The 53,475-nt window shown below is 60.4% G+C and carries 62 protein-coding genes (1 of these 62 running past the window's edge); 31 read left to right on the top strand and 31 right to left on the bottom strand.

Annotation, left to right across the window (positions count from 1 at the left end; all coding sequences use genetic code 11):
* Positions 1 to 327: the 3' portion of an acyl-CoA thioesterase gene (locus AC1DM5_RS20870; protein WP_477821900.1), read on the top strand. Its footprint begins 75 nt before the window's first position; the window shows 327 of its 402 coding nt (coding positions 76–402); the start codon falls outside the window, past its left edge; the stop codon is at positions 325 to 327.
* Here AC1DM5_RS20870 and AC1DM5_RS20865 read toward each other — a convergent pair.
* From AC1DM5_RS20865 to AC1DM5_RS20855, 3 genes are read right to left on the bottom strand one after another with little or no spacing between them, the layout of a single operon-like run.
* The gene (locus AC1DM5_RS20865; RefSeq protein WP_477821899.1) at positions 324 to 887 is read right to left on the bottom strand and encodes a biotin transporter BioY; all 564 of its coding nucleotides are present in this window, start codon (positions 885 to 887) and stop codon (positions 324 to 326) included. The two genes, AC1DM5_RS20870 and AC1DM5_RS20865, sit on opposite strands and share 4 nt — an antisense overlap.
* A gap of 23 nt (positions 888 to 910) precedes the next feature.
* Positions 911 to 1,519, bottom strand: a complete 609-nt coding sequence (locus AC1DM5_RS20860; RefSeq protein WP_477821898.1) for a CbiQ family ECF transporter T component — start codon at positions 1,517 to 1,519, stop codon at positions 911 to 913.
* Positions 1,519 to 2,193, bottom strand: coding sequence for an energy-coupling factor ABC transporter ATP-binding protein (locus AC1DM5_RS20855; RefSeq protein WP_477821897.1), 675 nt, complete (start codon positions 2,191 to 2,193; stop codon positions 1,519 to 1,521). Before AC1DM5_RS20855 ends, AC1DM5_RS20860 begins: the two co-directional genes overlap by 1 nt.
* 125 nt (positions 2,194 to 2,318) lie before the next feature.
* On the opposite strand from AC1DM5_RS20855, the gene AC1DM5_RS20850 reads away from it, so the two are divergent.
* The gene (locus AC1DM5_RS20850) at positions 2,319 to 3,509 is read left to right on the top strand and encodes a winged helix-turn-helix domain-containing protein (protein WP_477821896.1); all 1,191 of its coding nucleotides are present in this window, start codon (positions 2,319 to 2,321) and stop codon (positions 3,507 to 3,509) included.
* Positions 3,510 to 3,542: 33 nt separating this feature from the next.
* Here the strand turns inward: AC1DM5_RS20850 and ribB are convergent, their stop codons facing one another.
* From ribB to AC1DM5_RS20835, 3 genes are all read right to left on the bottom strand, one after another.
* On the bottom strand, positions 3,543 to 4,646 hold the full coding sequence (gene ribB, locus AC1DM5_RS20845; protein WP_439014251.1) for a 3,4-dihydroxy-2-butanone-4-phosphate synthase: 1,104 nt from the start codon (positions 4,644 to 4,646) through the stop codon (positions 3,543 to 3,545).
* A 10-nt stretch (positions 4,647 to 4,656) separates the two neighbouring features.
* The gene (gene aroC, locus AC1DM5_RS20840) at positions 4,657 to 5,754 is read right to left on the bottom strand and encodes a chorismate synthase (protein WP_477821895.1); all 1,098 of its coding nucleotides are present in this window, start codon (positions 5,752 to 5,754) and stop codon (positions 4,657 to 4,659) included.
* 175 nt (positions 5,755 to 5,929) lie between these two features.
* Positions 5,930 to 9,103 (bottom strand): bifunctional diguanylate cyclase/phosphodiesterase, encoded by a 3,174-nt coding sequence (locus tag AC1DM5_RS20835; protein WP_477821894.1) that lies wholly within the window; start codon positions 9,101 to 9,103, stop codon positions 5,930 to 5,932.
* A gap of 246 nt (positions 9,104 to 9,349) precedes the next feature.
* Here AC1DM5_RS20835 and AC1DM5_RS20830 point away from each other — a divergent pair, with 246 nt between their 5' ends.
* Entirely contained in the window at positions 9,350 to 9,610 is a 261-nt protein-coding gene (locus tag AC1DM5_RS20830) for a DUF1344 domain-containing protein (protein ID WP_037071313.1), read from the top strand.
* A 16-nt stretch (positions 9,611 to 9,626) separates the two neighbouring features.
* On the opposite strand, the gene AC1DM5_RS20825 is transcribed toward AC1DM5_RS20830, so the two are convergent.
* The 4 genes from AC1DM5_RS20825 to AC1DM5_RS20810 form a co-directional block, all read right to left on the bottom strand.
* Positions 9,627 to 10,217 (bottom strand): histidine phosphatase family protein, encoded by a 591-nt coding sequence (locus AC1DM5_RS20825; protein ID WP_007817956.1) that lies wholly within the window; start codon positions 10,215 to 10,217, stop codon positions 9,627 to 9,629.
* A 31-nt stretch (positions 10,218 to 10,248) separates the two neighbouring features.
* Entirely contained in the window at positions 10,249 to 11,067 is an 819-nt protein-coding gene (gene fabI / locus AC1DM5_RS20820) for an enoyl-ACP reductase FabI (protein WP_007817957.1), read from the bottom strand.
* A gap of 122 nt (positions 11,068 to 11,189) precedes the next feature.
* Entirely contained in the window at positions 11,190 to 12,359 is a 1,170-nt protein-coding gene (locus AC1DM5_RS20815) for a DnaJ C-terminal domain-containing protein (RefSeq protein ID WP_477821892.1), read from the bottom strand.
* A 288-nt stretch (positions 12,360 to 12,647) separates the two neighbouring features.
* On the bottom strand, positions 12,648 to 13,106 hold the full coding sequence (locus AC1DM5_RS20810) for an RT0821/Lpp0805 family surface protein (protein WP_007817961.1): 459 nt from the start codon (positions 13,104 to 13,106) through the stop codon (positions 12,648 to 12,650).
* 64 nt (positions 13,107 to 13,170) lie between these two features.
* Between AC1DM5_RS20810 and pdxH the strand changes: the two genes are divergently transcribed.
* Positions 13,171 to 13,791 (top strand): pyridoxamine 5'-phosphate oxidase, encoded by a 621-nt coding sequence (gene pdxH / locus AC1DM5_RS20805; protein WP_477975513.1) that lies wholly within the window; start codon positions 13,171 to 13,173, stop codon positions 13,789 to 13,791.
* 5 nt (positions 13,792 to 13,796) lie between these two features.
* On the opposite strand, the gene AC1DM5_RS20800 is transcribed toward pdxH, so the two are convergent.
* Positions 13,797 to 14,831 carry a polysaccharide deacetylase family protein gene (locus AC1DM5_RS20800; RefSeq protein ID WP_477975511.1) on the bottom strand — a complete coding sequence of 345 codons (1,035 nt, stop codon included), beginning with the start codon at positions 14,829 to 14,831 and terminating at the stop codon, positions 13,797 to 13,799.
* A gap of 232 nt (positions 14,832 to 15,063) precedes the next feature.
* On the opposite strand from AC1DM5_RS20800, the gene AC1DM5_RS20795 reads away from it, so the two are divergent.
* Together AC1DM5_RS20795 and AC1DM5_RS20790 are read left to right on the top strand one after the other, a co-directional pair.
* A complete protein-coding gene (locus AC1DM5_RS20795) occupies positions 15,064 to 16,365 on the top strand; it encodes a serine hydrolase (protein ID WP_477821889.1) in 1,302 nt (433 codons plus the stop codon).
* 62 nt (positions 16,366 to 16,427) lie between these two features.
* Positions 16,428 to 16,736, top strand: coding sequence for a pyrophosphatase (locus AC1DM5_RS20790; RefSeq protein WP_477821888.1), 309 nt, complete (start codon positions 16,428 to 16,430; stop codon positions 16,734 to 16,736).
* A gap of 31 nt (positions 16,737 to 16,767) precedes the next feature.
* Here the strand turns inward: AC1DM5_RS20790 and AC1DM5_RS20785 are convergent, their stop codons facing one another.
* From AC1DM5_RS20785 to AC1DM5_RS20765, 5 genes are all read right to left on the bottom strand, one after another.
* The gene (locus AC1DM5_RS20785) at positions 16,768 to 17,058 is read right to left on the bottom strand and encodes a hypothetical protein (RefSeq protein ID WP_477821887.1); all 291 of its coding nucleotides are present in this window, start codon (positions 17,056 to 17,058) and stop codon (positions 16,768 to 16,770) included.
* 16 nt (positions 17,059 to 17,074) lie between these two features.
* Entirely contained in the window at positions 17,075 to 17,344 is a 270-nt protein-coding gene (locus tag AC1DM5_RS20780) for a hypothetical protein (RefSeq protein ID WP_477821886.1), read from the bottom strand.
* Between the two features lie 42 nt (positions 17,345 to 17,386).
* Positions 17,387 to 17,875 carry a GNAT family N-acetyltransferase gene (locus AC1DM5_RS20775; RefSeq protein ID WP_477821885.1) on the bottom strand — a complete coding sequence of 163 codons (489 nt, stop codon included), beginning with the start codon at positions 17,873 to 17,875 and terminating at the stop codon, positions 17,387 to 17,389.
* 12 nt (positions 17,876 to 17,887) lie between these two features.
* Positions 17,888 to 19,303 carry a metalloprotease TldD gene (gene tldD / locus AC1DM5_RS20770; RefSeq protein WP_477821884.1) on the bottom strand — a complete coding sequence of 472 codons (1,416 nt, stop codon included), beginning with the start codon at positions 19,301 to 19,303 and terminating at the stop codon, positions 17,888 to 17,890.
* 81 nt (positions 19,304 to 19,384) lie between these two features.
* Complete coding sequence (locus AC1DM5_RS20765) at positions 19,385 to 20,047, bottom strand: invasion associated locus B family protein (protein WP_477821883.1); 663 nt, start codon at positions 20,045 to 20,047, stop codon at positions 19,385 to 19,387.
* Between the two features lie 314 nt (positions 20,048 to 20,361).
* On the opposite strand from AC1DM5_RS20765, the gene coxB reads away from it, so the two are divergent.
* The 6 genes from coxB (at position 20,362) to AC1DM5_RS20735 (ending at position 25,681) form a co-directional block, all read left to right on the top strand.
* Positions 20,362 to 21,255 carry a cytochrome c oxidase subunit II gene (gene coxB / locus AC1DM5_RS20760; protein WP_477821882.1) on the top strand — a complete coding sequence of 298 codons (894 nt, stop codon included), beginning with the start codon at positions 20,362 to 20,364 and terminating at the stop codon, positions 21,253 to 21,255.
* A 17-nt stretch (positions 21,256 to 21,272) separates the two neighbouring features.
* On the top strand, positions 21,273 to 22,976 hold the full coding sequence (gene ctaD / locus AC1DM5_RS20755) for a cytochrome c oxidase subunit I (RefSeq protein ID WP_007817983.1): 1,704 nt from the start codon (positions 21,273 to 21,275) through the stop codon (positions 22,974 to 22,976).
* Between the two features lie 65 nt (positions 22,977 to 23,041).
* Positions 23,042 to 23,998 (top strand): heme o synthase, encoded by a 957-nt coding sequence (locus tag AC1DM5_RS20750; RefSeq protein ID WP_477821881.1) that lies wholly within the window; start codon positions 23,042 to 23,044, stop codon positions 23,996 to 23,998.
* Positions 23,998 to 24,135, top strand: coding sequence for a hypothetical protein (locus AC1DM5_RS20745; RefSeq protein WP_007817987.1), 138 nt, complete (start codon positions 23,998 to 24,000; stop codon positions 24,133 to 24,135). The genes AC1DM5_RS20750 and AC1DM5_RS20745 overlap by 1 nt, the downstream gene beginning before the upstream one ends.
* 4 nt (positions 24,136 to 24,139) lie before the next feature.
* Positions 24,140 to 24,745 (top strand): cytochrome c oxidase assembly protein, encoded by a 606-nt coding sequence (locus tag AC1DM5_RS20740; protein WP_477821880.1) that lies wholly within the window; start codon positions 24,140 to 24,142, stop codon positions 24,743 to 24,745.
* A 57-nt stretch (positions 24,746 to 24,802) separates the two neighbouring features.
* Positions 24,803 to 25,681, top strand: coding sequence for a cytochrome c oxidase subunit 3 (locus AC1DM5_RS20735; protein WP_477821879.1), 879 nt, complete (start codon positions 24,803 to 24,805; stop codon positions 25,679 to 25,681).
* 180 nt (positions 25,682 to 25,861) lie between these two features.
* On the opposite strand, the gene AC1DM5_RS20730 is transcribed toward AC1DM5_RS20735, so the two are convergent.
* Entirely contained in the window at positions 25,862 to 26,503 is a 642-nt protein-coding gene (locus AC1DM5_RS20730) for a chloramphenicol phosphotransferase CPT family protein (RefSeq protein ID WP_477821878.1), read from the bottom strand.
* 126 nt (positions 26,504 to 26,629) lie between these two features.
* On the opposite strand from AC1DM5_RS20730, the gene AC1DM5_RS20725 reads away from it, so the two are divergent.
* From AC1DM5_RS20725 to rnhA, 5 genes are all read left to right on the top strand, one after another.
* Positions 26,630 to 27,010: a DUF983 domain-containing protein gene (locus AC1DM5_RS20725; protein ID WP_477821877.1), complete on the top strand. Its 381-nt coding sequence runs from the start codon at positions 26,630 to 26,632 to the stop codon at positions 27,008 to 27,010.
* A complete protein-coding gene (locus AC1DM5_RS20720; RefSeq protein ID WP_477821876.1) occupies positions 27,003 to 27,755 on the top strand; it encodes an SURF1 family protein in 753 nt (250 codons plus the stop codon). The genes AC1DM5_RS20725 and AC1DM5_RS20720 overlap by 8 nt, the downstream gene beginning before the upstream one ends.
* A gap of 61 nt (positions 27,756 to 27,816) precedes the next feature.
* A complete protein-coding gene (ispH, locus tag AC1DM5_RS20715) occupies positions 27,817 to 28,821 on the top strand; it encodes a 4-hydroxy-3-methylbut-2-enyl diphosphate reductase (RefSeq protein WP_477821875.1) in 1,005 nt (334 codons plus the stop codon).
* A gap of 66 nt (positions 28,822 to 28,887) precedes the next feature.
* On the top strand, positions 28,888 to 29,853 hold the full coding sequence (locus AC1DM5_RS20710) for a homoserine kinase (protein ID WP_113323083.1): 966 nt from the start codon (positions 28,888 to 28,890) through the stop codon (positions 29,851 to 29,853).
* Positions 29,850 to 30,302 (top strand): ribonuclease HI, encoded by a 453-nt coding sequence (gene rnhA / locus AC1DM5_RS20705; RefSeq protein WP_037105623.1) that lies wholly within the window; start codon positions 29,850 to 29,852, stop codon positions 30,300 to 30,302. The genes AC1DM5_RS20710 and rnhA overlap by 4 nt, the downstream gene beginning before the upstream one ends.
* Here the strand turns inward: rnhA and AC1DM5_RS20700 are convergent, their stop codons facing one another.
* From AC1DM5_RS20700 to AC1DM5_RS20690, 3 genes are all read right to left on the bottom strand, one after another.
* Positions 30,303 to 31,379 carry a zinc-binding metallopeptidase family protein gene (locus AC1DM5_RS20700; protein ID WP_477821874.1) on the bottom strand — a complete coding sequence of 359 codons (1,077 nt, stop codon included), beginning with the start codon at positions 31,377 to 31,379 and terminating at the stop codon, positions 30,303 to 30,305. It abuts the gene before it with no gap.
* Between the two features lie 86 nt (positions 31,380 to 31,465).
* A complete protein-coding gene (locus tag AC1DM5_RS20695; protein WP_037105617.1) occupies positions 31,466 to 31,657 on the bottom strand; it encodes a CsbD family protein in 192 nt (63 codons plus the stop codon).
* A gap of 87 nt (positions 31,658 to 31,744) precedes the next feature.
* On the bottom strand, positions 31,745 to 32,350 hold the full coding sequence (locus AC1DM5_RS20690) for a YqgE/AlgH family protein (protein ID WP_007818010.1): 606 nt from the start codon (positions 32,348 to 32,350) through the stop codon (positions 31,745 to 31,747).
* 141 nt (positions 32,351 to 32,491) lie between these two features.
* Between AC1DM5_RS20690 and AC1DM5_RS20685 the strand changes: the two genes are divergently transcribed.
* The 6 genes from AC1DM5_RS20685 (at position 32,492) to AC1DM5_RS20660 (ending at position 36,718) form a co-directional block, all read left to right on the top strand.
* Positions 32,492 to 33,331 (top strand): protein-disulfide reductase DsbD domain-containing protein, encoded by an 840-nt coding sequence (locus tag AC1DM5_RS20685; protein ID WP_477821872.1) that lies wholly within the window; start codon positions 32,492 to 32,494, stop codon positions 33,329 to 33,331.
* 70 nt (positions 33,332 to 33,401) lie between these two features.
* Positions 33,402 to 33,887, top strand: coding sequence for a peroxiredoxin (locus AC1DM5_RS20680; protein WP_310378372.1), 486 nt, complete (start codon positions 33,402 to 33,404; stop codon positions 33,885 to 33,887).
* Positions 33,888 to 34,068: 181 nt separating this feature from the next.
* Positions 34,069 to 34,197 carry a hypothetical protein gene (locus tag AC1DM5_RS20675; protein ID WP_439014268.1) on the top strand — a complete coding sequence of 43 codons (129 nt, stop codon included), beginning with the start codon at positions 34,069 to 34,071 and terminating at the stop codon, positions 34,195 to 34,197.
* Complete coding sequence (locus tag AC1DM5_RS20670) at positions 34,194 to 34,934, top strand: metal ABC transporter ATP-binding protein (RefSeq protein ID WP_477821871.1); 741 nt, start codon at positions 34,194 to 34,196, stop codon at positions 34,932 to 34,934. The genes AC1DM5_RS20675 and AC1DM5_RS20670 overlap by 4 nt, the downstream gene beginning before the upstream one ends.
* Complete coding sequence (locus AC1DM5_RS20665) at positions 34,931 to 35,803, top strand: metal ABC transporter permease (RefSeq protein WP_477975508.1); 873 nt, start codon at positions 34,931 to 34,933, stop codon at positions 35,801 to 35,803. Before AC1DM5_RS20670 ends, AC1DM5_RS20665 begins: the two co-directional genes overlap by 4 nt.
* 15 nt (positions 35,804 to 35,818) lie before the next feature.
* Entirely contained in the window at positions 35,819 to 36,718 is a 900-nt protein-coding gene (locus AC1DM5_RS20660; RefSeq protein ID WP_477975506.1) for a metal ABC transporter solute-binding protein, Zn/Mn family, read from the top strand.
* A 12-nt stretch (positions 36,719 to 36,730) separates the two neighbouring features.
* Here the strand turns inward: AC1DM5_RS20660 and AC1DM5_RS20655 are convergent, their stop codons facing one another.
* The 6 genes from AC1DM5_RS20655 to thrC all read right to left on the bottom strand — a co-directional run bounded on the left by AC1DM5_RS20655 (position 36,731) and on the right by thrC (position 43,983).
* Positions 36,731 to 37,039, bottom strand: coding sequence for a Dabb family protein (locus AC1DM5_RS20655; RefSeq protein WP_113323091.1), 309 nt, complete (start codon positions 37,037 to 37,039; stop codon positions 36,731 to 36,733).
* A 103-nt stretch (positions 37,040 to 37,142) separates the two neighbouring features.
* Positions 37,143 to 37,568 carry a hypothetical protein gene (locus tag AC1DM5_RS20650; protein ID WP_477821868.1) on the bottom strand — a complete coding sequence of 142 codons (426 nt, stop codon included), beginning with the start codon at positions 37,566 to 37,568 and terminating at the stop codon, positions 37,143 to 37,145.
* Positions 37,569 to 37,702: 134 nt separating this feature from the next.
* Complete coding sequence (locus AC1DM5_RS20645; RefSeq protein ID WP_477975504.1) at positions 37,703 to 40,615, bottom strand: EAL domain-containing protein; 2,913 nt, start codon at positions 40,613 to 40,615, stop codon at positions 37,703 to 37,705.
* A complete protein-coding gene (locus tag AC1DM5_RS20640) occupies positions 40,612 to 41,226 on the bottom strand; it encodes a GNAT family N-acetyltransferase (RefSeq protein WP_113323094.1) in 615 nt (204 codons plus the stop codon). The genes AC1DM5_RS20645 and AC1DM5_RS20640 overlap by 4 nt, the downstream gene beginning before the upstream one ends.
* Positions 41,227 to 41,256: 30 nt before the next feature.
* A complete protein-coding gene (locus AC1DM5_RS20635; RefSeq protein ID WP_477821867.1) occupies positions 41,257 to 42,555 on the bottom strand; it encodes a M16 family metallopeptidase in 1,299 nt (432 codons plus the stop codon).
* Positions 42,556 to 42,582: 27 nt separating this feature from the next.
* On the bottom strand, positions 42,583 to 43,983 hold the full coding sequence (gene thrC, locus AC1DM5_RS20630) for a threonine synthase (RefSeq protein WP_477821866.1): 1,401 nt from the start codon (positions 43,981 to 43,983) through the stop codon (positions 42,583 to 42,585).
* A gap of 264 nt (positions 43,984 to 44,247) precedes the next feature.
* On the opposite strand from thrC, the gene AC1DM5_RS20625 reads away from it, so the two are divergent.
* A complete protein-coding gene (locus tag AC1DM5_RS20625) occupies positions 44,248 to 44,934 on the top strand; it encodes a hypothetical protein (RefSeq protein ID WP_477821909.1) in 687 nt (228 codons plus the stop codon).
* A gap of 132 nt (positions 44,935 to 45,066) precedes the next feature.
* Here the strand turns inward: AC1DM5_RS20625 and AC1DM5_RS20620 are convergent, their stop codons facing one another.
* Entirely contained in the window at positions 45,067 to 45,756 is a 690-nt protein-coding gene (locus AC1DM5_RS20620; RefSeq protein ID WP_477821865.1) for an HAD family hydrolase, read from the bottom strand.
* A 159-nt stretch (positions 45,757 to 45,915) separates the two neighbouring features.
* Between AC1DM5_RS20620 and AC1DM5_RS20615 the strand changes: the two genes are divergently transcribed.
* The 3 genes from AC1DM5_RS20615 (at position 45,916) to AC1DM5_RS20605 (ending at position 47,788) form a co-directional block, all read left to right on the top strand.
* Entirely contained in the window at positions 45,916 to 46,584 is a 669-nt protein-coding gene (locus tag AC1DM5_RS20615; RefSeq protein ID WP_477821908.1) for a GntR family transcriptional regulator, read from the top strand.
* 191 nt (positions 46,585 to 46,775) lie between these two features.
* Positions 46,776 to 47,366, top strand: a complete 591-nt coding sequence (locus AC1DM5_RS20610; protein ID WP_477821864.1) for a biotin transporter BioY — start codon at positions 46,776 to 46,778, stop codon at positions 47,364 to 47,366.
* Positions 47,363 to 47,788 carry a DUF1284 domain-containing protein gene (locus tag AC1DM5_RS20605; RefSeq protein ID WP_477821863.1) on the top strand — a complete coding sequence of 142 codons (426 nt, stop codon included), beginning with the start codon at positions 47,363 to 47,365 and terminating at the stop codon, positions 47,786 to 47,788. Before AC1DM5_RS20610 ends, AC1DM5_RS20605 begins: the two co-directional genes overlap by 4 nt.
* On the opposite strand, the gene AC1DM5_RS20600 is transcribed toward AC1DM5_RS20605, so the two are convergent.
* A complete protein-coding gene (locus AC1DM5_RS20600; RefSeq protein ID WP_477975502.1) occupies positions 47,785 to 48,471 on the bottom strand; it encodes an ArsR/SmtB family transcription factor in 687 nt (228 codons plus the stop codon). The two genes, AC1DM5_RS20605 and AC1DM5_RS20600, sit on opposite strands and share 4 nt — an antisense overlap.
* A gap of 72 nt (positions 48,472 to 48,543) precedes the next feature.
* Here AC1DM5_RS20600 and AC1DM5_RS20595 point away from each other — a divergent pair, with 72 nt between their 5' ends.
* From AC1DM5_RS20595 to AC1DM5_RS20585, 3 genes are all read left to right on the top strand, one after another.
* Complete coding sequence (locus AC1DM5_RS20595; RefSeq protein ID WP_477821861.1) at positions 48,544 to 48,873, top strand: NIPSNAP family protein; 330 nt, start codon at positions 48,544 to 48,546, stop codon at positions 48,871 to 48,873.
* Positions 48,870 to 49,229: an antibiotic biosynthesis monooxygenase family protein gene (locus AC1DM5_RS20590; RefSeq protein WP_477821860.1), complete on the top strand. Its 360-nt coding sequence runs from the start codon at positions 48,870 to 48,872 to the stop codon at positions 49,227 to 49,229. Before AC1DM5_RS20595 ends, AC1DM5_RS20590 begins: the two co-directional genes overlap by 4 nt.
* 149 nt (positions 49,230 to 49,378) lie before the next feature.
* The gene (locus AC1DM5_RS20585; RefSeq protein ID WP_037105581.1) at positions 49,379 to 50,509 is read left to right on the top strand and encodes a site-specific DNA-methyltransferase; all 1,131 of its coding nucleotides are present in this window, start codon (positions 49,379 to 49,381) and stop codon (positions 50,507 to 50,509) included.
* 125 nt (positions 50,510 to 50,634) lie between these two features.
* Here the strand turns inward: AC1DM5_RS20585 and AC1DM5_RS20580 are convergent, their stop codons facing one another.
* From AC1DM5_RS20580 to mutY, 3 genes are read right to left on the bottom strand one after another with little or no spacing between them, the layout of a single operon-like run.
* Positions 50,635 to 51,000 carry a nuclear transport factor 2 family protein gene (locus tag AC1DM5_RS20580; RefSeq protein WP_007818057.1) on the bottom strand — a complete coding sequence of 122 codons (366 nt, stop codon included), beginning with the start codon at positions 50,998 to 51,000 and terminating at the stop codon, positions 50,635 to 50,637.
* A 3-nt stretch (positions 51,001 to 51,003) separates the two neighbouring features.
* Complete coding sequence (locus AC1DM5_RS20575) at positions 51,004 to 51,618, bottom strand: HAD family hydrolase (RefSeq protein ID WP_477821859.1); 615 nt, start codon at positions 51,616 to 51,618, stop codon at positions 51,004 to 51,006.
* 2 nt (positions 51,619 to 51,620) lie between these two features.
* Complete coding sequence (gene mutY / locus AC1DM5_RS20570) at positions 51,621 to 52,712, bottom strand: A/G-specific adenine glycosylase (RefSeq protein ID WP_477821858.1); 1,092 nt, start codon at positions 52,710 to 52,712, stop codon at positions 51,621 to 51,623.
* A gap of 97 nt (positions 52,713 to 52,809) precedes the next feature.
* Between mutY and AC1DM5_RS20565 the strand changes: the two genes are divergently transcribed.
* Entirely contained in the window at positions 52,810 to 53,298 is a 489-nt protein-coding gene (locus tag AC1DM5_RS20565; RefSeq protein ID WP_477821857.1) for a DUF721 domain-containing protein, read from the top strand.
* Positions 53,299 to 53,475 lie beyond the last annotated feature (177 nt).

The raw sequence follows: 53,475 nt of genomic DNA, 5'->3' as shown, positions 1-53,475 counted from the left end.
TTTCTGGCCTCCTATATTTCCTATGCCGAATCCGTACTTGCCGGTTTCTGGTCATTGAGACCTGATGTGGAGGACGAGCCTGCCTATACTCCCGCCAAAGTGTCCTGCATCCTTCATCGGCCATTGCACTATCACGAAGCAGTGACCTTCACCGCTGCCGTCGACAAGATCGGTGTGCGCTCCATCGGCTTTCTCATCGCCGCCGAGATTGACGATGAGCGTGCCGCCGAGGTCGAAATCACCTGGCAGGCACGCAGCCGCGACGACGGCTCGCCAGTATCGCTTCCCGAAGAGACGCGCGACTGGCTCTATGGCTTCCTGGATTAAGCGCGAATCCGCAAGAGTGGATAGCCGGCCATGACGGCCCGGCCGACGAGCGCTGCGACGAAGGCCTTTATGACGTCACCTGGGATGAATGCCATGCTGCCCACAAAGGTCTGCTTCAGGCCGATATTTGCTGCAAGGGCCAGATAGGCGATCCCGAAGGCGTAAAGCACGACGATGCCGCCGATCATGGCGGCAAGGAAGAAGCTTACCGTCTGGACGAGGCCGGACTGATCGCCGTGAACCAGCCGTTCACTGAGGAAGCCCGTCACAAAAGCGGCAAAGACCCAACCGAACAGGAAGCCGGAGGTTGGGGCCACGAAAGCGGCAAACCCGCCGCGGCCACCCGAAAGCACCGGCAGCCCGATGGCTACGAGCACCAGTACGATCAGCACGGCAATCGCGGCGCGTCTTGCGCCAAGCACGACGCCTGCCATCATGACGCCGAGCGATTGCGCGGTGATCGGCACTGGGATGAAGCCGAGATAGATGGGCGGCAACAGGCCGAGAGCCACGATGATCGCGGCGAAAAGAGCGGCAAGAACGAGGTCGCGCGTGCTCATCGTGATCTCCAATTCATCAATCGTTAACTGACATGCCGCCGAATGCCGCGCGCGTCAATCGCCGCGGCAATGTTATCCGCATCCCTGAGCGTTAAAATGATGAGCGGGGTAAGGATCGTCACCGGTCGCACCTTCAGTCCACGCGCCGCATGCGCTTCGCTGATCGCATGGTAGCGGGCGATGATTTCGGGCACGAAGCGCAGCACGAGACCGACCGCCAGCCCAATGTCGTCGGCCTTCACCCAGCCGGTCCGTTCCAGCGGCTGTGCAAGCGCCGTTATCTCATCCATGAATTGCGTGATTGTCGTCGTTGCGGTCACTGCGGCAGCAAACAGCATCAGCGCCGTCAGTCGGAGCAGCGTCGCAAGCGCCACGTGCCACGGACTGACGATGAGGGTGAAGAGCGCTACGATCACGATCGTCAGCACGATTGGCCGCAGCCGGACAGCCGATTCCTTAAGCGACAAGCCGATGCTGCGATAGGTCAGCGCCGTCAGCAATGTGACGACGGCAAGCAGCGGAAGATTGTCGCCGAGGAACAACACGAAACCGAGCAGGAAGAGGGAAAAGATCTTTACCCGCGGCGAAAGCCGGTGCAGGGCGCTGTTGCCTTCGACATAAAGCGACTGCATCAGACGGCAAGCTCCCTGTAGCGGGCAATCGCTTCGGCTGCCGGCGCATCGGCCTCCAGCCTGCCCTCATGGAACAGGAGCACCCGCTCGAAGCCTGATATCAGCTCGAGATCATGGGTAATGACGACAACATTTTCTTCGAGCCCGTCTATGGTCTTCTGCACCAATGCGCGGTTGCGTAGGTCAAGCTGATTGGTCGGCTCGTCGAGGATCAGGATATTGGGACCGGTTGCCAGCACCGAGCAAAGTGCCGCGATCTGCAACTCGCCGCCCGAAAGCTCATGCGCACGGCGGGTGGCTAGTTCCTCGGCGTTGAAGCGTGCCAGCACCAGCTCGACCTTTCGATCGATCTCCGCCTTGCTAAAGCCGCGGCCCTTCAGTCCGAAAGCGATGTCGTCCTTGACGATCGGCAGGATGATCTGGTTCTGCGGCGACTGGAAGATGAAGCCGACATCGGCAAGCGCCGTCTTCTCCTCAAGTGTGTCGCGCCCGTTGACCAGGACCTTGCCGGTGGTGGGTTTCATGAGCCCGTTGATCATCCGCGCGAAGGTCGTCTTGCCCGAGCCGTTGAGCCCGATGACGCCGAGACGGTTTTCGGAGAGAGACAGTGTCAGTGGCTCGACCGCGATCCTTGCTCCGAAACTGGCGCCCGCGCTCTCGAAACGAATATCCAACTATGGTCCCCTTGTTTGAATTCCTGCTTCTATAAGGCGGTGACGACGCGATAAAGGATCAAAATCAAATCGGCTCGAATATGGTATCGGGTAGCTAGGAAGATTTTCCGCGCTATGATGGCGGCATGACGAATCTGCTCTCCAATTCTGATGCCCGCCGTGTCTTTCTCGCCAAGCAGGGGCTGAGCGCGCCTCCGAACCGCGCATTGACCAAGGCCGGCCTGCTAGACCTCATTCACGACCTCGGCTTCGTGCAGGTGGACAGCATCCAGACGGTGGAACGCGCCCATCATCAGATCCTCTTTTCCCGCAACCAGACATACCGGCGCGAACACCTGGCCGCGCTTCTGGAAAAGGATGGCGTGCTCTTCGAACACTGGACGCATGATGCCTCCATCCTGCCGAGCGCCTTCTTTAAATACTGGAAACACAAATTCCGCGACGAGGAACTGGCAATCGTCGAGCGCTGGCGCAAATGGCGCGGCGAGGGCTTCGAAGCTTCCTTCGAGGAGACCTATGATCGGGTGGTCAAGGATGGGGCGATCCTGGCGCGCGACATGAAGGCGGATGGCCACGTTTCCGGCGGCTGGTGGAACTGGCACCCCAACAAGACGGCGCTCGAATATTTCTGGCGCACCGGCAAATTCGCCATCGCCGGACGCTCCAATTTCCAGAAGATCTATGATCTCGTCGAGCGCGTCATTCCCGCCGAATTCCATGAGCCTGAGGTCAGCCGCGAGGATTTCGTGGATTGGGCTTGCCGAAGCGCACTTGCCCGTTTGGGCTTTGCCACCCATGGCGAAATCGCCGCCTTCTGGGATCTGCTGTCGCCGGATGAAGCGAAAGCCTGGGTAACCGAACACCGGGACGAATTGATTGAGGTGCTGATCGAACCGACCCTCGGCGGCAAGCCGCGATCCTCATGGGCCTTTGCCGATTTCCTCGCCACCACAGACACTTACCCAGAGCCGCCGCCACGAATCCGGGTGCTCAGCCCATTTGATCCGATGATCCGCGACAGAAACCGGACAGAGCGCCTCTTCGGCTTTTTCTATCGTATCGAGATCTTCGTGCCGGAGCCGAAGCGGGAATACGGCTATTACGTTTTCCCGCTCCTGGAAGGCGACAGGCTCATCGGCCGTATCGACATGAAGGCGGACAGGAAGAAGGGCACGCTGGACGTCAAGCGCCTATGGCTCGAGCCGCGTGTGAAGGCATCAGCGGGGCGGCTGGAAAAGCTGGAAGCCGAGCTGGAGCGTTTAGCGCGCTTCGCCAGCGTGGAGAACGTCGTCTATCTGGACGGCTGGAAAGGGTAATCCCTTCTCCCCGACGGGAGAAGGGATAATTAGTCAGCAGATTTCCGTCTTGGAAATCTTGATCCCAAATCCTTCGAGACCGACATAGTGCCGCTCGCGGCTGGTCATCAGCTTGATCGAGCTGACACCGAGATCCCTAAGGATCTGTGCGCCGAGGCCGATTTCCAGCCATTCGCTGTCGCGCGTCTGCGCTTCGGCATGGGCCTCGCGGCCTTGGCCGCGCGCCTTGCGGCCATTGTCGTAATGGCCGACTCCGACCGAGCCTTCACGCAGATAGACGATGATCCCGCGGCCCTCTTCAGCGATTTTCTGCATGTAGAAGTCGACAGGCTTCCGCTTGCCGAACAGATCGTCGGCAACGTTTTCCGGATGCAGGCGCACCGGAATATCGACACCGTCCCTGATGTCGCCGAAGACAACGGCGAGATGCTGCATCGGATCCCAGGGCAGGGCGTAGGTATGCGCCTTGGCCTTGCCGAATGGCGTCTCGATATCGAAGCTCGAGCCGAGCTCGATCAGCGTTTCCTTGCGCTGGCGATAGGCGATGAGGTCGGCAACCGACAGAAGCTTTAGCCCGTGCTGTTCAGCGAAATCCACGACCTGCGGGCCGCGCGTCACCGTGCCGTCGTCATTCACGAGTTCGGAGATGACCCCGATCGGCGGCAGGCCGGCAAGCTTGCAGAGATCGACCGCCGCTTCTGTATGACCCGAACGCATCAGGACGCCGCCTTCGCGGGAGACCAGCGGAAAGATGTGGCCGGGACGGACGAAATCCGAAGCGCCGACATTCGGGTTTGCAAGGTTGCGCACCGTCAGCGTGCGGTCGTCGGCGGAAATGCCCGTTGTCGTACCGTGCTTGAAGTCGACGGAAACGGTGAAGGCGGTCGTATGGGCGGAATCGTTTTCCGCCACCATGGCGTTGAGGTTCAGCCGCTTGGCCTCTTCCTTCGGCATGGGCGCGCAGACGATGCCTGACGTGTGGCGCACGATGAAGGCCATCTTTTCGGGCGTCGCATGCACGGCGGCAACGATCAGGTCACCCTCGTTTTCACGATCATTGTCATCCATGACGACGACGATCTCGCCGGCTTCGAAAGCCCTGATGGCATCAACAACGCGCTTCTGATCATAAGGCATGGGAAAATTCCTATTTCAGCCGGCCGGTCTGGCCGCGGTCGCGAAGATAATGGTCGGCAATCGCGCAGGCGATCATCGCCTCGCCGATCGGCACAGCACGGATGCCGACGCAGGGGTCATGACGGCCCTTGGTGCGGATATCGACATTCTTGCCCTCGGCATCGATCGACTGCCGTTCGGTGAGAATGGAAGAGGTCGGCTTGACGGCAAAGCGGGCGACGACCGGCTGGCCGGTCGAAATGCCGCCGAGGATGCCGCCGGCATTGTTGGACAGGAAGATCGGCTTGCCGTCATTGCCCATGCGCATCTCGTCGGCATTGTCCTCGCCGCTCGTCTCGGCGGCGGCAAAACCGTTGCCAATCTCGACGCCCTTGACGGCGTTGATCGACATCAGCAGTGAAGCGATATCCTGGTCGAGCTTTCCGTAGATCGGTGCGCCGAGGCCTGCCGGAACGCCTTCGGCGATCACCTCGACGACGGCGCCGATAGAGGAGCCGGCCTTGCGGATGCCGTCGAGATACTCTTCCCAGACGGGCACGATCTCGGCATCGGGGGAGAAGAACGGGTTCTGCCCGACCTGATCCCAGTCCCAGTTGGCGCGGTTGATCCTGTGTTTGCCGATCTGCACCAGCGCGCCGCGGATGGTGACACCAGGCACGACAAGCCGGGCAATGCCGCCGGCCGCAACGCGGGCCGCGGTCTCGCGGGCAGACGAACGGCCGCCGCCGCGATAGTCGCGGATGCCGTATTTCGTATCATAGGTATAGTCAGCATGGCCGGGGCGATATTGCCGGGCGATCTCACCATAGTCCTTGGAACGCTGGTCGGTATTCTCGATCAGCATGGAGATCGGCGTGCCGGTCGAAATCATCGTCTCGCCGTCGGCATCCATCATCACGCCCGAGAGAACTTTCACCAGGTCGTCTTCGCGCCGCTGGGTGACGAAACGGCTCTGGCCGGGCTTGCGCTTGTCGAGCCAGACCTGCAGGTCCTCGAGCTTGAAGCGCAGCCCTGGAGGGCAGCCGTCGACGACGGCGCCGAGCGCCGGCCCGTGGCTTTCGCCCCAGGTAGTTACACGGAAGAGATGACCGAATGTATTGTGCGACATGTGTTCCAGCCGGATGCGCGGAACCGGTCGTCACCGGCCGCGCCATTACTCGAAAAGGCGCGACACTCATAGGCCAAAAAACCGTTCAGGCAAAAGCCTTTCTTTGCGCCTGATGGTACGATCAGGGAAATGGTATTTCCCGTATTTGCGACCGATAGCAGCCGCGGCTTCAGCGCTAGGATGCCAGCAGCCAGGCCGTGCCGCGCGCCTCAATGGCGAAGTCATCGAAGGAAAGGGGACGTGCGAAGGCGTAACCCTGCAGCAGATCGCAGCCGAGATCGCGCAGCAGTTCGGCATGTGCCAGCGTCTCGACACCCTCGGCCACGGTTTCCACACCGAGCGAGCGGGCGATTTCGATGATGGAACTGACGAGCGCGCGCTCCTGTGAGGAGGCGACGATCGGCTGGACGAGCTGCCGGTCGATCTTCAGCCGTTTCGGCTTGAGCTTCAGCAGCGACACGATCGAGGTGTGGCCGGTGCCGAAATCGTCGATCTCGATATCGATGCCGAGCGCCTTGATCCGTTCGAGGTTTTGCGAAACCACGTCCTCGCTTTCGTCGAGAAAGATGGATTCCACCAGTTCGAAGGAAATTTCGCCGGGGCGGATCTGCAGGCCACCAAGCGATTCCAGAAGGCTGCCGTCATGCAGGCGCCGCGCCGAAACGTTGACGGAGACTTTCGGAATGTAGATGCCCTGTGCAGCCCAACGCATCTTGTCGCGCAGCGCGGTTTCCAGGACGATGCGGTCGAGCGTCTGCACGACGTTGATCTCATCGGCAATGCGCAGGAATTTGTCCGGGGTGAGCAAGCCCTTGGAGGGGTGGCGCCAGCGCACCAGCGCCTCGACGCCCGTCAGCTTCATCGTCCGCGCGCAGAATTGCGGCTGGTACCAGGCCGTGAACTCGCCATTGTCGATGCCGGCAAGGATCTCATCGGCTGTGCGTTTATTGTTGATGATGTCGGCCTGCAGATTGTGGTTGAAGAATTCGAATCGGTTGCGGCCAAGGCTCTTGGCGCGATAGAGTGCGATGTCGGCATTGATCAGCACCTTGCGGGCATCGACATGAATGCCGTTCGCCAGCGCGATGCCGATCGACACGCCGCAACGGCAGGGAAAGCCCTGAAAATCGACGGGCTGGCGCATTTCCTCGATGACACGGCCTGCAAGCTCCGCCATCTCCTTGTCACCCACGTCGAAGGAGAGGATGACGAACTCGTCGCCGCCGATACGCGCAACGACATCGCTGTCACGCAGATTTCTGGAAAGCACACGTGAAGCATGCACCAGCATCGCGTCGCCGGCGGCATGCCCCAGCGTGTCGTTGATTTCCTTGAAGCGGTCGAGGTCGATATGCAGGATCGCGAATTTCTGGCGCTCGCTGCGGCCGGCATCCGTCAGGTTTTCCAGCGCGATATCGAGCTTGCGACGGTTGGCAAGCGAAGTCAGCGGGTCGTGCAGGGAATTGTGTTCGATCCTGTTCTTGGCGAGTTCCAGTTCGATGTTCTTGGTGATCGCCTCGTCCTTCGCGGCTTTGAGGCGCAGCGTCATCAATGCATCCTCGGTCGAATCGAAGGCGATGCCGATGATCTTCATCTCGCCGGTCGGCGTGCGGTGCACCTTGCCGACGGAACGCACGTAGCGAAAGCCGCCATTCTCGTCCGGCACGCGGCAGACAAGCGTATGCGTGTCTCCGAGCTGCCTGAAATGCCGGGCGCTTTCGAGCGCCAGCCCACGGTCATCGGGGTGGATGCAGGAAAGCCAGGCGTCTTCGGTCACGAAGGCATTGCTCTGCTTCAATCCGTAGAGCTCGTGCATGCGCTCGTCCCAGATCGAGCCACGCTTGCCGAGAATTGCCTCCCAGATGCCGCATTGATAGGAATCGAGGGCCAGATCGAGCTTACCGGAGAGTTCGGAAAGCTCCGCCTCGCGGCTTGAAAGCTCTTCCAGCGCGAGTTCCAGCTCGGCATTCTTGAGCTCGCTCGTTTCCTTGGCAAGGCGAAGCGTGTTGGTGACTTCCGCATCGGCTGTCACGTCCCAGACGATGCCGATCGTCTTTCCTGTGCCGCCGGCATCCGTATAGAAGGCGCCGATGGAGCGCAGATGGCGGATGCGGCCATCTTCCCGCATCACCCTGTATTGCGCGGTGCAGGCTTCTCCAGCGATGCTGCAGCCGAAGAAATGAACCTCGGCGATTTCGCGGTCTTCGGGCACGATCGTCGAAAGCCACACTTCCAGTGGCCGGCTGCCTTCGATCGCTTTGAGGCCGTGAAGGGTGGATGCTCGTGCATCCCAGGCAAGGTTGGTGGCGTTTTCCTGCAGCTCCCATATGCCGATCCGGGAGGATTCCAGCGCCAGGTTGAGGCGCTGTGACAATTCCAGAAGTTTGGCTTCGCGGGCCTCGAGCTGCGTGATGTTGCGGTTGCGTTCGCCGAGCAGCAACGTGGCGAAGAAGATCGGGATGATGATCACGCAGCCTGCGGCGACGATGATCAATCGCAGTTCACGCTGATTATTGGGAACCGCGTGCCAGCCGGAGTTCGGCACTGCCGCCAGTTCCCATCGCCCGCCCGCGAAGTTGATTTTGCGGCGGAGCGGATCCTTCTCGTAGATATTGGAAGGGCCGAAGAAGGGCGCGGCCGTTTCGTCCGGAATGCCGATGTCACGCACCGCGATCGACAGATGGTCGAGATGCGGATAGCGCTCCTGGTTCTCGCTGTTGCGCGCGGGCTTCAGGCCGGTCGCCTCGTAGAACATGTTCTGGTCGATGACCACCTCGACCGCACCCCAGATGCGACGCTGGCCGTTCTGCTTGACGAAAACCGGGAAGAAGATCGCAAAGGCGTTTTCTGCATCCGCCGTCTTGAAGGGACCGTAGAAGCGCGCTGACTGGTCGCCCGTATTGCGGCTGATCGACATGCGCTCCATCAGCCGCTCGCGCACATCCTTGCCGATCCTGTCTCGACCGGATTGCGCCGGATAGACCGACTTGACGATGAAATCGGGTGCGACCGCAATATGGATGAAATGTGGGTTCTGGATCAGCAGCCAGTTGATCTGCCGCTCCATCTCCACCTCGTTCGTCTGCGTGCTGAGCGCGATCAGGTTGGAAAGGTCGCGGACGGCGGTAATGTCCATATTGATCTGCGCCATCATGCGGGCACGGATCAGGTTCGTCTCGTTTTCAGTACGGATTTGCAGCTCGCGCAAATGGGCGGCAGTATTTGCACTGTCGAGTGCAAAGCCGACGGCAACAACGACGACGGCCACGAGGGCTGAAACCAGCAGCGAGACACGCGTATTCTTCAGAACACGCCGCAGCTGGTTGCCGTTGCTCAGCCGGAATTGCAAATCACATACCCCTACATTCGCACCGACTTTAGGGGGCAGGGGTTAATTTACGATTGCGCGCATTCGCAGCCGCTAAATCGCGTAAACAGAGAGAAAATGACGGTTAACCGAGCCTCTTGATTATCCGTAAAATCCTATTCATCAATTGGGCGCCGAAAGCCATTCTTCCGGGCAATTTTCGCCATATTCAGGAGTTTATCTGTGGCCACTCGATATCAATGGCAGCGTTTCAAAGGGATTGCCGACATGCGTTTCGTTATTGCTACGCTTCTGGCCACGGCAAACTTTCTTTCGCCCATGAGCAGTTTTGCCGAGAGCGCTGATGTCGAGGCGACGATCAAGAAGGTCGATACGGCCAATCTCGTCCTGACGCTCGATGATGGCAAGACCTATCAGGCGCCCGAGGAATTCGATTTCGAAGGCCTGAAGGCCGGCGTCAAGGTGGTGATTTTCTATACGGAAGTCGACGGCAAGCGCGTCATCAACGATCTCGATATCGTCAAGTAAGCAAACCCCGTCTGGGCTAGATCCAGCCGATCAGGCTCTGCGACGTCTCGATCTTCAAAATCCGGTCCTGCGGGATTTCGCCTTCAGAGGCGACGTCCTTCGGCAGGTTGGAGATTATCTTGAACAAGCTTCTGATGACGCCGCCATGGGTGACGCAGACGGTCGGCCGGTCGACCGAATTCAGCCATGCTCCGGTCCGCCACGACATGATCTCGTAGCTTTCCGCATCCTCACCCGGCGGAATGAAATCCCACTTGTTGATGTTGCGTTCTGTCACTCGCTCGGCCTGCGAGGCCCTGAGCTGCTTGAGCGTATAGCCTTCCCAGTCGCCAAAGGAGACTTCGACCAGACGTTCGTCGGTTCGGTAATCCTTGGGCGGGAGCCCCATGGCTGATCGCATGATCTCCATGGTCTCGCGCGTACGTCCGAGCGGGCTTGCGACGAAATCGAATTCCGTATCTTCGCCCTTCAGGACCGCCGCAAGGGCGATCCCGTTCTGTTTTGCCTGTTCGCGGCCGATCGCATTGATCGGAATATCCTTCTGCCCCTGCAGGCGGCGTTCCGCGTTCCAGTCGGTCTGGCCGTGTCTGATCACATAGATGAGCACGGGGATCGGCTCCGCTTGGGGGGAGGACGCCTCAGTCCTTGATGACGGAAATATCAGGCGCGTCCACAGCCTTCATGCCGATGACATGATAGCCGCTGTCGGCATGATGTACTTCACCCGTCACCGAACGCGACAGGTCCGAGAGAAGGTAGAGGCCGACATCGCCCACTTCCTCGATGGTCACGGTACGGCGCAGCGGCGCATTATACTCGTTCCACTTGAGGATGTAGCGGAAATCGCCGATGCCGGAGGCAGCAAGCGTCTTGATCGGGCCTGCCGAAACGGCGTTGACGCGGATGTTCTTCGGTCCGAGGTCGACTGCAAGATACTTCACGCTGGCTTCAAGAGCCGCCTTGGCGACGCCCATGACATTGTAGTTCGGCATCACCTTTTCAGCACCGTAATAGGTGAGGGTGAGCATCGAGCCACCTTCCGTCATCAGCTTCTCGGCGCGGCGAGCGACCGAGGTGAAGGAGTAGACGGAGATCTGCATGGTCTTTGCGAAGTTGTCGGCCGACGTATCGACATAACGGCCCGTCAGCTCGTCCTTGTCGGAAAAGCCGATCGCGTGCACGATGAAATCGATCTTGCCCCACAGCTTCTCGACGTTTTCGAAAACGGCATCGATCGTGGATTCATCGCTGACGTCGCAATGGCCGACCATGACGGCGCCGATTTCGGCAGCCAGCGGCTCCACGCGCTTCTTCAAGGCATCGCCCTGGTAAGTGAAGGCAACTTCTCCGCCCTGCGCATGAATGGCCTTGGCAATACCCCACGCAATCGAACGATTGTTGGCGACACCCATGATGACGCCGCGTTTGCCTGCCATGAGGCCGGATGCTTGAGCCATATTTCGCTTCCCTAGGAATTCTGATGATCCTGCCTATGGCATAGGCCGTTAATCGGTTCAAGCAGGCCCAAGATCATCAACTGTTAGGGATCGTAACAAAGGGTGCGATTGTCACCGAAATTTCATAAAAACAGCCCTTCACGCATGCTCCGCATGAGATCAGTGACTTTAGCGTCGGGTTTTTCCCACAACATAATACGCAATTCGACGACGAGATCGCCTTTTCCGCCGCTGTCATTCGGCAGGCCTTGGTCGGGAATGCGGATAGTCTTGTCGGAGCCGGACCAGGCAGGGACCGTCACATTGAGCGGTCCCTGCGGACCGTCAACGCGCGCCTCTGTGCCGAGCACTGCGTTTTCGATGTTGAGCGGCAGCACGGCATGCACGTCGAAACCATCGACGGTGAAGCGCGGATCGGGCGCGATGTGGATATTGATGACGGCGTCGCCGCGTTGCATGCCCGGCAGCTTGAATCCCTGCCCCTTGAGCCGGACCTGATGGCCTTCAGCCGTACCGGCCGGAAGGGCGAAGCCAACTTCGCGGCCTTCCGGAAGGGAAACTGTCGTCCAGCTTCCCTTCATGATGTCTTCGATCGTCACGGTCGCGGTCGCCACTTCATCCGGCGCCTTCTCAAGGCCTGGCTGGCCGGCGCCGGTGAAGCGGCGCACGAGCGAGGTCAACAGGCTGAGCGGCAGGGACATGTTGGCGCCAGTGCCGGTGGTGGACTCGGTCTGCTCGTCCTCCGCCCTGGCGGTTTCGGATTCCGCTGTTTCCTGTTCCGGCTGCTTGGCCGCCTCGGCTGCATGCGGCCTGGCTTGTGCTTGCTGAGAATGCGCCTGCTGGGCGTGCGATTGCGCCTGTGCGCCAAAAATGCGTTCGACCATCTCTTCTGCGGCTTCGGTTGCGCCTGCCTGCTGTTGTTTGGCACCTGCTGCTGCGGCCTTCTGCGCATTGGCATTGGCGCGCGCAAGCTCTTCCATCACGCGCTCGGCATTGGCCTGCGCGGCCTTGGCGCGGACGGCGGCCTCACGGGCAGCCTGGCGCTGCTGCATGATCGTCTGTTCCTGCTTCTTGGCTTCTGCCATGCGCACGGCGCTGTCGAAGAGATTACGCTTTCTCGGATCTTTCAACGTTTCATAGGCGCGGCCGATCTCGGCGAAACGTGCGGTCGCCGTCGGGTCGCCCTGATTGTGATCAGGATGCACCGCCTTGGCCATGTTGCGCCAGGCAGTCTTGATTTCGTCTGCTCCTGCGTCGCGTTTGACGCCCAGCACCTTGTATGGATCACGCATTGTTCGCACCACCGCTGTCGCAATCCGGGAGGCATGTTCCTCGTGGCCGTTCCCGGAAACCGAATCTCAACTCATGACGCGCCGTCCGGTTCGCTCTCGCGACAGGAAAGCCCGCTCGTTGGGCGATCGTGCGGGAGAGTTGCTAATCACTTCTTATTTCCGAAGTTGAATATGGGGTGTTTTGCCGCGAATGGTTAGCCTTTCACTAAACATTGAGGCGAATCGGCACGGCGCATTAACCCTGACGTGTCAGGGGCGCATCGTGCCGAAACAGGTGGACAGACGGGATCAGCTTTCCGGCTGGAAGCTCAGAAGCTGCCAGTTGCCACCACCGACAAGGCAGGTCTTGCCATAGAATTTGGCGATGCCGACATAGGAATGCCGCGTCGTGCGGAACTGGCGGCAAACCTGGCCGGCGTCGTTATTCTCGACGATCGTGTCGATGATGCCGGCGCTGCCGGTGGACGCATTGGCCCAGGGAAGCGGCTGCCCTTCGAGCTTCTGGATATCGGCAGACGTCACGGCGTTGCGCACCGTCATCTCGTCGGAAAGCGTATCGGTGCTGGGCGCTGGCTGCGGCACCGTGCCGGTCGCAACCGAACGATCCACCTTTGACGAACTCAGGAAATCGAACCCTCCGGCCACGCAGCCGGAAAGTGACAGAATCGCGATACCGACGATGGAGAGCCTGAAGCTGCGGCGCAGCGAACCCTTTGTATGGCGATGTGTCTTTGCTATGACTTCCACCCTGTATCCTTCCCCAGCTTCGAAAGCTGGGTCAGTTTTCATAAACCGCGGGATTTGAATTAATATGTCGGAAAACGGGTTAACAGGTGGTGACTTTACCGAAAGTGAAGAGCCCTTCAAGCTCTTTGGGGAATGGCTGAAGGAGGCGGAGGCTTCCGAAGTCAACGACCCCAATGCTGTCGCGCTCGCGACGGTCGATGAAGATGGGCTGCCCAATGTCCGCATGGTTCTCCTGAAGGGTTTCGATACCGACGGATTCGTCTTCTACACGAATTTCGAGAGCCGGAAAGGTCRCGAAATCTTGGGGCAGAAGAAAGCCGCCATGTGTTTCCACTGGAAAACGCTGCGCCGCCAGGTGCGCGTTCGCGGCCCTGTCGAATTGGTCACCGATGCCGAGGCCGACGCTTATTTTGCGACCCGCGCCCGTGGCAGCCGTATCGGCGCCTGGGCTTCCAAGCAGTCGCGCCCGCTCGAAAGCCGCTTCGCGCTGGAAAAGGCCGTTGCCGAATATACGGCGCGTTATGCCATCGGCGATATTCCGCGCCCGTCTTACTGGTCCGGCTTCCGGATCCGCCCGACCTCGATCGAGTTCTGGAAAGACCAGAGGTTCCGACTGCACGACCGCATCGAGTTTCGCCGACCGACGCCTGAGGGGGCTTGGGACAAGGTGCGAATGTACCCGTAAAGGGCTTATTTCCCGAGCAGTTTCAATGGAATGCCGGAAGCGAGCGCCGAAACATAGCGTGGCTTTTGGTAAAAGCCGTTGAGAGAGATGCGCGGCATATAGGTGGGCAAGCTTGCGGACGGAAAGCCTGGCTGCGTTGTTACCGCGATCGCAAATCCAAGCCTTGCCGCAAGGTCCGCTTCGCGGCCCGTTGCTGCCTCGGGCGTACCGTAGGGAAAAGCGATCGTCCGGGGGCGGGTGCCGGTGACCGACTCGACATAATCGGCCGAGATTTCCATTTCGATCCGAGCTTCCGCATGCGGCAGGCGGGCAAGTGCCCGATGGCTGATCGTATGGGCGCCGAGACTGGCGAGCGGGCTTGCCGCGAGCTCGCGCAATTCCTGTGGCCCCATGACCAGCTCCCGCGTGATATCGACCGGCTCGATTCCGTGGCGCCGCGCCAGTGCATCCACCTCCGAGATGGCGCGACTTTCGTCTTGCCTGTGGATAAACTCGGCAAGCCGGTCGAAGACGTCCCATTTGCGGACGGGTGTATCGAGCGCCAGCCTCTCTCTGCCGCCGCCGAAATTGAACTCGATGCTGTTCTCCCTGCCGAGCAGCAGCGCCAGCGTCTCCCACCAGATGCTGTGCGAACCTTCGGCAAAGCCTTGCGTAATGAAAACCGTAAAGGGGGCGCGATGCCGTTCGAAAACGGGCAGGGCATGGACGAGATTGTTGCGATACCCATCATCCAGCGTGAAGGCGGCGAACGGGCGATCGTCCTGCGCGTCCGACAAGAGGGAGGGCACCGCATCGAGCGGCACGAAACGATAGCCGCTCCGCTTTAGCCGCCGAAGCGCCGCATCCAGAAATTCCGGCGTAATTTCAAGATGTTGGTTCGGCTCGAACGGTTGGGGGATATGAGGGCGTACATGATGGAGCGTGAAGATGACGCCGCGTCCGCGAGCCTCTTTCATGAGCCCGGCGGCGCTCGCCAGCCAGGCCGCTTCCAGCCCGCCGCCGATCGCGATGCGCTTCAGACGCCGCTTCCACTGCCCCATTTTTTCCGTGACCCCGCTTTGTAATCGTGTCACACAGACTATCAATGCCGCCGTTAAACCTTGCTGAATCCGATTGGAAAGCGGTTTATTTACCGGCCTTTAACCAAGCGAAACAAAAGCTTGGAAAAAACTTGGGCGTTGCCTCAAAGTCGCGCCAGATTGTGGGCATCTGTCACAATACGGGACATAATTCCGGTTGTATCGACTCGCCGGATATAATGAGGGGAAGTGCATGAGAAGGCTTTTGGCTGCCATTTTGACCGCGACGCTGGCAATTACTGCACCCGTTGCGGCCTTTGCCGGAAGTGCTTCCCTCGTGCTCGATGCCCGCACCGGCAAGGTCCTTGCGTCCGAAAACGGTGACACGCTGAACCATCCGGCCTCGCTGACGAAGATGATGACGCTCTATCTCACCTTCGAGGCGCTCAATCGCGGCAAGATCACCTGGGATACACCGATTACCATGTCGAAATATGCGGCCTCCCGTCCGCCGACGAAACTCGGCGTGAAAGCGGGCGGTACGATCACCGTGCGTGAGGCGGTCTATGGCATGATCGTCAAGTCGGCCAACGATGCTGCTGCCGCCATCAGTGAAAAACTCGGCGGTTCGGAAAGCAATTTTGCCCGGCTTATGACCCAGAAGGCCCGCCAGCTCGGCATGAGCCGCACGGTCTTCGTGAATGCATCTGGCCTGCCAGACGCGCGTCAGATCACGACTGCGCGCGACATGTCCACGCTCGCCGTGGCGCTGCTGAAGAATTATCCCAGCGAATATCGTCTCTTCTCCATCGCAAGCTTCAATTTCCGTGGCCAGACCATCCGTGGCCACAACAATCTCATGTATCGCTACCAGGGCATGGACGGCATCAAGACCGGTTATACGAATGCGTCCGGCTTCAACATCGTCAGTGCTGTGAAGGACGGCAATCGCCGCGTGGTCGGCGTGGTACTCGGCGGCCGCACGGCCCGCAGCCGCGACGCCAAAATGGCCGGATTGTTCGACCGTTATATGGGGCGGGCCTCCTCGGGTGACGCCAAGCTGACCGCCAGCATCAATGCAAAGCAGCAGGTCGAAGTCGCCTCGGCGGCCGATGATACCGATGTTCCCGCACCGGCGAGCGCGCAGCGCGTTGCGAGCGAGGCAGCAGCACCCGCACCGAAGGCGCTCGGTTATGCCGATAACGGCGTTATCCCGTTGGAGCGCCCGGCGGCAATGGACGAGATCATGAATGCGGGCAAGGCGCCGAAAGCACCGGTCGGCAAGGCACCAGCCGGCAAGGCAGGTGGCTGGCAGATCCAGATCTCGGCTGCCCCGAGCGCGGATGCTGCCCGCGCGCTTCTTGCGCAGGCGCAGTCCGAGGCCGGCGCGCCGCTCGTTTCCGCCTCGCCCTACACCGAAGCTGTGGGGAAGGGGCCTGACACGATTTACCGCGCCCGTTTCGTCGGCTTCCAGAGCAAGGAAGATGCGACCTCCGCCTGCGATGCCCTGAAGAAGCGCTCATACGACTGCATGCTTCTGCCGAACCAGGGCTGAGCTGGCTGCTCTGGACAATTTCCGGGAATCGGCGCTCTCCTCATAAACAAAAGGAGAACGTCATGCTGCAGCGCCTCGCCGACCAGTTCGAAACATCATCCTCCGCCTACGCGGCCGCCAACGACATCGAGCGTGATGCCGACTGGTTTCTGCTGAAACTGCAGGAGGAGATGGGCGAGCTGACCCAGGCCTGGAACCGCCTGACCGGCCGTGGCCGTGCCAAAGGCCGCTCGCCCGAGGAGATGGAGCTCGACCTCGCGGACGAGACGGCCGATATCCTCGGCCACCTGCTGCTTTTCGCCCGTCGCCATGACATCGATCTCTCCGCTGCGATCGAGCGGAAATGGAAATTCAGGCCTTCGGCGCAGTAACGTTTCGTGCTTCGCGTCTTTGCGCGATCCATCATTGGCATTGTTCTTCTGTATAGCCGAGCAGACGCCCCAGGCGATACTCGCTTTCGTCCGTCCAAGGCCTTTCGCTCATCAGCTCGGTATAGGCATCGAACCGCCATTCTTCTTTCGGCAGCGCGTAGAGAATGCGAACCAGGCGAAACTTGCACTCAACGAATGGCTCGACCCGTTCGATGATTGCACCTCTGTCGACGTAGGGCTGAAAGTAGGCTCGGATCTTCTTCAAAATCCCCGAGCTTTCTTCGTCCGAAAACATGGCGAATGGCTTACGGCCATCCAGCATCAGGGCGAGCTCGAAGTTAGTATGGACCAGATAGGGGTACGCTATCGATCCATTGCGGCCGGGTGAGCACAACCTCACCATCCGGTTCGGGAACGGGGAGGGCCAGCATCGAGGAGAGCCCATCCAGCTCGCTTTTCTCAAGGTAGAAGAGATGCTCTGCCAGCTCGGATGTTTTTACGTCGAGAAAGGTCGCAACAGCCTCCATCGGAGCCTCGAAGCGCATCTCATGTGCCGAGCAACCCGTCTCGGGTGACAGGAATTCCAGCAGAAATATCTCCGTCGCCAAGCAACGCCCCATCGGCTCGATGTTCTACTGCTTGAGGCTAGCCTAAATTGTCCGCCGATAGAACTTGCTGTCGACGGCCATCCGCGGGAATGCTCGCGGGAGGTCCTTGCTGGCGATCTCGGAGAAACCGTTCTTTTCATAGAACCGATGCGCGGCAAGAAACTTCTCGGTGGTGCCGAGGAAGATGTCGGTTACGCCGACTTCACCGGCATGGGCAAGAAGCGCCTCGAGCAGCCGGGCGGCAACGCCGTGTTCGCGGCCTCGCACCTCGGCGGCCACAAACATCTTCCGAAGAGCCGCCTGGTTGTTGCCTATATCCTTGAGGCCGAGCGTGCCGACAATGGAGCCATCTTTCACTGCGACCCAAAATTGACCCTTGCCCGACTGGTAGAAGTCGGGAATGACGCGCAGGTCCGGCTGTGCGTCGGCGGTGATATGAATGTCGAATTCCTCGCGCTGAATCGGGAGGATGACCGAGATCACGCCGTCGGCATCGTCAGGAGCGAAGGTTCTGATCTCGATTTCGACCATAACAGTACCGCCTCAGGCCTGAGTACCGCCGACGGTCACCTGATCCATGCGCAGATGCGGTTGGCCGACGCCGACAGGCACCCACTGGCCTGCCTTGCCGCAATTGCCGATACCGGTATCGAGCTTCATGTCGTTGCCGATCATGGAAACACGCTTCATCGCATCCGGGCCGTTGCCGATCAGCATGGCGCCCTTGATCGGCGCGCCGAGCTTGCCGTTTTCGATGAGATAGGCCTCGGTGCAGCCGAAGACGAATTTGCCCGATGTGATATCCACCTGACCACCACCGAAGGAGACGGCATAGACGCCCTTCTTGACCGAAGAGATGATCTCTTCCGGCGTCTTGTCGCCGCCGAGCATATAGGTGTTGGTCATGCGCGGCATCGGCACATGCGCATAGCCTTGGCGGCGGCCGTTGCCGGTCGGCGCCATGCCCATCAGCCGGGCGTTCTGCCGGTCCTGCATGTAGCCGACGAGCTTGCCGTTTTCGATCAGCACGTTGTAGGCGGACGGTGTGCCTTCGTCGTCGATGGTGATAGAGCCGCGGCGGCTGTCGATCGTGCCGTCGTCGACGACGGTCACGCCCGGTGCCGCCACCATCTGGCCGAGGAGGCCCGCAAAGGCAGATGTCTTCTTGCGGTTGAAGTCACCTTCGAGGCCATGGCCTACGGCCTCGTGCAGCATGACGCCCGGCCAGCCGGAGCCGAGCACGACATCCATCGTCCCCGCCGGCGCATCGATCGCTTCGAGATTGACGAGTGCCTGCCGCAGCGCCTCATCTGCGCCGTGCTGCCAGCTTCCGGTCGCGATGAAATCGCCGAAACCGATGCGCCCGCCCTGGCCATAGGAGCCGCTCTCCTGACGGTCGCCTTCGCCGACCATGACGGAGATGTTGATACGCGTCATCGGCCGGATGTCGTGTACGCGATGGCCATCGGCGCGCAGGATATCGACCACCTGCCAGCTTGCCGCGACCGAAGCCGTGACCTGCCGCACCTTGTCGTTCTTGCCGCGCAGATAGGCGTCGATATCAGTCAGCACCTTCACCTTCTCCTCGAAGGTCGGTGAACCGATCGGGTTCTCGTCTGTATAGAGCTTGCGGTTCGTGCCCTGGGGGGCGGCGGCATAGCTGCCGGAGTAGCCGCGCGTGACGGCGCCGACCGCGTCGGCTGCCCGCTTCAGCGCTGAGACGGAGAGATCGCCCGCATGGGCGTAGCCGACAGCTTCACCTGCCACCGCGCGCAGGCCAAAACCCTGTTCGGTGTTGAAGCTGCCGCCCTTGAGGCGACCGTTGTCGAAGGTCAGCGATTCCGCCTGCGCGTGCTCGATGAAGAGCTCGCCGTCATCGGCGCCGGAAAGCGCCTCGGCGACATGCTTGCGCATCGTCGCTTCGTCGGCATCAAAAAGCGTCAGGAGATCGGTGGTCATGGTCTTTTGCTCCGCAAGAAGAGCGGGAATGCTCAATAGCCGATGTAGGTCTGTTGTGCTGCGCGAGCAAGCCCCGCCAAATCAGGGCAGAGCGTCGTAGCCTTCCGCGAACCCCTTGAGGTCGACGGGAATGCCGATGCCTTCTTCCGGCGTCTGGAAGACGATGAAGGTCGCCTGCGCGCCGCTGCGGAAGGTCTTGAGCAGCTCGTCTTCAAGAACGACTTCGGCATAGCAGCCGTCGGCGAAGCAGCGCACGAAATAGGCGCGGCCGATATCCTTGCCGTCGACATTGAGACCGAGGCCGTTCGGCAGCAGCACGCCGAGCGGTGCCAGCACGCGCAGGATCTTCGACTTGCGGTCAGCCGTCTTCAGGACGACGACGGACAGGCCAACTTCCGGACGGTCTTCGGCGATGACATTCTGCATCAGCGCGCACTGCTCGGTCGAAGCGCCTGCCGGCTTGTCGCAGACGACGGACCATGCACCATGGTTGGATCGAACCGTGCCGGGTGCCGGTGGCTGCGTCTGGCTAGGCGTCACCTTCTCGACGTTCGGTGTCGTGGACGGCGCGGGCTGCTGTGTCGGGGCGGGCTTCGGAGCAGGCGCGGCAGGACGCGACTGCGCGGGCGCTGGCGTCTGCTGAGCGAAAACGGGGCTCGTCGCGGCGGTCGCGATGCCCGCGGTCAGTACAAAAGACCGCGCGAGGGAACGGAAACCCATGAAAACCTCTGGATATCGAATCATTGCCGCTATTTGTGAAGCTGCCCACAGAAAATGAAAAGCCCCACCCCGTGAAAACCGGGGGACTGCGGCAGAAATAGGACCTCGCCAAAAGAATGTGCAGCCCGCGGATTGGCCCTGAAGCGCGTTTTTCGTATGCTGATGAAAAGCTTGCAATGTTTTGCCGTGGCTGAGGAGGCAGTCTTTGAGCAAATATGCCGCATAGACAATTGCTTCTGCCTGTTGCGGCGGATGCCAAACTGTGGTTTGAAGCGCAGAAGATGGCAAGGATTCTGCGTCCGATTTGATGCAGATCAGCGCTCGAGGGAGATTACAAGGTGATTAAGAAGGCTTTTGCAGCTCTGACCGCGCTGGTCTGTCTGCTTTTTGCTTCCGGCACATATGCCGATCAGCCGATGCCGTGGCAGGCTACCCTGCAGCCGGCAGCGACGCCGATCATGCGGGAGATCCACTGGTTCGAACAATACACGCTGTGGTTCATCGTTCCGATCACGCTGTTTGTTCTCGTTCTCCTTCTGGTCGTCTGTTTCAAGTTCCGTGCTTCGGCAAACCCGGTTCCCTCCAAGACGAGCCACAATACGGTGATCGAAGTCATCTGGACCGTGGGGCCGGTCTTGGTACTTCTCTTCCTCGCCATTCCTTCCTTTACCCTGCTGACCGCGCAGCTCACCCTGCCGGAAAACCCTGATGTGACCATCAAGGCGACCGCGACCCAGTGGCAGTGGAACTATGAATATGAAGGTTCGGGCGAAACGCCTGTCGCCTTCGACTCCTATCTTCTGAAGGAGCCGGATCGCGCTGCTGCGGGCAAGGCCGATCTTGCCGTCTATCCGCGCCTGCTGGCCGTCGACAACGAACTCGTGCTGCCTGTCAACAAGACGGTTCGCGTTCTCGTCACCGCCGCGCCGACAGACGTCATCCACGCTTTTGCCATGCCGTCCTTTGGCATCAAGATCGACGCCGTTCCGGGCCGCCTGAACGAAACCTGGTTCCGCGCCGAGCGCGAAGGTCTCTTCTACGGCCAGTGTTCCGAGCTTTGCGGCAAGGACCATGCGTTCATGCCGATCGCCATCCGGGTCGTCTCCGAGGACAAGTACAAGCAGTGGCTGGCTTCGGCCGCCAGTGACTTGCCCGGCGCCTACAAGACACTGATCGCCGCCGCCGATGGTCCTGCAAAGACCGTTGATGTCGCTGAAAACGTCGCAAAGTAAGATAGGGGATCGGGACAATGGCTGGACCTTCCGCTCACGACGATCATTCTCATGATCACCACGCTCATGACGCTCACGCGCATGACGACCATCACGATCACTCTCATACGCCGAGCTTCGCCGATCGCTGGTTCTTCTCCACGAACCACAAGGATATCGGCACGCTCTACCTGATCTTCGCGATCTTCGCCGGTATCGTCGGCGGCCTTCTCTCCGTTGCCATGCGCATGGAGCTGCAGGAGCCGGGCATCCAGATCTTCCACGGCCTGGCCTCCATGGTCTACGGCTTCGAAGGCGATGCTGCCATCGATGGCGCCAAGCACATGTTCAACGTCTTCACCACCGCTCACGCGCTGATCATGATCTTCTTCATGGTCATGCCGGCAATGATCGGCGGTTTCGCCAACTGGATGGTGCCGATCATGATCGGCGCACCTGATATGGCCTTCCCGCGTCTGAACAACATCTCCTTCTGGCTGATCGTTCCGGCCTTCCTGCTGCTGGTCATCTCGATGTTCGTCGAAGGCCCGGCCGGCGCATACGGCGCAGGCGGTGGCTGGACCATGTATCCGCCACTCGCAGTCGGCGGTCAGCCGGGTCCGGCAGTCGACCTTGCGATCTTTTCGCTGCACATTGCTGGTGCCTCGTCGATCCTCGGTGCGATCAACTTCATCACCACGATCCTCAACATGCGCGCTCCCGGCATGACGCTGCACAAGATGCCGCTCTTTGCCTGGGCCGTGCTGATCACCGCCTTCCTGCTGCTGCTCTCGCTGCCGGTTCTGGCTGGCGCCATCACCATGGTGCTCACCGACCGTAACTTCGGCACAGCCTTCTTCGCGCCGGAAGGCGGCGGTGACCCGATCCTCTACCAGCACCTGTTCTGGTTCTTCGGTCATCCGGAAGTCTACATCCTGATCCTGCCGGGCTTCGGCATCGTCAGCCACATCGTATCGACCTTCTCGAAGAAGCCGGTCTTTGGTTACCTCGGCATGGCCTATGCCATGGTCGCCATCGGCGCCGTCGGCTTCGTCGTCTGGGCTCACCACATGTACACGGTCGGCCTGTCGCTCGACGCGCAGCGCTACTTCGTCTTCGCGACGATGGTCATCGCCGTTCCGACGGGCGTGAAGATCTTCTCCTGGATCGCAACGATGTGGGGTGGCTCGATCACCTTCCGCACGCCGATGATCTGGGCGATCGGCTTCATCTTCCTCTTCACCGTCGGTGGTGTCACGGGCGTCCAGCTCGCAAACGCCGGCCTCGACCGCTCGCTGCATGACACCTATTACGTCGTGGCTCACTTCCACTACGTTCTGTCCCTCGGCGCCGTCTTCGCCATCTTCGCTGCCTGGTATTATTGGTTCCCGAAGATGACCGGCTACATGTACAGCGAGTTCCTCGGCAAGCTGCACTTCTGGGTCATGTTCATCGGTGTGAACCTGGTGTTCTTCCCGCAGCACTTCCTCGGCCTCGCCGGCATGCCGCGCCGCTACATCGACTATCCGGACGCTTTCGCCGGCTGGAACTATGTCTCGTCGATCGGCTCCTACATCTCCTTCGTCGGCGTGATCATCTTCCTCGTCGGTGTCTGGGAAGCCTTCGCCAAGAAGCGCGTTGCCGGTGACAATCCGTGGGGTGAGGGCGCAACGACCCTCGAGTGGCAGCTGCCTTCGCCGCCGCCCTACCATCAATGGGAACAGCTTCCGCGCATCAAGTAAGATGCCGGATCCAGACGCCGCAGGCCTCTGCGGCGTCTGGCGATTGAGGAATTCAGGACGGAATGATGACGGTAATCGACAATCACGAGGCTCTTGCTGAAGACGGCGACTTTCGCCTGTCGGAAGCCAGTGCACGCGATTATTTCGAGCTTCTGAAGCCTCGGGTCATGTCGCTTGTGGTCTTCACGGCCTTTGCCGGCCTGGTGCTGGCGCCGGACCACATCAACCCCGTTCTCGGCCTGATCGCCATTCTCTGCATTGCCGTCGGTGCAGGCGCATCGGGTGCACTGAACATGTGGTATGACGCCGACATCGACGCCGTCATGAGCCGCACCGCCAAGCGCCCGATCCCGGCCGGCCGCATCAAGCCCAAGGAAGCCCTGGCCTTCGGCCTCGTGCTCTCCTGCTTCTCGGTGACGATCCTCGGTCTTGCGGTCAACTGGCTGTCGGCCTCGATCCTCGCCTTCACCATCTTCTTCTATGCCGTTATCTACACGATGTGGCTGAAGCGCTCGACGCCGCAGAACATCGTCATCGGTGGCGCGGCCGGCGCTTTCCCGCCGATGATCGGCTGGGCCTGCGTGACCAATTCCGTCACGATCGAGAGCACCGTTCTCTTCCTCATCATCTTCCTGTGGACGCCGGCGCATTTCTGGGCGCTCGCCCTCTTCAAGATGCGGGATTACGAAGCCGTCGGCGTGCCGATGCTGCCGAACGTGTCAGGTGAACGCACCACCAAGCACCAGATCGTTGCCTATGCCGTGCTGACGGCCATCTGTGCTGTGCTGCCGACCTTCCTCGGCTTTGCCAGTGTCGGTTATGGCGTGGTAGCCGCGGCACTCGGCGCGGTCTTCATATACTGTTCCATCGCCGTCTGGCGCATGCCCGACGGCGATCTCAAGATGATCCCGGCGAAGAAGCTGTTCGGCTTCTCGATCTTCTATCTCTTTGCCGTGTTCTCCGCGCTGATGCTCGACCGGCTGGTTGCCATGCTGGTCTCGTATGCAGGAGGCTCGTTCTGATGGAATTGGTCAAGCTTACCGAAGCGCAACGCAAGTCGCGCCGCAATCGCAACATTGCGCTCGGCGTCGTACTCGCCGGTCTGGTAATCCTTTTTTACGTCATCACCATCGTCAAGTTCCTCGGACATGGAGGCTGATGGGATGAGCGACGCCGTCAACGCACCGAAGAAGCCGCGCAACAACGCTGCCGTCGTCTTCATGTGCCTGAGCTTCGTCGTCGGCATGGGCGCGGCAAGCTATGCCGCCGTGCCGCTCTATCGGCTCTTCTGCCAGGTGACCGGCTATAACGGCACGACACAGCGTGTTGATCAGGTTTCGAGCGTCATTCTCGACCGTACGATGCGTGTCACCTTCGACGCCAACGTCGCTCCCGGCCTGCAGTGGGAATTCAAGCCGGTCGAGCGCGAGGTCAATCCGAAGATCGGCGAGACCATCCAGGTCAATTTCATCGCCGAAAACCGTTCCAACGAAACCCAGCGCGGCCAAGCGATCTTCAACGTGACGCCGGGCGAGGCGGGCGCCTATTTCAACAAGGTGCAATGTTTCTGCTTTAATGAAACGGACCTGAAGCCGGGCGAGAAGCTTGAAATGCCGGTCGTGTTCTACATCGATCCGGAAATTACCAAGGCCGCTGAATCGAAAAGCATTCACACGGTCACGCTGTCATACACGTTCTATCCTAAAGAGGGTCCGAAGCCGGTGGCTTCGAATGAGGATGGAACGGGACAGGCTGAAAAGAAACTTTGATTGAGGAGTGTTTCCGGCCGTGCCGGAAGCGGAGAAGGAAGACACCGGGGATCTGACATGGCCGATGCTCATCAGAAGAATCACGACTATCACATCATAGCTCCGAGCCCGTGGCCGATACTGGCCTCGCTTGGCGCATTCCTGATGGCCTTTGGCGGCGTCGGCTTTATGCGCTACCTGAACGGCGGCTCGCTGCATGTTTTCGGTATCGAATGGGCCCATCCGTGGCTCTTCTTCATCGGGCTGGCTGTCGTTTTCTACGTCATGTACGGCTGGTGGTCCGACACCGTGAAGGAAGCCCATGAGGGCGCCCATACACGCGTCGTGTCGCTGCACCTGCGCTACGGCATGATCATGTTCATCGCTTCGGAAGTGATGTTCTTCGTCGCCTGGTTCTGGGCCTATTTCGACGCCAGCCTCTTTCCGCACGAGGCGATCCAGGCTTCGCGCCTTGCCTATACCGGCGGTGTCTGGCCGCCGAAGGGCATCGAGGTTCTCGATCCCTGGCACCTGCCGATCTACAACACAGTCATCCTGCTGCTTTCGGGCACGACCGTGACCTGGGCTCACCACGCTCTGCTGCACAACGACCGCAAGGGCCTTATCCAGGGCCTGACGCTGACGGTCCTGCTTGGCGTGCTCTTCTCTTCCGTCCAGGCCTATGAATATGCCCACGCTCCGTTCGAGTTCCGCAACTCGATCTACGGCGCGACCTTCTTCATGGCCACCGGTTTCCACGGCTTCCACGTTCTGGTCGGCACCATCTTCCTGCTGGTCTGCCTCCTTCGTGCGTTGCGCGGTGACTTTACACCGAAGCAGCACTTCGGCTTCGAGGCGGCTGCCTGGTACTGGCACTTCGTCGACGTCGTCTGGCTGTTCCTGTTCTTCTGCATCTACGTCTGGGGCGGCTGGGGCGCACCGGTTGCGGCAGGCTGATCGAGGCCGGATAGAAATCAAAAAAGGCGGGTGCCATTGGCCCCGCCTTTTTCTTTGTCCCGGAGATAGAGCATTTCCGTCTTTCTTCGAAACGCGAAACCGCCCTATCTCTTTGTTTTCACGCAATTCCCGACGCAAAACCGCAGAACACTTTTGCTGGAATTGCTCTGGCTCTTCGTCTTACCGTTGACCAGCCAGCTTCTCGAAGGCCGAAGGCTCGGGAATGCCGAGGTCCAGCTGATGGCGGATCGCCTCGGCGCATTCGAGCGCGGTCAGCACCGATGTATCGACCGCCATGTCGTAGAGTCCGGGACGATGAACCTCGTCTTGCCAGCGCTGCACCGGTTCCGGCACGGGTGTCTCCTCGGTGGCGCGCAGGTAGAGGGTCTCACGCCCTTCCTCCGCGATTTCCCGCCGTTGCATGATCGTCTCGATCGGACATTTGACGCCGACGAACAGTACGGGAAAACCGTCCAGTCGCCTGGCGCAGTCGCCGAGGATGCCGAGTGGCTGCGAATAACTGTCGTGGTGGCCGAAGTCGGCGACGACGTTGAGGCCCAATCCGGCATGGATGGCGATGGATTCATAGAGCGCTGCATAGAGAAACGGCACGAGTTCTTCGAGATCCGGCCGCTCGCCGCCCGGCCTCAATCCGATACCGGGCAGGTAGCGCTTCGGCGTCATGGCATTATAGGTATCGACGCCGAGGTTGATCCACGGCCCCTCGAATTCTTCCTGGATTACGCGCGCAATGCTGGATTTGCCGCTTCGCGGTGCGCCGTTCAGGATGATGATCTGTCCGGCATGGCTATCGTTGGTCATCAGTCTTCTTCTTCTGTTTGGCGCGAATCGCTGAGGCGAAATCGCGCAGGTATTTCCATTCGGGATGCGAATACTTTATGGGAGAGTTAAGGCAGACGACGAAAAGCCGCCTGCATGGAGATCGGCATGAACGAAGATAGCGCACAATTTCCACCGGTCGATCCGGTCAAGACCGGCATCAAGGGATGCTGCCCGCGCTGCGGTCATGGGCAGCTCTTCGATGGCGTGCTCGGCCTGAAACCGAGCTGCGCCGCCTGCGGGCTGGATTATTCCTTCGCCGATGCAGGCGATGGCCCCGCCGTCTTCGTTATCCTCATCGTCGGCTTCATCATCATCGGTTCGGTGCTCTGGCTGCAGGTCAATTATGCGCCACCGATCTGGGTTCACATTGTGCTCTTTGCTCCGCTCACGATCATACTCTCCCTGCTGGCGCTGCGCTGGTGCAAGGGCATCCTCATCGCCATGCAATATCGCCATAATGCCCGCGAGGGACGCCTGAGTGACTGACATCGAGAGTCCGGCGCCGCGCCGCAAGCTGCCGGTTTTCACCGGCATTATCGTTCTCATCGCGCTTGCCATCCTGATTTCGCTCGGCACTTGGCAAGTGGAACGCCTTCACTGGAAAGAGGGTCTGCTTGCCGATATCGCCGAGCGCCGCACCGCACCGCCGGTGCTGCTTGCCGGTATCGAGGCGATTGCTGCGCAGGGCGGCGATATCGAATACCGGACAGTCACCGCCACCGGCCGCTATATCAACAACAAGGAGCGCCATTTCTTCGCCACCTGGCGCGGCCAGACGGGCTATTACATCTATACGCCGCTGCAGCTCGCGGATGGGCGCTACCTCTTCGTCAACAGAGGCTTCGTTCCCTATGAGAACAAGGAGCCGGAAATGCGCATGCAGGGCCAGTTGACCGGCCAGCAGACGGTAACCGGCCTCGCGCGTGCCAAACTCCCCGGCAAACCCTCCTCGCTCGTGCCTGACAATGACGTGGCGAAGAATATCTTCTACTGGAAGGATCTCGATGTGATGGCGTCGAGCGTCGACCTCGACAAGGCTGATGTCGTGCCCTTCTTCGTCGATGCCGATTCCACGCCCAACCCGGCGGGTTTTCCGATCGGCGGCGTCACGCAGGTCGATCTGCCGAACGACCATCTGCAATATGCTTTTACCTGGTACGGGCTGGCTGCGGTGCTGCTCGTTGTCGTCACCATCTCCTGGTTCCGTCCCCGCAAGGGTGCAGCGCAATAGTATCGCTTCAATTCCGCCCCATATTGGGTTAGAGGTCCCTGAAGCTTAACCTGGGTATGTTATGAACATTGCGGCAAAACCTCCGTTGACGATCAGGCTCTGCGGTCCGCGCGGCTTCTGTGCCGGCGTCGATCGGGCGATCCAGATCGTCGTGCTGGCGCTGAAGGCTTACGGCGCGCCTGTATATGTCCGCCACGAGATCGTCCATAACCGCTATGTCGTGGAAGGCTTGGAGGCCAAGGGAGCGGTCTTCGTCGAGGAGCTTGACGAGATCCCGGCGGAACATCGTGCCCAGCCGGTCGTCTTTTCCGCCCATGGCGTGCCGAAATCCGTGCCCGAGGATGCGAATGCCCGCAACCTCTTCTATCTCGACGCAACCTGTCCGCTGGTCTCCAAGGTCCACAAGCAGGCGATGCGCCATAATCGCCTCGGCCGCCATGTCGTCCTGATCGGCCATGCCGGCCATCCCGAAGTGATCGGCACAATGGGTCAGTTGCCCGAAGGCACGGTTTCGCTCATCGAAACTGTCGAGGATGCGGACATTTATCAGCCGGCCGATCCCGATAATCTCGGCTATGTCACGCAGACGACGCTTTCGGTCGACGATACCGCTGGCGTCATCAAACGGCTGGAAGAGCGCTTCCCCAAGCTGCAGGCTCCGGCCGCTGATTCCATCTGCTATGCCACGACCAACCGCCAGGAAGTGGTGAAGGAAGCAGCCCCCGGCTGCGATCTGTTCATCATTGTCGGCGCGCCGAATTCGTCCAATTCCAAGCGGCTTGTCGAAGTGGCGCTCCGGGCAGGCGCGAAGAAGTCGATCCTCGTGCAGCGCGCTTCTGAACTCGACTGGGATGAGATCGGCCCGATTGCCACGCTCGGCCTGTCCGCTGGTGCTTCCGCCCCGGAAGTGATCGTCAACGAGATCATCGAGGCCTTCCGCACCCGCTTCGATGCCCGCGTCGAGCTTGCCGAAACCGTGCAGGAAAACGAGCACTTCCTCGTCAATCGCGAACTGCGCAGCCTTGAATTGACGACGGCTGACATGGCATTCGTGAACGGGGAATGAGGTGAGGGGGCTACCCCCTCTGTCCTGCCTATCTGATGACACCGCTTCTACAGTGAGATACCCACCTTGGCAGTTTATACCGATATCGCCGAAGACGATCTGAAATGGTTTCTCACCGAATATGATGCTGGTACGCTGCTCTCTTACAAGGGCATCGCGGAAGGCGTGGAGAATTCCAATTTCCTGCTGCACACATCCAAGGCACCGCTCATCCTGACGCTCTACGAAAAGCGGGTGGAAAAGAGCGATCTGCCCTTCTTCCTCGGCCTGATGCAGCATCTGTCGGCCGGCGGCCTGTCCTGCCCGCTGCCGTTGCCGCGCAAGGACGGCGCGCTGCTCGGCACGCTGTCGGGTCGGCCAGCCGCACTTATATCCTTTCTGGAAGGCATGTGGCTCAGAAAGCCGGAAGCCAAACATTGCCGCGAAGTCGGCAAGGCGCTGGCGCAGATGCATGTCGCCGGCGAAGGTTTTGCACTGACGCGGCCGAATGCCTTGTCGCTGGAAGGCTGGCAGACGCTCTGGGACAAATCCGAGGCACGCGCCGACGAGGTCGAGCCCGGGCTGCAGAACGAGATCCGCAGCGATCTCAATTTCCTGCGGGCCTATTGGCCGAAGGATTTGCCGGCTGGTGTCATCCACGCCGATCTTTTCCCCGACAACGTCTTCTTCCTCGGCGACGAGCTCTCGGGCCTCATCGATTTCTATTTCGCCTGCAACGATCTGCTCGCCTATGACGTTTCGATCTGCCTCAATGCCTGGTGCTTCGAGAAGGATGGCGCCTACAACATCACCAAGGGCATGCAGATGCTGGAAGGGTACCAGAGCGTGCGGCCGCTGAGCGAGGCGGAGATCAAAGCTCTGCCGGTTCTCTCCCGTGGCTCGGCGCTACGCTTCTTCCTGACCCGTCTTTACGACTGGCTGACGACGCCCGAGGGCGCGATGGTCACCAAGAAGGATCCGCTGGAATATCTGCGCAAGCTGCGCTTCCACCGCCAGATTTCCTCGCCCGCCGAATATGGACTGAGCCTATGAAGCACATCGATATCTTCACCGACGGGGCATGCTCCGGTAACCCCGGCCCCGGCGGGTGGGGCGCTGTGCTGCGCTACGGCGAGGTCGAAAGGGAACTCTCCGGCGGCGAGGCTGACACCACCAACAACCGCATGGAGCTCCTGGCTGCCATCTCCGCGCTCAGCGCACTGAAAGAGCCCTGCGAGGTCGATCTCTACACCGACAGCGCCTATGTGAAAGACGGCATTTCCAAATGGATCTTCGGCTGGAAAAAGAATGGCTGGAGAACCTCAGACAATAAGCCAGTGAAGAACGCCGAACTCTGGCAGGCGCTGGAAGAGGCCCGCAACCGGCACAAGGTGACGCTCCATTGGGTCAAGGGCCATGCCGGCCATCCTGAGAATGAGCGCGCTGATGAACTCGCCCGCAAGGGTATGGAGCCTTTCAAGAAGAGCAAGAAGGCAGGCTGATCAAGCCGCCTGCCGCTGCTCTGCCGCAGCATTCCGTATCAGCCGGTGCATATATTCGAGCTTTGTCACGACAGGCGGTGACAGCACGAAGGGATAGGAATCCGGCTGTCCCATACTGCGCTGGATCGCGTTGATCGCAAGGCTGAGCGGCACCCAGGCGCCGACAAGCTGTTTGGCGCTCTGTGCCCGATAGGGATTGAAATCCACTTCACCAGCGATCTCTTCATGCCCGCGCGGATCGATCGCGATTCCGAAACCACGTGCCGTTTCCAGCGTATCGACGATGTGCAGGTAGTGCGCGAAGCATTCTGCGAAATCTTCCCAGGGATGGACGGAGGCATAGGCGCTGATGAAGTTCTCTTGCCAGCCTGCAACTGGCCCATTGGCATAGCGATCCTGTATTGCGGCGCCATAGTCCTGTCGCTCATCGCCGAAGACTGCGCGGAATTCGTCGAATCCATTGCGATCGCGGACCAGCTTGTTCCAGACGAAGTGCCCGGTCTCGTGGCGGAAATGGCCGAGCAGCGTGCGATAGGGTTCATCCATCGCCATGCGCGCCTGCTCGCGGGTCACGTCGTCTGCTTCCGCTGCACGGATCGCGATCAGCCCGTCCTCATGGCCGGTGATGGCCGGTACGACATTGCCGTCATTCTGCACGGTGTCTTCGAGAAAATCGAAAACGAGGCCGCCTTGCGGGTCTTCCTGCCGGTCGGGATGCGGCAAGTTCCAGCGCAGTAGCGAATAGAAGAGGTGACGCTGCGCCTGGCTCATGCGGCGCCAGCGGTCGATACCATCTTGCGTGTCGGTATTCGGCACCAGCCGGTTATGCCGGCAGGCGATGCAAAAATCATTGTTGTCATCGACCAGCCAGTTGCAGATGTCGAGCCCGGCATTGGCGCAAAAGCGTACCTGGCGGTTCGGGTCGGAAACCAGCTGCCAGTTCGTGTCGTCACGCGATTCCAGGGCATGCATCGCAAGATCGCGCGCAAAGAAACCGAGGCGATGGTTGCAGCGCACGCACTGCCTGTTGTCGAAATGGATGACCTGATCGCAATTGTCGCAGGCAAACAGCCTCATGGCAGCCCCCTACAGGCAGGATATGATGGAAAATGCCCGCCGCACACGGATGCGACAGGCATTACACCTATGAATAAAATGGGGCGTCAGAGTCGGTCGACAGCGCCCTTCAGCTTGTCCTTGACCTTGCCGCTTGCGACCTGGGCCTTGCCCTTGGCTTCCTGCATGCCGCCCTTGGCCTGCATTTCGCGGTTGCCGGTGGCCTTGCCGGCCGTCTTCTTCGCCTTGCCGGCCATCTCGTTGACCTTGCCGGAAATCTTGTCGCCAGTGCTACCCATGTGTGTCTCCTCTCGGATCACGGACGGAGTATCCGTGTTTGCCGATAGAAAACGCCAGTGAACGAGTTTCGTTCCGGAATGATGCAGTCAGGCGTGGCCGGCTTCGGCCGAAAGCATGGCAGGCGTGATACCCATGCTGGCAAGCGCCCGCTCATACTTGTCATCGAGGCAGCGATCGAAGATCAACTCCTCATTGGCCGCGCAATTGAGCCAGCCATTGGAGGCCACCTCGTTTTCGAGCTGGCCCGCACCCCAGGAGGAATAGCCGAGCAGCATGGTGGCCCGCTTCGGGCCGCCGCCCTTGGAGATGGCGCGCACGATATCGAGCGTTGCCGTCAGGCAGATATCGTCGCTGACGGGGATGGAGGAGTCGCTGACATAATCGTCGGAATGCAACACGAAACCACGACCGCTCTCGACCGGCCCACCAGTCTGGATCGGAAACTCTCGCGCATCTTTCGGCAGCACGATGGAATCTTCCTGTTTGATCATATCGAGATGCAGCAGGACATCGGTGAAGGTCAGGCTCTGCGGGCGATTGATGACAAAGCCCATGGCGCCTGCATCCGAATGGGCGCAAATATAAATCACTGTGCGTGCGAAGTTGCGATCCTCCATGCCGGGCATGGCGATCAGGAACTGACCGTCGAAAAATCCGCGTTCCCGTCTGTTCTTCAGCGTTGCTAGGGACATGGTTCCTCCTGCCGCCAGACCGCACAAAGGCTCCGACAAGAGAAACATGGGGCAATGTCACAAATCAATCAACTGAAAATGAAGATTTATATGGGCGGGACTTCTGGCGGCAATTGGCAAGTTTCGGTAAACCCTTGTTCCATGAGAGTTATTTCATTGCTCGCGCGCGCGCCATTAATTGCAGTCATTTCGGCTGCGTCCATGCTCGGATTGCTGCGTCAGACGCATGCGGAAATGAGCGACTGGGCGGAGAACGAGGGTGGCCGCATGCGTCTCGTGGCGCTGCCGCCGGACGCTGATGGCCATATAAGGGCAGGCCTGCAGATTGAGCCGAAGCCTGGCTGGATCACCTATTGGCGTGAACCGGGCAATAATGGCATCCCGCCGCAGATCACAATCGCACCGCAAAGCGGTGTAACGCTGGACGCCATTTCCTACCCCGTTCCAAAACATATCTCCGGCGGCAAGGTCGAGGATATCGGCTATGAGATGCCGGTGACCCTGCCATTATCGCTGACGGCTTCGAAAGTGGGACCGGTCGTTCTCGACGCCACCGCTTTCATCGGCATCTGCAAGGATATCTGCATTCCGTTCCAGGCGCAGCTTTCACTGAAACTTGGTACTGTCGCCCAGTCGCGCCCGCAGGAGGAAATGATCCTTCAGAGCGCCGCTGACCGCCTTCCCGAAGCGCCGTCTGCCGATTTCGAGGTCGTGGCACACGGGATGTCACCCGACCTGAAGCAACTCTCGCTGAAGGTTACTCTGCCGGAAGCAGGGAATGGAACGCCCGAAATCATCGTCACCGGCCCGAGCGGTTACGCCTTTACTAGGCAGATGAATGTGGGGCGCAGCGGCAGGGCCTATTCCGCCGATATTGCCATCGGAAAGCTACCGAGGAACTACGATATCAAGGGCAAGCAGTGGGGGGTGCTCATCGTTGACGGCGCCCGCGCCATGGAAACCACGCTTGCCTTTGATTGACCGCATCTTATAGTCCCTCTCAATCCCTATGCGGTCTTGCCGCAACCAGCCAGAACCGAGGAGAAAATCCATGACCATCGCGATCGGCGACAAACTTCCTGCCGCCACCTTCAAGGAAAAGACCGCCGACGGCCCGGTCGAAACCACCACCGAGCAGCTCTTTGCCGGCAAGCGTGTCGTGCTCTTCGCCGTACCCGGCGCTTTCACGCCCACCTGTTCGCTGAACCATCTGCCGGGCTATCTGGAAAACCGCGATGCCATCCTCGCCAAGGGCGTTGACGATATCGCCGTTCTCGCCGTCAACGACTGGCATGTTATGGGCGCCTGGGCGCAGTCTTCGGGCGGCCTCGGCAAGATCCACTTCCTCGCCGACTGGGATGCCGGTTTCACCAAGGCCGTCGGTCTCGATGCTGACCTCTCCGGCGGCGGCCTTGGTGTCCGCTCCAAGCGCTATTCCATGCTGGTCGAAGATGGCGTGGTGAAGTCGCTCAACGTCGAGGAAACGCCTGGTCAGGCAACGGTTTCCGGTGCTGCGGCGATGCTCGAACAGCTCTGAGCCGGAAAAGCTCCCGTTGTTACGCAAGGGCGCCTTCTGGCGCCCTTTTTAATTTTGATCGCTCAAGCAAGCATCAATGTCGCGCTGGGCATCCGTCGTATTGCATCAAGAGCGGCTTCGCCTCATTCTTGCCATAATTGTTATAACATAACGGTAATGTTATTACATATAAGGATTGAGGATGCCGCCCGATCAGGAACGTTTCGCCGTCAGTCTCCTCGGGCAATCGGCACTTCTGCGCGCCTGCGGTGCGGTCGCCATAGTCGCACTTCTCTGGCTCGCGATCCATTGGGCGATCCTCCTGCCATGAGCGCGCCAGTCATTCGCCTCGACAATCTGACGGTCTCCTATGATCGTCATCCCGCTGTCCACCATCTCTCCGGCACGTTTCAGCCCGGTAGCCTAACGGCAATCGCCGGGCCGAATGGGGCGGGGAAATCCACGTTGCTGAAGGCGATCATGGGGGAGCTGCGTCCTGCCGAAGGGCGGGTGGAGCACCGGCTGCAACGCACTGATTTCGGCTATCTTCCGCAGGCGGCGGAGATCAACAGGCGTTTCCCGATCTCGGTGCTGGATACGGTGCTACTCGGAAGCTGGCGTTCAGCCGGTGCCTTTGGCCGCATCGCAAAGCAAGACGCCGCATGTGCCCGCGACGCACTCGCCACCGTCGGTCTGGAAGGGTTCGAAAAGCGCCATATCGGCTCGCTTTCGGCCGGCCAGTTCCAGCGCGTGCTCTTCGCCCGCCTGCTACTGCAGGATGCGCGCATCATCCTGCTTGATGAACCCTTCACTGCCATCGATGCCCGCACGACGAGGGATCTGCTCGACATCGTCGTCCGTTGGCATGGCGACGGGCGGACGGTGATTGCTGTGCTTCATGATTTCGAGCAGGTGAGGGCGCATTTCCCGGAAACTCTGCTGCTCGCCCGCCGGCTGATCGGCTGGGGGCCGACGCAGGAGATCATGTCATCTGCCAATCTTCTGCAGGCCCGCGCCATGGCCGAACGCTGGGATGAGGATGCCGAAGCCTGCGAGCCGGCGGCATGACGGCCTACGATATCTTCTTTGCCCCTTTCGCCGATTATGGCTTCATGCGCCGGGCGCTCGTCGCCTGCCTGTGCCTGGGTCTCGGCTCCGGCCCCATCGGTGTTTTCCTGATGCTTCGTCGCATGAGCCTCATGGGAGACGCAATGAGCCATGCCGTGCTGCCTGGTGCTGCGGTCGGCTATCTCGTTGCCGGCTCACTGTCGCTGACGGCAATGGGAATCGGTGGTCTCGTAGCAGGTCTTTCAGTTGCGCTGCTGTCAGGTGTCGTCAGCCGCATGACCGTGCTGCAGGAGGATGCGAGTTTCGCAAGCTTCTATCTGGCGTCACTGGCCTTGGGTGTCCTCATCGTCTCTTTGCGCGGCTCCAACATCGATCTGCTGCATGTGCTTTTCGGCACGATCCTTGCCATCGACGCGCCGGCGCTGACGCAGATCGGCGCCATCACGTCGGTTACATTGCTGGCGCTCGCGATCGTCTACCGCCCGCTGGTCGCGGAATGTTTTGATCCGGGCTTCCTGCGCGCCGTCGGCGGGCGCGGGCCGGTCTATCATTTCCTCTTTCTGCTGCTGGTGGTGCTGAACCTTGTCGCGAGCTTCCAGGCGCTTGGCACGCTGATGGCCGTCGGCCTGATGATGCTGCCGGCGGCGATCGCCCAGCTCTGGTCTCGCAATCTGCCGGCCATGATGATGACAGCGGCGGCAAGTGCAGCGGCATCCGGCTATCTCGGGCTTGTCGCCTCCTATCATCTCGAACTTGCTTCCGGCCCGACGATCATCATGACTGCGGCGCTGCTCTACGGCCTCTCCATCYTCTTCGCGCCGTCGGGCCTTGCCCGACGCTTCTTCCCCCGCCCGCATCTGAAGGGCTGATTACAGGAGACATCGATGTTACCTAGCAGACTGCTTCTCTCCGCCGCCTTGCCCGTGCTGATGACGCTTTCCGCCGTGCCGGCTTCGGCCGAAACGCTGAAGGTTGTTGCGTCCTTCACCGTGCTTGCTGATGTCGTCCGACAGGTCGGCGGCGATCACGTCAAGGTCACGAGCCTCGTCGGTCCGAACGGAGACCCCCATGAATTCGAGCCGTCGCCGGCCGATGCCAAGGCGCTGAATGCTGCAAAAGTCACCTTCGTCAGCGGTGACGGGCTGGAAGGCTGGATGGACCGCCTCATCACCGCCTCCGGCTACAAGGGAAATCCGGTCACAGTGTCCGAAGGCATCAACACACGCACGATGGAAGAGGATGGTAAAACCGTCACCGATCCGCATGTCTGGAACAGCCCTGTCAATGTGAAGGTCTGGGTCGCCAACATCGAGAAGGCGCTTTCCGCAGCCGATCCGGCTGATGCCGATGCCTTCAAGGCCAATGCCGAGAAATATACGAAGACGCTCGACGAGCTGGACGCCTATGCGCATTCCAAGTTCGACAAGATCGCCAATGATCGCCGCAAGGTGCTGACCAGCCACGATGCCTTCGGTTATTTCGGCCGCGAATATAATGTCAGCTTCCTGGCGCCCCTCGGCCTCTCCACCGAAAGCGAAGCGTCGGCCGCCGACGTTGCCAAGCTGATCGAGCAGATCAAGCAGGAGCACGTGAAAACCTATTTCTTCGAAAACTCCAACGATCCGCGCCTCGTCAAGCAGGTTGCCACTGCGACAGGCGCCGAGCCGGGCGGTGAGCTCTACGTCGAATCTCTCTCGGACTCGAAAGGCCCGGCGCCGACCTACGAGAAGATGTTCCGCTACAATGTCGACCAGCTCTCCACCGCCATGGCGAAATCGAGCTGAGCTGATGGGATCTTAGAGAACGAAATCGAAGACCAGGAGGCCCGCCAGGCCTCCATCCGTCGACGAGACGATGCGCTCGCCGACGGTCACATGCTCGGGATGCACGAGATAGGTATCACGAGCCTCGGGGCTTTCGAAGGTCACGGCAAAGCCGTCGACGAAACCGCCATGCAGCCCCTCGGGCGAAACATTCGGCCCGTATTTAATGTCAAGAATTCCCGGGATCACCTGCTTCAGCGCCACGATGGCGTCGAACAGCGCCTGTTTATCGTCAGGTGTCATGGCGCTCTTCAGCCGCATGAATACGCAGTGCAGGATCATAAGGTACCTCCCGATATGTTTTCGGGCAGAATAGCGACGAAAACAACAAGGGCAACGATATTTCGCGCCCGCAGCCGCCAGACCTGTCGAAGGCCAACCCGGCCTACATCTGGTCCGCCGCCGCCACCGGACGGTTATAGATCTTGCGGACGAGATCATGGGACAAGGCACGTGCAGCCGCCTTCTGCTCTTCCGTCATCGGCCGGCAGGTATCCTTGAGGTTGGAGCCGTCTATGACGGTCGCTGCCCCGGAATTGGCGATAACGATATGCCAGCTGCAAGCGGCGACCTTGTCGATGATCACGGCGCCCCGGCAACCGGTGGAGAGGCAGAAGGCTACGGTCACTTGCGCGCCATGATCGCCCTTGTGGGCTAGCGCAAAGGCGGCCGTGAAATCCTTCCTCAATTTTTCACAGCGCGCCGGCGCTTCTGTCGCCAGGCAGCTCAGCGCGGGCGGATGAATTTCGGCGGCGTAGACCGGAGAGACGCAAAAGGCGCCCATCGAGAGGGCGAGCAGAAGCTTGAGCATCGGATTTTCCTTGTTGCGCTGAGGCAGAGGCGCATATCGGCGGCCAATGGTCAATGGCCGCCGCAGGCAAGGAAAGCCGTATCGATCCAAGAGGTGCCAATCCCCCGGCAAATCCGATGAAACAGGCTTTGGGATCAGGCCCGCTTCGTCAGCGGAAACCGTTCCCTCAGCAGCCGCAGCACCGATTCCGACGGCATCGGCGGGCCGAAGAGATAGCTCTGGCCGTAGCTGCAGCCCATCTTGGCAAGTTCGATCGCATCCTCGTTGGACTCGATGCCTTCGGCCACCACCTTCATGTCCAGCTCGCGCGCCATGGCAATCACCGATTTCAAGATGGTCGCCTTCTTGTCGCTGTTGTCGCGCACCAGCGCCTTGTCGAGCTTGATCGTGTCGAAGGGGAAGCGGGTCAGGTAGGCGAGCGAGGAATAGCCGGTGCCGAAATCGTCGAGCGCCAGACCGAGGCCGGCCTCTTTCAGCTTTTGCAGCACGAGGCGAGCCTGTTCCGGGTTCTCCATCACCATGGATTCCGTCAGTTCCAGCTTCAGCCGCGAAGGATCGCAATGGGTTTTCGCCAGTACCGAACGGACGTCGTCGTAAAGATCGTTGTTGAGAAGCTGCACGCTCGACAGATTGATGGAGACGAAGATCGGCAGCTCGCCGGTCTGGTTCTGCCACCCCATCAGGTCATTGGTCGCCTGCTCCAGCGCGAAGATGCCGAGCGCGCCGATAATATCGGAAGATTCGGCGATCGGGATGAATTCGGACGRCGGGATATTGCCGCGCTTGGGATGTTCCCAGCGCATCAGCGCCTCGAAGCCGGCAATTTCGACATCCTCCAGCCGCGCAATCGGCTGGTAGACCATCGAAAGCTCCTTGCGCTCGATGGCGCGGCGCAGATCCGATTCGAGCTGCAGGCGGTCGGTGCCGAAATCACGGAAAGCCGGCTGGAAGGGTTCTACCCGATTGCCGCCAGCGCGTTTGGCCCGGTACATGGCAAGCTCGGCGTCGCTGAGCAGACCCGATGCGCTCTCCTGCTGGTCCACCCAGGAGGTGAGGCCGATCGAGGCCGTCAGGATGATCTCGCGGTTGGAGAAGTTGATCGGCACCATGATCGCCTTGCTCATTGCATCGGCGAAATCTGCCACCTTGGCCGGATCATGCTCGGAAACGAGGATGAGGCCGAACTGGTCGCCGGAAAGGCGCGCCAGCGTATCCTGCGGTTTCAGAAGGCGGCGCAGGCGGCGGGTGAGCGCGATCAGGATATTGTCACCGGCGGCGACACCGAGGGAATCATTGACCAGCTTGTAGCGGTCGATGTCGATCACCATCACGGTCGGGCGCAGCGTCTCGCCGCCCGGTGCCAGCGTCAGCACCGACTGCAGGCGGTCGATGAACACTTGCCGGTTCGGCAGGCCCGTCAGGTTGTCGTGCAGCGCATCGTGCAGCAGCCGCTCGACGGAATTCTTCTGCTCTGTCACGTCGACGATCGTGCCGACGCAGCGGATGATCTCGCCATTCGAGCCGAGTACCGGCCGGGCGCGGATCAAGAGCCAGTGGAAGTGCCCGTCTTCGGCGCGGATGCGGAACTCATGGTTCAGCCGTCCGCGGCGATGTTCCAACAGCACGTCCAGCGTCGCCCGGAAACGGTCGCGATCGTCCGGGTGCAGCCGCGGCAACCAGTTGCGCGCCGCGCCATGCATCGTGCCCGGTGAAAGCCCGAGCTTGACGGAAACATCGGGAATGGTGACGACGCGATCGCGCGCCACATCCCAGTCCCAGACCATATCGCCAGAGCCCGTCAGCGCCAGCGACTGGCGCTCGAGATCGGAAAATAGCCCCTGCTGGAAAGCGCCGCCTGCAAAGGCATGCTGCATGACGGTAAAGCCGATCAGCAGCACGATGAGGACGAGGCCACCGCCGAGTGCCGGCTGGATGATGTCATTGTCGAGCCGGCCGGTGATCGTCATCCACGCGCCGAACAGCCAGACGAGCGTCAGCGCCCATGCCGGCACGAGCAGGATGGCGCGGTCATAGCGGTTGAAGCCGAGATAGATGATCAGCAGCAGACCCGTCGCCGCCGTCAACGCGAAGGACAGCCGTGCAATGCCCGCCGCAATCGACGGATCGTAGATCGCAACGCCGAACAGAAGGGCAAGACCGAGAACCCAGGCAAGCGTGGCATAGCCGAGATGCACATGCCATCGGTTGAGATTGAGATAGGTGAACAGGAAGATGACGAAACTGGAGGCAAGCGCCACCTCCGCACAGGCGCGCCATATTCGTTGATCCGCAGAGGCGACACTGATCAGCTTTCCGAGAAAGCCGAAGTCGACGCAGATATAGCCGAGCACTGCCCAGGCAAGCGCCGCCGTCGCCGGCAGCATCGAGGTTCCCTTGACGACAAAGAGGATCGTCAGGAAGACCGCGAGCAGGCCGGCAATGCCGAGCACGATGCCGCGATAGAGCGTAAAGGCGTTGATCGTGTCCTTGTAGGCATCCGGCTCCCACAGGTAGATCTGCGGCAGGTCGGGTGTGGCAAGCTCGGCAACGAAGGTGATGACGGCGCCAGGGTTCAGTGTGATGCGAAAGACATCGGCCTCGTCGCTCGGCTGGCGGTCGAGCGCAAAACCTTCGCTCGGCGTGATCGCAATAATGCGCTGCGAGCCGAGGTCGGGCCAGAACAGCTTGGAATTGACGAGGCGGAAGTGCGGCGCGACGATAACGCGCTCGAGCTGTTCTTCCGAAACATTGGCGAGCGCAAAGACCGCCCAGTCGCCCTGATGGTTTTCCGAGCTTGCGCGCACTTCGATACGCCGGCGGATACCATCGGCGCCAGCGGCGGTGGAAACCTGGAAGGCCTCGCCCTGGTTGGCGTAGATTTCAGTCGTGGCAGTCAGGTCCAGCGCAGTATCGTCGCGGGAAATCTTAACCGGTTCGGCCGCCTGCACGGTTCCCGCCGCAAGGGCGAACACCGACAGGAGAAGGGCTGCGATCACCGCGATCACTCGTCCGGACGGTGACGTCAGCAGCATGCGGTCTTTGTTCATCGGCTGTTGGGTTTCCTGCCTGTATCCGCGTCGGTGGCTAGGCGTGAAAACATCACGTGATCATGCCACTGACCGTTGATCTTCAAATATCCGCGCAGGTAGCCTTCCCGCTGGAACCCGGCTTTCTCAAGCAGGCGAATGCTCCGTGCGTTGTCTGGAATACAGGCTGCTTCGATACGGTGCAACTCAAGCCCTGTGAAGATATAGGGAATAACCAATTGAAGTGCGGCGAACATATGTCCCTGGCCGGCATAACGCTCGCCCATCCAGTAGCCGATCATGCAGCTTTGGGCGGCTCCCCGGCGGATATAGCCGATGGTGATGCCGCCGACGAGCGTCATGTCCTTTCTCAGAAAAATGAAGAGCGGGATCGCCTGCCCGGAGGCATATTCCTGCTTGCCGCGGATGACGCGGGCGCGAAACGAGCCTTCGGTCAGCTCGTCGCGCCGCCATGTCGGCTCCCAGGGTTCCAGAAAACGGCGGCTGTCGGCGCGGAGCCGGTGCCACTGGTTGAAATCCTGGTAGCGCGGCAGGCGCAGGACATATTTATCGTTTTCGAGTTCGACCGCTTCAGGCTGTCGCGAAAGGAACCGAAAAACCGATTTTGGCATCGATAACCCCCGGCGCAACGTATGTGTCGGTCAGCGGCTTGCCTGCTTCGTCTTCGGTGCCGGAACCGAAAGCGAGGCGGTGATGTCTTCCATCGGGGCAAGCTGCTCGAGCGGACCGATCGCCGAAAGCGTCGGGACGGTATCGTAGAAAAGGCGACCGGCAAGATCGGTCAGACGCTCGATGGTGATGCCTTCCAGCCGTTCCATCATCTCAGGATTGGAGATCGGGCGGCCGTAAAGCATCATCTGCCGAGCAACCTGGCCGGCGCGGGCGGCCGGGCTTTCCTGGCCCATAAGCAACTGGGCGCGGATCTGGGCGCGGGCGCGTTCGATTTCCTTCTGGTCGATACTATCCGCCGACTTGTGCAGCTCGTCGATGATGACGGGCACCAACTCTGGCAGGTTTTCGCCGCCGGTTGCGGCATGGATGCCGAAGATGCCGGTATCGGAAAAGCCCCAGTGGAAAGCGTAGACGGAGTAACAGAGGCCGCGAAACTCGCGCACTTCCTGGAAGAGGCGAGAGGACATGCCGCCGCCGAGGATATTGGCGAGGATCTGCGAGCAGTAGAAATCGCGGGCGTGGTAGGCCTTGCCCTCGAAGCCGAGCAGTATCTGCGCGTCCATGAGGTCGCGCGGCTCGCGCACGTTGCCGCCGATATAGCGTGCAGCCTCCATGACCGGCGGCGCATTGGGCGTGGTCGGCAGGCTGGCGAAGCGGTCTTCGACCATGCGCACGAATTCGTCATGTTCGACGGCACCTGCCGCCACGACGAACATCCGGTCGGTCGTATAGTTGCGGCCGAGATAGGTGCGGATCTGCTGCGGCGTGAAGGAAACGACGGTTTCCGGCGTGCCGAGGATCGGCCGGCCGAGTGTCTGGCCGCGATAGGCAACCTCGGAGAAACGGTCGAACACGACATCGTCGGGCGTGTCGTTGGCCGCGTTGATCTCCTGCAGGATGACCTGCTTTTCACGCTCCAGCTCTTCTTCTTCGAAGGCGGATTCCGTCAGGATATCGGCGAGGATATCGACGGCGAGCGGCACGTGGTCCTTCAGGACACGCGCATAGTAGGAGGTCGTCTCGGTCGAGGTTGCAGCGTTCACTTCGCCGCCGACATCCTCGATTTCCTCGGCGATCTCACGGGCGGAACGTCGTGCCGTTCCCTTGAAGGCCATGTGTTCGAGCAGGTGGGCAATGCCGTGTTCGTCTTCCGTCTCGTTGCGCGAACCTGATTTGATCCAGACTCCGAGCGCAGCGCTTTCAAGGTGCGGCATGGTCTGTGTGACTACTGTCAGCCCGGATTTGAGCCGGGTGCACTCAACTGTCATGTGCTATCTTTCTGCGCCTGCCGTCATCTAGCTGCGGGCATGCTTGCCGATAAAGGTTTCAACCGCTTTGAGCTCGGGCTCGATGATCTGGAAGCGCTCCTCCCTGTGCATCACATCAGCAAGCCACGTCGGAAGCGCCGGGTCAATACCGGAGGCAGATTTTACGGCAGCCGGGAATTTCGCCGGATGGGCGGTGGCAAGCGTCACCATCGGCGTATTCGGCTTTTCCCGCTTGGCAGCCACGAAGACACCGATCGCCGAATGCGGATCGAGCAGATAGCCGGTTTCCGCATGGGTCTTGCGGATCGTTTCCGCCACCTGGCGCTCGCTGGCGCGACCGGCGCGAAAATCCTTCTTGATGAACTTGAGCGCTTCGGGCGAAATCTCGAAACCGTTGGATTGCTTTAGGCTTTCCATGGCAGCACGCACCTTGGATGCGTCGCGGTCATAGGCTTCGAACAGCAGCCGTTCGAAATTCGAGGAGATCTGGATATCCATGGAGGGCGAACTCGTGGCCTTGACCGACTTCATGTCGTAGCGGCCGGTCTTCAGCATCCGCGTCAGGATATCGTTTTCATTGGTGGCGATGACGAGCTTGTCGATCGGCAGGCCCATGCGCTTGGCGCAATAGCCGGCGAAGATGTCGCCGAAATTGCCCGTCGGCACCGTGAAGGAGATCTTCCGGTCCGGCCCGCCGAGTGCAACCGCCGTCGTGAAGTAATAGACGATCTGGGCCATGATGCGCGCCCAGTTGATCGAATTGACGCCCGAAAGCTTCACCTTGTCGCGGAAGGCGGCATCGTTGAACATGGCTTTGACGAGGTTCTGGCAATCGTCGAAATTGCCCTCGACAGCCAGCGCATGCACGTTGCTTGCGGTCGACGTCGTCATCTGCCGCTGCTGTACCGGCGAGACCTTGCCATGCGGGAAGAGGATGAAGATGTCGGTGCGCTCACGGCCGGCAAAGGCGTCGATCGCAGCGCCACCCGTATCACCGGAGGTGGCTCCGACGATGGTCGCCCGCTCGCCGCGCTTTTCCAGGGCGTAATCCATCAGGCGGGCAAGAAGCTGCATCGCCACATCCTTGAAGGCGAGCGTCGTGCCGTGGAAGAGTTCCATCACGAAACTGTTCGGGCCGGTCTGTACCAGCGGCGCGATCGCAGGATGACGGAAGGTGCCATAGGCTTCGTCGATCATCGCCCGGAAGGTTTCATCGGGGATTTCGCCATTGGTGAAGGGCGAGAGGATGGTGAAGGCGATATCCTGATAGCTCTTGCCGCGCAGCGCCCGGATTTCCTTCTTGGAAAAGCTCGGCCACTTGCGGGGAACGTAGAGCCCGCCATCGCGCGCCAGCCCTGCCAGAAGGGCGTCGCAAAAGCCGAGGGAAGGGGCCTCGCCGCGGGTCGAGATATAGTCCACGTTCGTCATCCTTGATCTATGGCTGGAGAAATTCGGTGCGCAAACGGGACGCTGCCGTTCCGCCGAAAAGAGGGGGCTTAACGGCCTGTCGGGGCAGTGTCGCAGGTATCCTATTGAAGTTGCCCGCATCCGGCGCCGAAAAGTGCATCAAAACGGTGCTTACCCAATCGATTTTTCTTTGCGCCGCTGATATAGACCATCGCCAACTGTCATGAAAGGCCTTGCGCGAAAGTCGCAAGCACCTAGAAGAAAAGCGTTTGCAAGGGGTGGAATATCGTGCTCGGCAAGGTCTCTCGTCTCATCGTTTCCGCATCCCTTCTTGCGGCTCTTGCCGGCTGCAATTCGCTCGGCCTCGGCGGCGATAGCAAGCCTGAAGCTGCAAGTGCAAGCAGCGGCCCCGCTCCGCTTCAGCCGAACGGCAATGCCCAGATCATGCCGGTCGCGCCGACCAGTCCTTCGTCGAACCAGGCTCCGATCGGTACCGGCGTTACCGCGCAAGGAACGGTCGCGCCCGTTGTGCAGGGTGCATGCCCGCAGATCTTCATGCGTGACCAGGACGCGATCTACCGCACCTATGCGAAAGGTGCGAAGACCGGTGATCCGCAGCAGGTCGTCTTCCAGGCATCTTTCGGCGACTATAGCCGCCAGTGCATGCTCAACGACACGGCGCTCTCCATGACCGTCGTGGCGCAGCTTCGTCTTGTTGCCGGCCCAGGCGGCACGCCAGGCCCGGTCACGCTGCCGATCCGCATCTCGGTGCTGGACGGACAGGACGTCCTGTCGTCCGAAGTCGTCAATTTCCCGGCGCAGATCCCGGCCGGCGCGTCGGCCACGCAGGTCATCTTCCGCCACGAGGGCATCAAGATGCCGGTCGGCTCCGGCGCACTCGTGCGCGTCAATGTCGGCTTCGACAATCAGCCCGCCAAGAACGTCAAAAACTCCAAGAAGAAAAGCAGCTGAGGCGCCGGCTGCTGACAATCGCTGAGCCCCAATGGCTTCGCGAAGGCGCGCGCGCCTCTGCAAACAAAAAACCCGTTGCGTGAATAAGAGCCGCCGTTTCTTGGAGGCGCTAGGGCAGCGAAGCCGCTGCCCTTAGAGCACGCCTTCCCACTCTGCCAATGCGGCGACAACGCCTGGCAGATCGTTCATGCGGGAAATTACCGTCTCCGCGCCCGCATCCGTCAGCTTATCAGCATGCGAGGGATAGGTGTGCGAACCGCCGGTGAAGCCGATCACCCGCATGCCGGCAGCGCGTGCGGCATGAACACCATGTGTGGAATCTTCGACGACAACGGTCCTGGAGGGCGAAACGCCCATCTGGCTTGCGCCGTGCAGGAAGATATCGGGCTTCGGCTTGGCACGGTCGGGGCCGAGATCCTTGGCGGAGAAGATATTGGGCGCGAAGAGCTTCTTCAGTCCGACCTTGCCCAGCATCATGTCAAGCCGCTGGCTCGACGAGTTCGAGCAGATGCAGCGCTGCATCGACAGGCGGCTGACGGCGAATTCGACGCCGGGAATGGCCTGCACTTCCTGTTCGAGCCGGATGTCCAGAAGTTTCTGGGACTGATCGAGCAGCGATGCCGAGATCGGAATGCTGGCTTCCCGTTCGATCTGGAAGAGGATGTCACGCCAGGTCAGGCCGGCGAAGCGCTCGTTCATTTCCTCGACGCTGATCGGATAGCCTGCTTCCGTCAGCAGCTTGGATTCGACATCCGCCGCAATGATTTCGGAATCGACCAGAACGCCGTCGCAGTCGAAGATGATGAGGTCGAAGCCGTCCATATACTCATGCCTTGTTTGGGGATGATGGGGCTTTACACGATGGCCGCCGAAAGCTCAACCGATGACGGGGCATGGCTGGATTGCGCCATACGGGCGGCTTTGCGGTAACGGCTGTCATACGACCTCGACAAGCCCTGCAGGGCTCGCTACTTGATGACAATGAGCAGGGAACCCGAAGACACCATCGCCGCGCGTATCGCCCGCGTGCTTGCAGAGCGCATCGTGCATGGCGAACTCGCGCCCGGCGCTCGTCTTCGGCAGGACCATATCGCCGAGGAATTCGAGACCAGCCATGTACCCGTGCGCGAGGCCTTTCGCCGGCTCGAAGCGCAGGGGCTGGCGATCAGCGAGCCGCGCCGCGGTGTCCGTGTCGCCTCCTTCGATCTCGCCGAAGTGCGCGAAGTGGCGGAAATGCGCGCAGCCCTCGAAGTGCTCGCCCTGAAACATGCCATCCGCCACTTGACGCCCGCCATCCTCGATGCCGCGGAAGAGGCGACACGCGAGGGTGACGCCGCTGCCGATGTGCATGCCTGGGAGGAGGCAAACCGCCGCTTCCATCGCCTCATCCTCACCCCTTGCGCCATGCCGCGCCTGCTGGTTTCGATCGACGACCTGCACGCGGCAAGCGCCCGCTTCCTGTTTTCGGCCTGGCGTTCGGGTTGGGAAAAGCGCACGGATCACGATCATCGCGCCATTCTTGCCGCACTTCGCCAGGGAAGGGCGGAAGAGGCTGCCGCCATCCTGCAGAAGCATGTGCAGTGGATCGGACGCGCTCCGCAGCCCGCCCAGAAGGGCGGCGAGCGAGAAGCCTTTGCTATCGTCGGCTAAATTCCAAAATTATAGATAATTTCAGAACGTGCGAAATTTCCTGATTTTCGGGCGTTTTGGCGTGTGTTTGCGCTCGCTTGTGGATTAAGCGCATTCGAATCCCGTACGCATGCTCTTGCGTTGCGCAAGAATCTCCGCCATCAAATAGATGGGAATAAAAAATTATCTATAATTTTGAAAAGGCGAATTTCATGTCCCTCTCTGACCAGTCCCGTCATATCGCTTTCGATCCGCTACGCCTTTCCGCACGGTCGATTGCGGTCAAATATCTCTTCGTTCTCGCCGGTACGCTGGTGCTTGCCCTTGCCTCGCAGATCTCGGTGCCGATGGTGCCGGTGCCGATCACCATGCAGACATTCGCCGTCACCATGATCGGCGCGCTCTATGGCTGGCGCCTCGGCACTCTCACCGTTCTCGCCTGGCTCGGCGAAGCTTTGCTCGGCGCACCGGTACTGGCAAACGGCTCAGGCGGTCTTGCGCCCTTTGCCGGGCCGACGGCTGGTTATCTCGTCGCCTTTCCGCTGATGGCGCTGATGGTCGGCTGGCTCGCCGAGCGCGGCTGGACCGGCGATAATATTATCAGAAGCTTCACCGCTCACCTTGCCGCAAACATCTTCTGCCTCGCCCTCGGCGGCGTCTATCTCGCCTCGCTGATTGGAGCGGAAAAAGGCTGGCTGCTCGGCGTCGCGCCCTTCATCCTCGGCGGCGTGCTGAAGTCCGCACTCGCCGCAGCCGTGCTCAAGGGTATCCGCATCTATGGCGGCCGGGCAGAGCTGCGTTGACCGTCAGGCTGCGCGCCCATCATCTGCTCTGCATGCTGACATTCGTCGGTGAAGGCTACACTCCGGCCTTCACCGCCAATTACCGCCGCATCGCTGAGCGTCTCTCGGCCGGAGAGGAGATAGAAATCGTCTCCGGCCCCGACGATATCTGCGCTCCCTTGCTGTCCGAGGCTGCAGCGCATTGCTTACTGCCCAGTCCGAAGGGTAGGGACGAAGCTGCCGCCCAAGCGGTTGGCAGGCTCCTAGGTGTGCAGATTGAGCAGGGCGCCCGCCTCACTCCCGACAAAGCCCTGCTGAAAAGACTACGCCGTGGTTTCGCAGCCGACGTCATCCGCAATGCCTGCACGGATTGCGAATGGAGTGAACTCTGCAGCACGGTTGCCCATAATCATTTCAGGAATACGCTGGTCGCGCCGTGCTAGGCCTCCAGCGGAAAGAGTTTCAGGAATTGCCGCTCGCCTTCGGGTGAAAAGATCACCGAGCGGCTTTCCGGTATTCGCCGCGCCCAGCCCTTTTCCATGAAATTCGCAAGCAGCGCCTTGCCAAGGCTGCCGGCGAGATGGGCGCGACGTTCACTCCAGTCGAGGCAGGAGCGGCAGAGCGGTCGGCGCGAGGATTTGAGGCTGCTGACATCGATGCCGATGCATTGCAGATCGCTCTCGCCCTTGGCCGTCACTGCGAGCCCGTCGCCGACGGCATCGATCGATCCCGATACAACCAGACTGTCCAGCATGCGCACGCCAAAATCGCCGGCGAGGTGGTCGTAGCAGATGCGCGCCTTGCGCAGCGCCGGATCCTTCGGGCCGGGCTGGTGGCGCAGATGTCCTCGGCTTGCCGCAAGGCCCATCATGCTTTCGATCAGCCGGGCCACGGCCTCGTCGGCCAGCGTGAAATAACGGTGCCGACCCTGCTTGCGCTGAGCCAACAGCCCGCCGGTTTCGAGCTTCGAAAGATGAGTGCTGGCCGTCTGCAGCGTGATGCCGCCGGCTGCCGCAAGCTCGGTTGCCGTCAGCGCACGACCGCCGGTCAGCGCCGCCAGCATATTGGCGCGCGCCGGATCGCCGATGAGCGCGCCGATCTGCGCAATGTCGGGTCCTTCCTTCATACTTCGATCGTAACCGAAGCATTCTCGTACGGCAATGTGCGAAAACTCCTCTCACACGAAAGGAGAAAACCGATGATCACCTGCTTCATCCGCTACGAGATCGACCCCTTCCGCAAGGATGCTTTTGCCGAATATGCCCGCAATTGGGGACAGGCGATTCCGACAAACGGCGCCGACCTGATCGGCTATTACGGCCCGCATGAGGGCTCGGCAACGACGGCTTACGGTGTCTACAACATCGAAAGCCTCGCGGCCTACGAGGCCTATCGCGCGCGGCTTGCTGCCGATCCGCTCGGCCGGGAAAACTACGAATTCGCGCGTCGCGAACGCTTCATCCTGAAGGAGGACCGCATCTTCCTGAAGAATGTTTCGGCGCCTCATGCGAAGCTGGTGCTGCCATGATCGCCGTCATCTTCGAAGTCATCCCCTATGTCGGCGAGCGCCATCGATACCTGGACCTTGCCGGTGAGCTCAGGTCCGAGCTCGAAAAGATCGATGGTTTCATTTCCATCGAGCGTTTCGAGAGCCTGACGATGCGCGGCAAAATCCTCTCGCTTTCCTTCTTCCGGGATGAAGAGGCGGTGCGCGAGTGGCGCAATCTCGAAGTCCATCGGGCTGCGCAAAGGGCCGGCCGCAACGGCATTTTCGCCGATTATCGGCTGCGCATCGGCCACGTCGTCAGGGACTATGGAATGGTCGAGCGCGCCGAGGCGCCTGAGGACAGCAGGCAGGTCCACATGCCCTCGGCAGCGGAGTGAAATCGAGGCGGGCGCAGCCAGGTGTCCGCCTTTTTCTTGTAGGTAAACCGGAATATTTTCCCGAAACGGGTCGGTGCTTCAGGCTTTGGTAACCAACTTGCGTAACCATAACGGACAGTTAAGCGTAAAGCGTATGAGTGAGTATCCACATGGCGTCTGTATTTCCGCTTGCCGACCTCAAGACTTCCGTAAAGCCGGGTTCTTGGGTCGACACGATCATCAAGGGTGATTGCGTTGCAGCCCTTGAGGCTCTTCCGAGCCAGTCCGTTGACGTCATCTTCGCGGATCCGCCCTACAATCTCCAGCTCGGCGGCACGCTGCACCGGCCGGACCAGTCGCTGGTCGATGCCGTCGACGACGAGTGGGATCAGTTCGCCTCCTTCGAGGCCTATGACGCCTTCACTCGTGCCTGGCTGCTTGCCTGCCGCCGCGTGCTGAAACCAACAGGCACGATCTGGGTCATCGGCTCCTATCACAATATCTTCCGCGTCGGCGCCACGCTGCAGGATCTGAACTTCTGGATCCTCAACGACATCGTCTGGCGCAAGACCAATCCGATGCCGAACTTCAAGGGCCGCCGTTTCCAGAACGCCCATGAGACGATGATCTGGGCAAGCCCGAACGCCAAGGCCAAGGGCTATACCTTCAACTATGATGCCATGAAGGCGGCCAATGACGACGTGCAGATGCGCTCCGATTGGCTCTTCCCGATTTGCAGCGGCAACGAACGCCTGAAGGGCGAGGACGGCAAGAAAGCCCATCCGACGCAGAAGCCGGAAGCGCTGCTCGCCCGCGTCATCATGGCCTCGTCCAAGCCTGGCGATATCATCCTCGATCCCTTCTTCGGTTCGGGAACGACCGGTGCAGTCGCAAAGCGTCTCGGCCGCCACTTCGTCGGCATCGAGCGCGAGCAGGACTATATCGATGCGGCCTCTGCCCGCATCGCCGCCGTCGAGCCGCTCGGCAAGGCGGAACTGACTGTGATGACCGGCAAGAAGGCCGAAGTGCGCGTGGCCTTCAATGTGTTGGTCGAAAGCGGCCTTATCAGGCCCGGCCAGGTGCTGACGGATGCCAGGCGGCGCCACAGCGCCGTGGTGCGCGCCGACGGCACGGTCGCCTCCGGCGGCGAGGCCGGCTCCATTCATCGCCTCGGCGCAAAAGTGCAGGGCCTTGATGCATGCAACGGATGGACCTTCTGGCACTTCGACGACGGGCAATCCCTGCGCCCGATCGACGAATTGCGGTCCGTCATCCGCAGTGACCTTGCAAAGGTGGGTTGAGCAACATCCTTGCAAGGACAGGACCAGGCCTCTTCCGGTTTGTACCTCCAGTTACGGAAGACGCATAAAGAAAGCCCGGGGCCGAAAGGCTCCGGGCTTCTTATTATTAAAGCTATGATCCTGCGTCAGAATTCCTGGTAGTCGGTTACATCGACGCGCGTAACCTTGCCGTCCTCGTTGAAAGTGATCGTTTCCTCGCCTTCGCGGATCAGCGGTTTGCCAGTCTTGCTGTGCGTTGCGCGAACGGACCACACGGCACGGCCGGAAAGCGGCGTTAGCGTCTCGACCACAGAATTCTCCGCCGTCTGGTCCGGGTAGTCGTCGAAGTAGCGGCGGAATGCGGCCATGATCTCGGCGCGGCCGGCAAGGCTGCCGACGCCGTTGGAGACATAAGTCGCATCCTCGGCAAACCAGTTCTCGATTTCAGGAAAATCGAGATCGTTGATCGCGGTGTGGAAGCGGTCGATGGCTGCTGCAGGGTCGAAGCTCATGGCTCAGGCTTTCAGTCCATAGGTGGCGAGATCGGCGCGCAGCTTGTCGGCGCCGGTAAAGAGCACGGCATTCCAGCCGGCAGCCTTGGCACCCTCGACATTGGCAGGCGCATCATCGATGAAGATCGTTGCGGCCGGATCGAGGCCGAAGCTCTTGGTATGCGTTTCGTAGATCGCGATATCCGGCTTGATGAGGCCGACATCGCCGGAAACGGTGACGCCACGCGGCTTTTTGAGGAAGCTAAAGCGCTCCTGTGCCTCGCGGAACGTGTCGGAGGCGAAGTTCGTCAGCATCGTCACGTCCCGGCCTTCGTTGATGAAGCCTTCCATGATCGCGACGCTGTCTTCATAGGCATGCGGCACCATTTCGTGCCAGTTCTGGCGGAAGGCGCGGATATGCTCTTCGCGGGTCGGGTGCTGCTCGATCAGCAATGCCTCGGCATCGGCCCAGGTGCGGCCGCGGTCCTGTTCGATGTTCCAGTCGTGCGTGCAGACATTGGCGAAAAACCAGTTGCGCTCGGCCTCATCGGGAATGAGGCGGCTGAAGGGAATATGCGGATCGTAATGAATAAGAACTTTGCCAATATCGAAAACGATATGCTTGATGTCGTTTGCCATAATCATCCCTTGGCTGTTTTGAACGCGAGAGGAATAGCCGCTGCGATCGCTTTTTTCATGATAGTCGGCAGCGCCTGAGCTTCAAGATTTATAACCGGCTCCCACCAGCCGTCATCGATTTGAAGGCGATTGGTAATTGCCACGCGGAAGATCGAAAGCCTGAGCTCGAAATGGGTGAAGACGTGGGTGACGCTGCCGGCGCTCTCCCAGTCAGCCTTGAAGGGTGCCGCTTCGGCTGAGGTCTCGCCGTCCTGCCGCGCGGTCCATGCAGTCGTTGGAATTTCCGTCATGCCGCCGAGCAGGCCGCTTTCGATCCGCCGCCGAAGCAGGATATCGCCATCGGAGGTGACCGCGACGAAGGCGGCTCCGCGCCGGATCGGCTTTTCCTTCTTGGCGGCCTTGACTGGAAACTGCTCGGGATCATGCAGCCTGAGCGCCTCGCACGATCCGTTGAAGGGACAGAGCGAACAGGCCGGTCGCTTCGGCGTGCAGATGGTGGCGCCGAGATCCATCATCGCCTGGGCGAAATCGCCGGGCCGGTCGGCCGGCGTCAGCAGCGCTACCTTCTGGCGCATTAGCGGCTTACCGGCTGGAAGCGGCGTGGCGATAGCATAGAGCCGTGAGATCACCCGCTCCACATTGCCGTCCATCACGGCCGCCTGCCGATTGAAGGCAATCGCCGCAACCGCAGCCGCCGTATAGTCGCCTATCCCGGGCAGGGCTTTCAGGCCCTCTTCGGTGTCGGGAAAGATGCCGCCATGTTCGGTAGCAACGGCTTCGGCACATTTCTTCAGATTGCGCGCCCGAGCATAATAACCGAGTCCCGCCCAGGCGGCCATCACCGCTTCAACAGGCGCATCGGCGAGATCCGTCACTGACGGCCATTTTGCGAGGAAATTGTCAAAGTAGGGTTTTACCGCCTGCACCGTCGTCTGCTGCAGCATCACCTCGGACAGCCAGACGTGATAGGGATCGGCCTTGACGCCACGCCTGGCCATTGGCGGCGAAACCCGCCAGGGCAGGTCGCGATGATGACGGTCGTACCATTCGAGGAGAGGGAAGGCGGTCGGCGCGTCCAGTGTGCGTATCGTCATTATTTGCCGCGATCGGGGGAAGTGCTCTATACTTGTCGAAGCAATGCGGCGTGATCAAGCCGATGGCCTCGAATGGCTATCGCTTACCAAGGTTTCGATGAGTTATCCACGCAAAGATGGGAAGCAGATTTCCGAACTGACGAACGGCATCATCGATCCCGTTCTCGCTCGCCGTGCCGGCATCAATAGCGCGCTTCTCGGCTCCTGGGACGAAATTGCCGGCGAGGACTTCGCCGATTGCACCCGGCCGGAAAAGATCGCCTGGGCCCGCGGCGGCGACGGCGGCGGCTTCCGCCCCGGCGTGCTGACCGTTGCCTGCGAAGGCGCGCGCGCGCTTTTTCTGACCCATGCGCAAGGCGAACTCATCCAGCGCATCAACAGCTTCTTCGGCTTCGCCGCCGTTCACCAGCTCCGCATCGTCCAGAAGCCGGTCTACCAGCCGGTCAAACGCTCTCGCACGCCCCCGCCTCTGAAGGGCGAAGCCGCCCGCAAGCTCGAAGGCATGATGCAGGGCATAGAGGACGACAAATTGCGCCAGGCGATCGCTCGTCTGGGTACGGCAGTATTGGGTAAAAAGCCGAAATAACCTTCGCCGTCCTGTTGGCAGCATCCTGATCGCCTACCGCTTGCGAACGGCGAGATACAAATAATCCGTCTCTTTCATGCAGGGCGAAACACTGCTTCTGCATTCCGGGAATGATTGATTTGTTCATTGATCTGCGGTTTCGTCTCGCGCAGGTCACAATTCTTTGAAGAAAGTTGG

Source organism: Rhizobium sp. 01T437 (genome assembly GCF_056398505.1).
The sequence above is the reverse complement of the archived record's forward strand: the minus strand, read 5'-3'. Positions and strand labels throughout refer to the sequence as shown.

Bases quoted from the DNA above. Each gene is read 5' to 3' on its own strand.
- AC1DM5_RS20865 (WP_477821899.1), bottom strand. From the start codon at position 887: ATGAGCACGCGCGACCTCGTTCTTGCCGCTCTTTTCGCCGCGATCATC.
- AC1DM5_RS20860 (WP_477821898.1), bottom strand. From the start codon at position 1,519: ATGCAGTCGCTTTATGTCGAAGGCAACAGCGCCCTGCACCGGCTTTCG.
- AC1DM5_RS20850 (WP_477821896.1), top strand. From the start codon at position 2,319: ATGACGAATCTGCTCTCCAATTCTGATGCCCGCCGTGTCTTTCTCGCC.
- ribB (WP_439014251.1), bottom strand. From the start codon at position 4,646: ATGCCTTATGATCAGAAGCGCGTTGTTGATGCCATCAGGGCTTTCGAA.
- aroC (WP_477821895.1), bottom strand. From the start codon at position 5,754: ATGTCGCACAATACATTCGGTCATCTCTTCCGTGTAACTACCTGGGGC.
- AC1DM5_RS20830 (WP_037071313.1), top strand. From the start codon at position 9,350: ATGCGTTTCGTTATTGCTACGCTTCTGGCCACGGCAAACTTTCTTTCG.
- fabI (WP_007817957.1), bottom strand. From the start codon at position 11,067: ATGGCTCAAGCATCCGGCCTCATGGCAGGCAAACGCGGCGTCATCATG.
- AC1DM5_RS20815 (WP_477821892.1), bottom strand. From the start codon at position 12,359: ATGCGTGATCCATACAAGGTGCTGGGCGTCAAACGCGACGCAGGAGCA.
- AC1DM5_RS20800 (WP_477975511.1), bottom strand. From the start codon at position 14,831: ATGGGGCAGTGGAAGCGGCGTCTGAAGCGCATCGCGATCGGCGGCGGG.
- AC1DM5_RS20795 (WP_477821889.1), top strand. From the start codon at position 15,064: ATGAGAAGGCTTTTGGCTGCCATTTTGACCGCGACGCTGGCAATTACT.
- AC1DM5_RS20790 (WP_477821888.1), top strand. From the start codon at position 16,428: ATGCTGCAGCGCCTCGCCGACCAGTTCGAAACATCATCCTCCGCCTAC.
- AC1DM5_RS20785 (WP_477821887.1), bottom strand. From the start codon at position 17,058: ATGCTGGATGGCCGTAAGCCATTCGCCATGTTTTCGGACGAAGAAAGC.
- AC1DM5_RS20775 (WP_477821885.1), bottom strand. From the start codon at position 17,875: ATGGTCGAAATCGAGATCAGAACCTTCGCTCCTGACGATGCCGACGGC.
- tldD (WP_477821884.1), bottom strand. From the start codon at position 19,303: ATGACCACCGATCTCCTGACGCTTTTTGATGCCGACGAAGCGACGATG.
- AC1DM5_RS20765 (WP_477821883.1), bottom strand. From the start codon at position 20,047: ATGATTCGATATCCAGAGGTTTTCATGGGTTTCCGTTCCCTCGCGCGG.
- ctaD (WP_007817983.1), top strand. From the start codon at position 21,273: ATGGCTGGACCTTCCGCTCACGACGATCATTCTCATGATCACCACGCT.
- AC1DM5_RS20750 (WP_477821881.1), top strand. From the start codon at position 23,042: ATGACGGTAATCGACAATCACGAGGCTCTTGCTGAAGACGGCGACTTT.
- AC1DM5_RS20745 (WP_007817987.1), top strand. From the start codon at position 23,998: ATGGAATTGGTCAAGCTTACCGAAGCGCAACGCAAGTCGCGCCGCAAT.
- AC1DM5_RS20740 (WP_477821880.1), top strand. From the start codon at position 24,140: ATGAGCGACGCCGTCAACGCACCGAAGAAGCCGCGCAACAACGCTGCC.
- AC1DM5_RS20735 (WP_477821879.1), top strand. From the start codon at position 24,803: ATGGCCGATGCTCATCAGAAGAATCACGACTATCACATCATAGCTCCG.
- AC1DM5_RS20730 (WP_477821878.1), bottom strand. From the start codon at position 26,503: ATGACCAACGATAGCCATGCCGGACAGATCATCATCCTGAACGGCGCA.
- AC1DM5_RS20725 (WP_477821877.1), top strand. From the start codon at position 26,630: ATGAACGAAGATAGCGCACAATTTCCACCGGTCGATCCGGTCAAGACC.
- ispH (WP_477821875.1), top strand. From the start codon at position 27,817: ATGAACATTGCGGCAAAACCTCCGTTGACGATCAGGCTCTGCGGTCCG.
- rnhA (WP_037105623.1), top strand. From the start codon at position 29,850: ATGAAGCACATCGATATCTTCACCGACGGGGCATGCTCCGGTAACCCC.
- AC1DM5_RS20700 (WP_477821874.1), bottom strand. From the start codon at position 31,379: ATGAGGCTGTTTGCCTGCGACAATTGCGATCAGGTCATCCATTTCGAC.
- AC1DM5_RS20695 (WP_037105617.1), bottom strand. From the start codon at position 31,657: ATGGGTAGCACTGGCGACAAGATTTCCGGCAAGGTCAACGAGATGGCC.
- AC1DM5_RS20690 (WP_007818010.1), bottom strand. From the start codon at position 32,350: ATGTCCCTAGCAACGCTGAAGAACAGACGGGAACGCGGATTTTTCGAC.
- AC1DM5_RS20685 (WP_477821872.1), top strand. From the start codon at position 32,492: ATGAGAGTTATTTCATTGCTCGCGCGCGCGCCATTAATTGCAGTCATT.
- AC1DM5_RS20680 (WP_310378372.1), top strand. From the start codon at position 33,402: ATGACCATCGCGATCGGCGACAAACTTCCTGCCGCCACCTTCAAGGAA.
- AC1DM5_RS20675 (WP_439014268.1), top strand. From the start codon at position 34,069: ATGCCGCCCGATCAGGAACGTTTCGCCGTCAGTCTCCTCGGGCAATCG.
- AC1DM5_RS20670 (WP_477821871.1), top strand. From the start codon at position 34,194: ATGAGCGCGCCAGTCATTCGCCTCGACAATCTGACGGTCTCCTATGAT.
- AC1DM5_RS20660 (WP_477975506.1), top strand. From the start codon at position 35,819: ATGTTACCTAGCAGACTGCTTCTCTCCGCCGCCTTGCCCGTGCTGATG.
- AC1DM5_RS20655 (WP_113323091.1), bottom strand. From the start codon at position 37,039: ATGATCCTGCACTGCGTATTCATGCGGCTGAAGAGCGCCATGACACCT.
- AC1DM5_RS20650 (WP_477821868.1), bottom strand. From the start codon at position 37,568: ATGCTCAAGCTTCTGCTCGCCCTCTCGATGGGCGCCTTTTGCGTCTCT.
- AC1DM5_RS20640 (WP_113323094.1), bottom strand. From the start codon at position 41,226: ATGCCAAAATCGGTTTTTCGGTTCCTTTCGCGACAGCCTGAAGCGGTC.
- AC1DM5_RS20635 (WP_477821867.1), bottom strand. From the start codon at position 42,555: ATGACAGTTGAGTGCACCCGGCTCAAATCCGGGCTGACAGTAGTCACA.
- thrC (WP_477821866.1), bottom strand. From the start codon at position 43,983: ATGACGAACGTGGACTATATCTCGACCCGCGGCGAGGCCCCTTCCCTC.
- AC1DM5_RS20620 (WP_477821865.1), bottom strand. From the start codon at position 45,756: ATGGACGGCTTCGACCTCATCATCTTCGACTGCGACGGCGTTCTGGTC.
- AC1DM5_RS20615 (WP_477821908.1), top strand. From the start codon at position 45,916: ATGAGCAGGGAACCCGAAGACACCATCGCCGCGCGTATCGCCCGCGTG.
- AC1DM5_RS20610 (WP_477821864.1), top strand. From the start codon at position 46,776: ATGTCCCTCTCTGACCAGTCCCGTCATATCGCTTTCGATCCGCTACGC.
- AC1DM5_RS20600 (WP_477975502.1), bottom strand. From the start codon at position 48,471: ATGAAGGAAGGACCCGACATTGCGCAGATCGGCGCGCTCATCGGCGAT.
- AC1DM5_RS20595 (WP_477821861.1), top strand. From the start codon at position 48,544: ATGATCACCTGCTTCATCCGCTACGAGATCGACCCCTTCCGCAAGGAT.
- AC1DM5_RS20590 (WP_477821860.1), top strand. From the start codon at position 48,870: ATGATCGCCGTCATCTTCGAAGTCATCCCCTATGTCGGCGAGCGCCAT.
- AC1DM5_RS20585 (WP_037105581.1), top strand. From the start codon at position 49,379: ATGGCGTCTGTATTTCCGCTTGCCGACCTCAAGACTTCCGTAAAGCCG.
- AC1DM5_RS20580 (WP_007818057.1), bottom strand. From the start codon at position 51,000: ATGAGCTTCGACCCTGCAGCAGCCATCGACCGCTTCCACACCGCGATC.
- AC1DM5_RS20575 (WP_477821859.1), bottom strand. From the start codon at position 51,618: ATGGCAAACGACATCAAGCATATCGTTTTCGATATTGGCAAAGTTCTT.
- mutY (WP_477821858.1), bottom strand. From the start codon at position 52,712: ATGACGATACGCACACTGGACGCGCCGACCGCCTTCCCTCTCCTCGAA.
- AC1DM5_RS20565 (WP_477821857.1), top strand. From the start codon at position 52,810: ATGAGTTATCCACGCAAAGATGGGAAGCAGATTTCCGAACTGACGAAC.